The sequence below is a fragment of the Streptomyces sp. NPDC020597 genome (genome assembly GCF_044335095.1).
In the GTDB taxonomy this organism is placed as follows: domain Bacteria; phylum Actinomycetota; class Actinomycetes; order Streptomycetales; family Streptomycetaceae; genus Streptomyces.
On sequence record NZ_JBIRUL010000004.1, the window covers coordinates 138,226 to 194,692 of the forward strand.

Here is a 56,467-nt window from a genome sequence, read left to right on the forward strand (position 1 = left end):
GGACTCCAAGACCGAGCACGCCCTCAACGACCTGCTCCTGCCGATCGTCAAGGGCTACGGCTCCGAGAAGGGCTACGAGCAGCTCGCCCAGTCGCTGCAGACCTTCGGCGGCTCCGGGTTCCTCCAGGAGTACCCGATCGAGCAGTACATCCGCGACGCCAAGATCGACACCCTCTACGAGGGCACCACCGCCATCCAGGGCCAGGACTACTTCTTCCGGAAGATCGTCCGCAACCAGGGCGCGGCGCTGAACTCCCTCGCCGAGGACATCAAGAAGTTCCTCGCGCTCGGCACCGGCGGCGAGGACCTGGCGGGCGCCCGCGAGCACCTGGCCAAGGCGGCCGTCGAGCTGGAGGCCATCGTCGGCCTGATGCTGACCGACCTCGCGGCCACCGAGCAGGACGTCAAGAACATCTACAAGGTGGGCCTGAACACCACCCGGCTGCTGCTCGCCTCCGGCGACGTGATCGTCGGCTACCTCCTCCTCAAGGGCGCGGCGGTCGCCGCCGAGAAGCTGGAGACGGCCTCCGCCAAGGACCGGCCGTTCTACACCGGCAAGATCGCGGCGGCGAAGTTCTTCGCGGCCAACGTCCTGCCGGGCGTCACCCTGGCCCGCAAGATCGCGGCCGGCGTCGAGCTGGACCTCATGGAGCTGGACGAGGCCGCTTTCTAGGACGCCCCTGCGGACCGGCCCCAAGATCGCGTTCCGGTCACCCCCGGGACGCGCTCCCGGTCGTGGCGGGGACGCCTTCCGCAGCCCGCTCCGGGACGCCCCCGAGGCCACGTCCGGGGTCCGCCGCGAGTCCGCCGGTCCGGGTGCGTCCAAGGACGCAATCGGACTCACCAGGACTCACCGGGACAACCGCGCAGCACTCCACACGGTCCTCACGAGGGCCCGCTCCCATCCCCGGGAGCGGGCCCTCGTACGTCGTTAAGGTGAACACCATGAGCGAACCCTCCCGCTTCGACCGCGGCCACACCGACGACCTCATGACGTATCTGACGGCGAGCCCGTCGCCGTACCACGCCGTGGCGAACGCGGCCGAGCGGCTCGAGAAGGCCGGATTCCGCCAGGTCTCGGAGACGGACGCCTGGGACGCCGAGACGCACGGCGTCTCCGCCTCGGGCAGCGGCGGCCGGTATGTGCTGCGCGGGGGCGCGATCGTGGCCTGGTACGTGCCCGAGGGCGCGGCGCCGCACACGCCGTTCCGGATCATCGGCGCGCACACCGACTCCCCGAACCTGCGCGTCAAGCCGCTGCCCGACACCGGCGCGCAGGGCTGGCGGCAGGTGGCCGTGGAGATCTACGGCGGCCCGCTGCTCAACTCCTGGCTCGACCGCGACCTCGGCCTGGCGGGCCGGCTGACCCTGCGGGACGGCACGACGCGCCTCGTCGACGTCGGCCGCCCGCTGCTGCGCGTCCCCCAACTCGCCATCCACCTCGACCGGTCGGTCAACGCCGACGGCCTCAAGCTCGACAAGCAGCGCCACCTCCAGCCCGTCTGGGGCCTCGGCGGCGACGTCCGCGACGGCGACCTGATCGCGTTCCTGGAGGAGGAGGCCGGGCTGGCCCCGGGTCAGGTCACCGGCTGGGACCTGATGGTGCACTCCGTGGAGCCGCCCGCCTACCTGGGCCGCGACCAGGAGCTGGTGGCCGGCCCGCGCATGGACAACCTGCTGTCCGTGCACGCCGGCGTCGCGGCGCTGACGGCCGTGGCGACGAGCGGCGCGGAGCCGCCGTACATCCCGGTGCTGGCCGCGTTCGACCACGAGGAGAACGGATCGCAGTCCGACACCGGCGCGGACGGCCCGCTCCTCGGCAGCGTGCTGGAGCGTTCGGTCTTCGCGCGTGGAGGCTCCTACGAGGACCGGGCGAGAGCCTTCGCGGGCACCGTCTGCCTCTCCTCCGACACCGGGCACGCCGTGCACCCCAACTACGCGGAGCGGCACGACCCGACGCACCACCCGCGGGTCAACGGCGGGCCGATCCTCAAGGTCAACGTCAACAACCGCTACGCGACGGACGGCACCGGCCGCGCGGTGTTCGCCGCGGCCTGCGAGAAGGCGGGCGTGCCGTTCCAGAACTTCGTCTCCAACAACTCCATGCCGTGCGGCACGACCATCGGCCCCATCACCGCGGCCCGGCACGGCATCCGCACCGTCGACATCGGCGTGGCCATCCTGTCGATGCACAGCGCACGGGAGTTGTGCGGCGACGCCGACCCGTACCTGCTGGCCAACGCGCTCACGGCGTTCCTTCAGGGATGACGGCCCCGGCGAACGCGCCCGCGACGCATGGCAGTCGACCGCCCGGGTACCCGGATTCCGGTGGTGACCGGAACGGCCGGTACACCGGACAGGAGGCAACACCATGGGCCTCGGCGGATGCATCATCCTCATCGCCGCGGGAGCCATCCTCACGTTCGCGACCGACTGGGACATGCAGGGCGTCAACCTCGACCTGGTCGGCGTGATCCTGATGATCGTCGGTCTGATCGGCGTGACGACCTTCAGCAGCATCGCCCGGCGCCGCCGCGTGATGGTGCCTCCCGCCTCGACCACGGTGGTCGAGACCGAGCGGCACCCCCACCGCGACGGCTACAGCGACGGCTACGGCGTCTGACCGCGGCCGCCGTGACCCCGGCCGGGCCGCCGCCGGTCAGGCCTGCGGGTCCAGACCGGCGAGCACCAGCGGCAGCCGGTCCGCCGCGCCCTCGGTGAGGCGGACCGGGACACCCCAGTCCTGCTGGTGGACGTGGCAGGCCGGGTACTCGTTGGCCGGGTCGTCGTCGCACGAGGCCGCCATCGCGGAGACGTGCAGCACCCCTTCCGGCACCGCGGGATCGAGCTCCAGCGCGCGGGACAGGTCCGTGCCCGCGCCCTCGCCCTTCAGCAGCAGCTCGGGCGGGGTGGCGGACACCAGCAGCCGCGTCGACGGACCGTAGCGCGTGTCCAGTTTCTGGCCGGCCGGCGCCTGGAAGATCACGTCCAGCCGCAGCGGGCCCGGCGCGACCTCGGTGGCCGCGCGCCGGGTGCGGTGGGCCACCGCGTCCACCGTGACGGCCTCCTCGGGCAGCCGCAGCCGGGTCAGCCGGTGCCGGGCCGACTCGACGACCACGATGTCCTCGCCGGCCAGGACGGCGTCGCTGGGCTCGCGCAGGTCCGTGGCCAGCGTGCTGACCTCGCCCGTCGCCGGGTCGTAGCGGCGCAGGGCGTGGTTGTAGGTGTCGCTGACGGCGACCGATCCGTCGGGCAGCACGGTGACGCCCAGCGGGTGCTGGAGCAGCGCCTGCCCGGCCGCGCCGTCGCGGTGCCCGAAGTCGAACAGTCCCGTGCCGACGGCCGTGTGCACGGCGCCCTCCCGGTCGACCCAGCGCAGCGCCGACGTCTCCGAGTCGGCGAGCCACAGCCGCTCCCCGTCCGGCGCGGCGGCCAGACCCGACGGCTGGGCGAACCAGGCCTCGGCGCCCGGTCCGTCGACGAGCCCCTCGTTGGTCGTGCCCGCCACGACGCACACCGTGCCGTCGGCCGGGTCGTACGCCCACAGCTGGTGCACGCCGGCCATGGCGATCCACACCCGGCCGTCGAAGAGCGCCACGTCCCAGGGCGAGGAGAGGTCGACCTCCCGCGCGGGGCCCGACGTCGGCGACCCCTGCCACCACTGCCTGCCGGTCCCGGCCAGCGTCGTCACCGCCCCCGAGTCCAGGTCGAGCCGGCGCAGGGCGTGGTTGACGGTGTCGGCGACGACCACGGCCCGCTCGTCGAGCAGGGCGAGGCCCTGCGGTTCGTTGAAGGCGGCGGTCTGCGCCGTGCCGTCGGCGAGGCCGCGCACGCCGGACCCGATCCGGCGCACCACGGTCTCCCCGTCCTCCGCGAGCTCCACGAGCTGGTGCCGTGTGGTGTCGCTGACCAGGATGTTCCCGCCGGGGAGCACCAGGGCCTTGCCCGGGAAGCGCAGCGCGGTCGGCTCGGGCTCCGGCGCCACGTACGGCCCGTCGCCGCGCCGCAGTGTGCCCTTCGCCGCGTGCTCGGCCTCCAGCTCCGCCACCAGCCGCTCGATGGCGTGCACATGCCCCTCGCCGGCGTGCTGCGCGACGACGTACCCCTCCGGGTCGATCACGACGAGCGTCGGCCACGCGCGGACCGCGTACTGCTTCCACGTGGCCAGCTCGGGATCGTCGAGCACCGGATGCTCCACGCCGTACCGCTCGACGGCGTCCACGACCGCCCGGTGCTCGGCCTCGTGGACGAACTTCGGCGAGTGCACGCCGACCACGACCACCGTGTCGCGGTGCTTCTCCTCCAGCTCCCGCAACTCGTCCAGCACATGCAGGCAGTTCACACAGCAGAACGTCCAGAAGTCCAGAACGACGATGCGTCCGCGCAGGTCGGCGAGGGTGTACTGCTGTCCGCCCGTGTTCAGCCAGCCGCCCTTGCCGATCAGCTCGGGGGCACGGACACGGACGCGACGGGGGGCCGGGGCCGGTGAGGAGTCGGTCATGCCTCAAGGGTGCCACCGGCCACCGACAGTCCCGCCCCGGCCCCCTTTGTCGCCGGTCGCTGCCGCAGTCGGGTCATTCCTCGCGGCATTTCCCGCGCGGGCCGGGAAGGTCCCGCCGGGCCGGGGAAGCGGTAGGGGTATGAGATTTCTCGTGTGTGACCGGCTGCTCGGGCTCGGAGACGACTACTGGATCGAGGACGACCGCGGCGACAAGGTCTACCTCGTCGACGGCAAGGCGATGCGGCTGCGGGACACCTTCGAGCTGAAGGACACCCATGGCCGGGTCCTGATCGACATCCACCGCAAGATGTTCGCCCTGCGGGACACGATGGTGATCGAGCGGGACGGCGAGCCGCTGGCCACGATCCGGCGCAAGCGGCTGTCGCTGCTGCGCAACCACTACCGGGTGGCTCTCGCGGACGGCCGCACCGAACTCGACGTCAGCGGCAGGATCCTCGACCGGGAGTTCGCGGTCGAGTACGACGGCGAACTCCTGGCCGTCGTCTCCCGCCGCTGGCTGCACGTGCGGGAGACGTACGGCGTCGACGTCGTACGCGAGGACGCCGATCCGGCGCTGCTGATCGCGGTGGCGGTGTGCGTGATCCACCTCGCGGACAAGGAGCGGCACGACGACTGAGGGCCGACGACTGAGGGCCGACGACCGAGGACCGACGACCGAGGACCGGCTGCTCGACAGAACAGCGGGTCAGCGGGTCAGCGGGGCGGGGTCGGCAGGCCGAGGACGCGGTCCTTGAGGGCCGGGAACAGTTCGCGGGTCGTGGCGACGGCGGCCGGGTCGAACTCGACGGTCAGGACCTCCTCGCCGGGGCCCGCCTCGGCCAGCACCTCGCCCCACGGATCGACCACGATCGAGTGACCCGCCTGCGGAACTCCGGCGTGCGTCCCGGCCGTTCCACAGGCGAGCACGAACGCCTGGTTCTCGACCGCCCGCGCCCGGGCCAGCAGCGTCCAGTGCGCCCGCCGGCGCTCCGGCCAGCCCGCGGAGAGGACGAAGGTCTCGGCGCCGGCGTCCACGAGGGCGCGGAACAGTTCCGGGAAACGGAGGTCGTAACAGGTGGCGACGCCGACGGTCGTCGCGGGGAGGCGGACCGTCACCGGCTCCTCGCCCGCGTTCATCAGCACGGCCTCGCCCTTGTCGAAGCCGAAGCGGTGGATCTTGCGGTAGGCGGCGGCCAGCTCGCCGGAGGGGGAGAAGACGAGCGACGTGTTGTAGAGCGCCCCTTCGTCCCCGGCGCCGCTCGCGGCGGGCGCCCGTTCCGGGATCGAGCCCGCGTGCAGCCACACGCCCGCGTCGCTCGCCGCCTTCGCCATCGCCTCGTACGTCGGCCCCTTCAACGGCTCCGCCTCGTCGGCGAACAGCTCGTAGGCGAACGCGCCGGTCGTCCACAGCTCAGGCAGCACCACGAGGTCGGCGCCGGCCTGTTCTCTTACCAGCGCGGCAGCCCGCAACCGCCGCGCTTCGACCGATTCGTCCTCATCTGCGGCGATCTGGAGGAGAGAGGCGCGCACACTACCACCGTCCTGGCATTCGAGTAGTCCACACGGGCCTACGATCGTCACACGAAAGCACTGCCGGGGTGCCTCACAGCAGCGTAACTTAGCGTTTCGTAGAGACCCGCCGACACTGCCGACACCCGCCACCTCCCGCTGGCAACGCCGCCACAGCCCACCCGAGTACCGACCGCCGAGGGGTCCCGTTTCCGTGAGTCTGCATCCCACCCTCCAGCCCTACGCCGACGCCTGGACCCACTCCATCGAAGCGATATCCGAGCTGGTGCAGCCTCTGGTCGAGGCGGACTGGAACCGCCGGACGCCGTGCCCGGGCTGGTCGGTCCGCGATGTCGTGTCCCACGTCATCGGGCTGGACTGCGAGATGTACGGCGACCCGCGTCCCATCCACACCCTCCCGCGCGACCTGTTCCACGTCACCAACGACCTCCAGCGCTACATGGAGATGCAGGTCGACGTGCGCCGCCACCACACGGCGCCGGAGATGACGTCCGAGCTGGAGTACACGGTCATCCGCCGCAACCGGCAACTGCGCAACGAGACGCGTCAGCCCCACACCAAGGTGCGCGGTCCGCTCGGCACCGAGCTCACGCTCGAGGAGTCGATGCGGCTCCACGCGTTCAACGTCTGGGTGCACGAGCAGGACCTGCGCACCGCCCTCGGCCGCCCCGGCAACCTCGACTCGCCCGGCGCCCACATCACCCGTGACGCGCTGCTGGCCGAACTCCCGGCGGTCGTCGCGGAGAAGGCCGACGCCCCGCGCAGTTCCGCGGTCGTCTTCGACGTGCACGGCCCGATCGAGTTCCTGCGCACCATCCGCGTCGACATCCAGGGCCGCGGCACCCTGGAGACGGCGCCGGCGCTCGGCCCCGCCGCCGCGTTCGCCCTCGACTGGGAGACCTTCGTCCGTCTGGCCTGCGGCCGGGTGACGGCGGACGCGGTCGCCGACCGGGTGAAGGCGGAGGGCGAGCCGGAGCTGACGGCGGCGATCCTGCGCAACTTCGCGGTCACCCGGTAGCCGGCGCCGGCCGGGTGCGGGACCCGACGAGGAACGGGCCCGTCGTGATCGTCACGACGGGCCCGTTCCTCGTTCTTCTCCGTGCTCGGCGGCTGACCTGGGATCAGCCGAGCCGGGCGAAGCCGTAGTTCAGCAGCTTCGTCGCGTCGGCGGCGCGCACCGTCGCGTTGGTGGAGGCCAGCACCGTGCCCACGACGGTCTTGCCGCCCCGGGTGGCGGCGAAGACGAGGCAGTACTTCGCCTCCGGGCCGGAGCCCGTCTTCACGCCGATGGCGCCGCTGTAGCTGCTCAGCAGCGTGTTGGTGTTGGTCCAGGCCCCCATGGTGCGGATAGAGCCGGTCTTGGTGACGGTCTTCGCGGTGTACGACTTGGTCTTGACGACCGCACGGAAGTTCGCGTTCTTCAGCGAGTTACTGGCGAGCTTCGTGAGGTCCTTGGCGGTGGAGTAGTTCGCCCCGCTGCCGATGCCGTCGAACGAGTCGAAGTGCGTGTTCGTCATGCCGAGCGTCTTCGCCTTGGCGTTCATCTTGGCGATGAAGCTCTTCACGCGCGCGGCCCGCGTCGTGCCCGTGCCGAACTTGTCGGCCAGCGCGTACGCGGCGTCACAGCCCGACGGCAGCATCAGCCCGTAGAGCAGCTGACGGACGGTCACCTTGTCGCCCACGATCAGACGGGCGGAGGACGCGGTGTTCGCGACGATGTAGTCGCTGTACGCCTTCTGGATGACGACCTTGGTGTCCAGGTTCAGGTTCGTCTGCGACAGCACGACGTTGGCCGTCATGATCTTCGTGGTGGAGCCGGTGGACAGCTTGGTGTCCATGCCCTTGTTGTAGAGCCCCGCACCGTTCGCGTTGTTCATCACGAAGCCGGTCTTGGCGGCGATCGTGGGCGTGGCGACAGCCTGCGCGGGAGCCGCGGTGAGGGCTCCGGTCGCGAGCACTGCGCCGGCGGTGACGGCAACGGCGGCGGCCCTGCGGACTCGGATGCCCTTGATGGCGGTTATCAACTGAAATACCCCGATTACGTCGAATGCCCCTGCGGTGCGGCCAAGTTCATAGGGGGAAAGAGATGGGCCGCACATGTGTGACACGTAAGTAGCACACAAAGTTGTGCGCCCGCCGGGCAGAATTTCCGATTACTTGATCCATTCCTTACCCGGACCCCACCACCGGACACCGCCACCCGCCTCACGACCGCCCCACGACCCGCCTCACGACCGGCACCGCGATCCGGTCCCGCAACAGGGCCCGCGAGTCCGCATCCTGGACCCGCCCCCCGTTGCGTACGTGTTGTATCTATCCTGTCGGCATGCAGTCCACCGCTCTGCCCGCCCGCGTCCCCTCCCCCGCTCCCGTCAAGCAGCCGCCTGCCGCCGACCGCGTGTACGCCCACGTCAAACAGGGTGTCCTGGACCGCCGTTACCAGGGTGGCGCCCTTCTCACCGAGGGAGAGCTCGCCGAGGCCGTGGGCGTCTCGCGCACTCCCGTGCGGGAGGCGCTGCTGCGCCTGGAGGTGGAGGGGCTGATCAAGCTCTATCCCAAGAAGGGCGCCCTGGTCCTGCCGGTCTCCGCACAGGAGATCGCGGACGTGGTGGAGACCCGGCTGCTGGTGGAGGAGCACGCGGCGCGCAAGGCGGTGCCCGCGCCGGCCGGGCTGATCGAGCGCCTGGAGGAACTGCTCGAGCGGCAGAGGGAGCAGACGGCGGCGGGCGACCTGGCCGCGGCCGCCGTGACGGACCGCTGCTTCCACGCCGAGATCGTCCGCAGCGGCGGCAACGAGATCCTGTCGCGGCTGTACGACCAGCTCCGCGACCGCCAGCTGCGGATGGGCGTCGCCGTGCTGCACTCGCACCCGGACCGGATCGCCAAGTCCCTCGCCGAGCACGAGGAGCTGCTGTGGGCGCTGCGCTCCGGCGACGCCGACGCGGCCGTCCGTATCGTGCACCGGCACATCGGCTGGTTCTCCCACCTGGCCCGCGGGGAGGTCCGGTGAGCACCGCGGCCCGCGGCCCGAACTCCACTCTTCCGGGTGACCCTCCCCCGCAGGGGACGCCCCCCGGAGGACGACGCGCGATGGCGGTCTGGGGGATCGGCGTCTCGGTCTACTTCGTCGCCGTCATCTTCCGCACGTCGCTCGGAGTGGCCGGCCTCGACGCCGCCGACCGCTTCCAGGTGAACGCCTCGGCCCTGTCCACCTTCTCGATCCTCCAGCTCCTGGTGTACGCGGGCATGCAGATACCGGTCGGCCTGCTGGTCGACCGGCTCGGCACGAGGAAGGTGCTGGCCATCGGCGCCGTGCTGTTCACGGCCGGACAGCTCGGCTTCGCCTTCTCCCCCTCCTACGGCACGGCCCTCGCCTCACGCGCACTGCTCGGCTGCGGTGACGCGATGACGTTCATCAGCGTGCTGCGGCTGGGCGGCAGGTGGTTCCCGGCGCGCCGCGGGCCGATGGTCGCGCAGCTCGCCGGCCTGGTGGGCATGGCGGGCAACCTCGTCTCCACCCTGGTGCTGGCACGCCTCCTGCACGGCGTCGGCTGGACGGCGGCCTTCGCGGGCAGCGCGGTGGCGGGTGCGGTGGTCCTGGTGCTCGTGCTGCTCTTCCTCCAGGACCACCCCGAGGGTCAGGAGCCGGAGCCCTTCCCGCACCGGGGCGCCGCGTACGTGCGCCGTCAGATCGCCGCGTCCTGGCGCGAGCCGGGCACCCGGCTGGGCCTGTGGGTGCACTTCACCACCCAGTTCCCGGCGATGGTGTTCCTGCTGCTGTGGGGCCTGCCCTTCCTGGTCCAGGCACAGGGCCTGTCGCGGGCGACGGCCGGCGAGCTCCTCACCCTGGTGGTCCTGTCCAACATGGTCGTCGGCCTCGTGTACGGGCAGATCGTGGCCCGTCATCACGAGGCGCGACTGCCGCTGGCCCTGGGCACGGTGGGCGCGACGGCGCTGATGTGGGCGGGCACGCTGGCCTGGCCCGGCGGCCGGGCGCCGATGTGGCTGCTCGTCGTGCTCTGCGCGGTGCTCGGCGCGTGCGGCCCCGCGTCCATGCTCGGCTTCGACTTCGCCCGTCCGGCGAACCCGCCCGAGCGGCAGGGCACCGCGTCCGGCATCACGAACATGGGCGGTTTCGTGGCGTCGATGACGACGCTCTTCGCGGTCGGCGTGCTGCTGGACGCGACGGGCGACGACTACCGCATCGCCTTCTCGTTCGTCTTCGTCCTGCAGGCCGTGGGCGTCAGCCAGATCCTGCGGCTGCGCGGGCGGGCGCAACGGCGGGAGCGGGAGCGGCTGGTGGCGAGCCGGGTGGAGACCGTGCACGTGCCGGCCTGAGGACGGGCGGGGCGCGCTCGGGGCCTGTCGCGCGGGGAGCCGCGCCCCGGGGTGTCCGGGGCGCGGCTCCCTGCGCCGGGGCCGGCTGCTCAGCCCCAGGTGATCAGTTTCTTCGGCTGCTCCAGGATCGCCGCCAGGTCGGCCAGCACCTTGGAGCCCAGCTCGCCGTCGACCAGGCGGTGGTCGAAGCTGAGCGCCAGCGTCGTGACCTGGCGGGGCTTCACCTTGCCCTTGTGGACCCACGGCTGGAGCTTGATCGCGCCGACCGCGAGGATCGCGGACTCGCCCGGGTTCAGGATCGGCGTTCCGGTGTCGACGCCGAAGACGCCGACGTTGGTGATGGTCACCGTGCCGCCCTGCATGGCGGCGGGGGAGGTCTTCCCCTCCCGCGCCGTCGACACCAGGTCGCCCAGCGACTCCGCCAGCTGCGGCAGGGTCTTGGCGTGGGCGTCCTTGATGTTGGGGACGAGCAGCCCCCGGGGCGTGGCGGCCGCGATGCCCAGGTTGACGTAGTGCTTGACCACGATCTCCTGCGCCGCCTCGTCCCACGAGGCGTTGATCTCCGGGTTGCGCCTGATCGCGACCAGCAGGGCCTTGGCGATGAGGAGGAGCGGGTTGACCCTGAGGCCGTGCAGGTCCTTGTCCTGCTTGAGCTCCTCGACGAGCTTCAGCGTGCGCGTCACGTCGATCGTCACGAACTCCGTGACGTGCGGCGCGGTGAACGCCGAGCCGACCATCGCCGCCGCCGTCGCCTTGCGGACGCCCTTCACCGGGATCCGGGTCTCACGAGCCGTGTCGTACGAGGGCGCGGGCGCCGCCGTGGCCGGTGCGGCGGCCGTGTCGGTGACCGGGGCCTGCGTCTGCGGCGACGCGGGGACCGCCGCCGGTGCGGCCGGGGTCGTGGGAGCCGTCGGGGCTGCGGCGGCGTGGACGTCCTCGCGGGTGATGATGCCGTCCGGGCCGGACGGGACCACCGTGGCGAGGTCGACGCCCAGGTCCTTGGCGAGCTTGCGGACCGGCGGCTTCGCCAGCGGCCGCTCCTTCACGGCCGGGGCCGCGCCGTGGCCGTTCAGCTCGGCCTGGAGCGTGTCCGGGACCCGTGCGACCGTGATCTCCGGGCCCTTGCGCGGACGGCGCTTGGTGGACGACGCCGCCACGCCGTACCCGACGAGCACCGGCTGACGTCCCGAGCCGACCGGCTTCGGCGCCGGCTGCGCCTGAGGCCGCTCCGGGGCGGCCGGCGTCTGCACGGCGGCCTGCGCCGGCACTTCGGCGGCCGGGGCGGCGGGCGCTGCTGCGCCGCCGGACCCGCCCGCCACGTCGACCGCGATGATCGACATGCCCACGTCGACCGTGGCGCCCTCGGGGAAGCGCAGCTCGCGCACCACCCCGTCGTAGGGGATGGGCAGTTCGACGGCGGCCTTGGCCGTCTCGACCTCGCACACCACCTGCCCGTCCGTCACCGTGTCGCCGGGCTGGACGTACCACTTGAGGATCTCGGCCTCGGTGAGTCCCTCGCCCACGTCGGGCATCTTGAACTCGCGTACGGACGCTTCCGTCATCGTCGTCACGACCCTCTCCTCAGTACGCCAGGGCACGGTCGACGGCGTCGAGCACCCGGTCCAGGCCAGGCAGGTACTCCTCCTCCAGGCGCGCCGGCGGGTACGGGGCGTGATAGCCGCCGACCCGCAGGACCGGCGCCTCCAGGTGGTAGAAGCAGCGCTCCGTGATCCGGGCGGCGATCTCCGCGCCCGATCCGAAGAACACCGGCGCCTCGTGGACGACGACCAGGCGGCGGGTCTTCTCCACGGACGCCTGGATCGAGTCGAAGTCCAGCGGGGAGACCGAGCGCAGGTCCAGGACCTCCAGGTTCTTGCCCTCCTCGGCGGCCGCGGCGGCGACCTCCTGGCAGAGCTTCACCATCGGGCCGTAGGCGACCAGCGTCAGGTCCGTGCCCTCACGGACGACCTGGGCCCGGTGCAGCGGGCCGGGGATGGCCTCGGTGTTGACCTCGCCCTTGTCCCAGTAGCGCCGCTTCGGCTCGAAGAAGATCACCGGGTCGTCGCTCTGGATGGCCTGCTGCATCATCCAGTACGCGTCGGAGGCGTTGGACGGGGAGACGATCTTCAGGCCCGACACGTGGGCGAAGAGCGCCTCGGGGGACTCCGAGTGGTGCTCGACCGCGCCGATGCCGCCGCCGTAGGGGATGCGGACGACGACCGGCATCTTGACCTTGCCCAGCGAGCGCGCGTGCATCTTCGCGAGCTGGGTGACGATCTGGTCGTAGGCCGGGAAGACGAAGCCGTCGAACTGGATCTCCACGACCGGGCGGTAGCCGCGCAGGGCCATGCCGATCGCGGTGCCGACGATGCCCGACTCGGCGAGCGGGGTGTCGATGACGCGGCTCTCGCCGAAGTCCTTCTGCAGGCCGTCCGTGACACGGAAGACGCCGCCGAGCTTGCCGACGTCCTCGCCCATCACGAGGACCTTGGGGTCCGTCTCGAGGGCGCGGCGCAGCGACTCGTTGATCGCCTTGGCCAGGGCCAGGTTCTTGGTGCTCACGCTGTCCGCCATGTCAGTTTCCCCCCGTACCCGCGGCGACGCCGCTGTCGGACTCCGTCGCGAAGGACTCCTGGTACGCGGCGAACTGGGCCCGCTCCTCGTCGACGAGCGCATGTCCGTCCGCGTACACGTTCTCGAAGATGGCGAAGTGGTCCGGGTCGGGCATGGCGCGGACCGCTTCGCGCACTCGCCTTCCCAACGCCTCGCTCTCGGCCTCGAGTTCCGCGAAGAATCCCTCGTCCGTGTGGTTTGACGCCTCGAGGTGGCGGCGCAGGCGCAGGATCGGGTCCTTCGCCTCCCAGGACTCGCGCTCCTCGTCGGCCCGGTACTTGGTGGGGTCGTCGGAGGTGGTGTGCGCGCCCATGCGGTACGTGTACGCCTCGACGAGGGTGGGGCCCTCGCCGTTGCGGGCGCGCTCCAGCGCCCACCTGGTGACCGCGAGGCAGGCGAGGACGTCGTTGCCGTCGACGCGGACGCCCGGGAAGCCGTAGCCCTGCGCGCGCTGGTAGAGCGGGACGCGGGTCTGCTTCTCGGTGGGCTCGGAGATCGCCCACTGGTTGTTCTGGCAGAAGAACACGACGGGCGCGTTGTAGACGGCGGAGAAGGTGAAGGACTCCGCCACGTCGCCCTGGCTGGAGGCGCCGTCGCCGAAGTAGGCGATCACGGCGCTGTCCGCGCCGTCCATGGCCACGCCCATCGCGTACCCGGTCGCGTGCAGCGTCTGGGAGCCGATGACGATGGTGTAGAGGTGGAAGTTGTTGCCGTTGGGGTCCCAGCCGCCGTTGTTCACGCCGCGGAACATGCCGAGCAGGTTGGTCGGGTCGACGCCGCGGCACCAGGCGACGCCGTGCTCGCGGTAGGTCGGGAAGACGTAGTCGTCGTCGCGCAGGGCCCGGCCGGAGCCGATCTGGGCGGCCTCCTGGCCGAGCAGCGAGGCCCACAGGCCGAGCTCGCCCTGCCGCTGCAGGGAGGTCGCCTCGGCGTCGAAGCGACGGGTGAGCACCATGTCGCGGTACAGGCCGCGGAGGTCTTCGGGGGTGACGCCGGCGACGTACTGGGCGAACTCGGCGTTCTTCGCGTTCTTGACCCGCTTGCCCTCCGGCGTCAGCAGCTGCACGAGCTCGGGCTCGGCGCTCTTCCCGGCGGCGCGAGTGGTGCGCCCGGAGCCGGTGTCGCCGGCCTTGCTTCCGGCGCTGCGTCGCGGCTTGCGCGCGGCAGTGCTCTCCACGGTCACGTGTGCTCCTCCGTCGTTCCGGCCCCCGGGGTTGCCGGGTGGCTGGGGGTCCCCCGGCTCTTTGGGAGCCTGGGGGAGCGGCTCACCTGTTTCCGACACCCGTGCACGGGGTGGGTGCCGCTCGGCCGGAACAGGCGTGACAGGTGCCCCGGCGAGCGCCCTGCAGTCATCACGTTACCCAGTGCTCCACATACTTGTGAAACCCCTCCTGACCTGCGTTTTTGCTTGGATTTCCAAGTAAATCGGCAAAGTCGGGAAGGAGCCTGGTCACAGCCTTGCAGGAGGCCGGAGCAACGGCACGTTAACCCGGCCACCCAGGCCACGGGAAGAGTCAGTATGTGAGACCGGGTGGGGGTACGGGTTCCGCCGGGCGCTTCCGGAGGCCGCCGGGCGCCGCCGGAAGCCGTCCGCGGACGGCTCGGCGCGATCGCCGACGACCACCTGTGACACCTGTTGACCTGAGGCGACTGGTCGTGACTTTCTGTGACAACGCCCAGCTCACAGCCTCGCTCCGTGCCCTAGCATCGGGCGCGTGCCGCGCTCCTGTGTACCACCTTCCATGCCCCACGCGCCCCCTTTGAGCGCTCTGCTCCGCCGGTACGCCGCCGGTACGGCGCTCGCCTGCGAACCCGTTGACGAAGGCCTGCTCAACCGCGGCTACCGGCTGCGCACCACCCGCGGCCGCTACTTCCTCAAGCACCATTTCGACCCCGACACCGCCGACCCCGCCTCCGTCGCCCGTCAGCACCGGGCCACCGAGCGGCTCGCCGACCTCGGCGTCCCGGTCGCTCCCCCGCTCCGCGCCCACGACGGCCGCACCGTCGCCGTCGTCGGCGGCCGCGTCTACGCCCTCCACCCCTGGGTCGAGGGCCGGCACCGCCACGGCTCCCAGCTCACCGCCGGCCAGTGCGGTCGTCTGGGGGCGCTGCTGGGAGCGGTGCACGCCGGCCTGGAGCACGTGATGCCCACGGCGCGCGAGCCCGAGCGCGCCCCCCTCGCGCAACGCGCTCCGGCGCGCGGACCGCAGGCGTCCGCCCAGCCGAGCGCGGACCCCGCCGACACCTTCGTCCTCATCGACGACCTCCTCGCGCGCGTGCGCCGCCGTCGCCCCGCGGACGCCTTCGACGAGCTCGCCCGCCACCGCCTCCTGGAGCGCCGCACGCTGCTGGAACGGCACGCGGACCGGCGGCCTCCGCGCACCGGGCCGGTCGGCTGGGTGCACGGGGACTTCCACCCCTTCAACCTGCTCTACCGCGGCGACGCCCCCGCCGCCATCGTCGACTGGGACCGGCTCGGCGTGCAGCCCCGCGCGGAGGAGGCCGTCCGCGCTGCCGCGATCTTCTTCGTCCGGCCCGACGGCACGCTCGACCTGCCGAAGACGAGGGCGTACGCACGCGCGTACCGGCGCGCGGCCGACGCCGCGCCCTGCGAACTCGCCGCGGCCGTGCACCGCGTCTGGTGGGAGCGTCTCAACGACTTCTGGATGCTGCGCTGGCACTACGAGCGCGGCGACACGCGCGCGGACCCGCAGTTCCCGGCGGCCTCCGCGCTGGCCGTCTGGTGGACACGGGAGTACGACGCCGTTCGCGGCGCGTTCACCGGCTGACCGGGACGCCGGCGCCGCCCACACCGGACGAGCACGCGCGCGTGGCCGGCACGGTGCGGGCGGCCCGGGTCGCTCAGTTGGGGAGGCCTGCGCCCCCGAGGGTGGTGGTGCCCTGGTCGGCGCCGCCCGTCGGGTCCGGCGAGGCCGGCGGGCTCGGGTCGGTCTCCGGGTCGGACGGCTTGTCCGACGGGGTGGCCGACTGGTCGTCCGTCGGCTCGTCGCTGGCGGACTGGGACGGCGAGGAGGACGGCGAGCGCGACGGCTTGTACGACGGCGAGTAGTTGTGGTTGTCGTTGGACCCGGTGCCGTCGTCCGTGCTGTCGCCCGTGGACGTGTCCGACTCCTCGTCGCTCGGCTCCGTGCTCGGAGAGGCGTTCGAGGCCGGTGACGAGACGGTCGGCGACGTGCTGGCCCCTCCGCCGCCCGTGCCGCCGCCCTTGTTGTTCAGCGCGAGCGCGACGCCCGCGGCGATGGCGATCACCGCGAAGACGGCGAGGATCCACAGCTTGCCGCGGCCGCTGCCCTTGTTGCCGTGGCCCTCGAAGCCGCCGTCGTCACCGCCGCCGTAACCGGTGGGCAGGATCGGCTGCGGGATCTGCGAGGTGTGGGAGCCGTCCGCGCCGTGCGGCAGCACGGTGGTGCTCGCGAAACCGCCTGACGGCGTGCCGCGGCCGTCGGTGACGGCCACGGGCCCGGTGTTCCAGGTCCCGGTGTGGCCGCCCTGGTCGTACAGCATCTGCAGCCCGTACTGGACCAGGCCGCGCATCTCCTCCGCCGTCTGGAAACGGTCGTCGGGGTCCTTCGCCAGCGAGCGCATGACGAGCCCGTCGAGTTCCGGCGGGCACTCGCCGCCCGAGGTCTGCGACGGCGGCACCGGGATGTCCTGGACGTGCTGGTAGACCACCGACAGCGGCGTCTCACCGGTGAAGGGGGGCCGCAGCGCGAGCAGTTCGTACAGCAGACAGCCCGTCGCGTACAGGTCGGATCGGTGGTCGACGGCCTTGCCGAGCGCCTGCTCCGGGGAGAGGTACTGCGGGGTGCCCATGACCATGCCGGTCTGCGTCATCGTCGTGGACGCGCCGTGCAGGGCGCGCGCGATGCCGAAGTCCATCACCTTGACCGCGCCATTGTGCGTGATGATCACGTTCGCCGGCTTGATGTCGCGGTGCACGATGCCGTGCTGGTGCGAGTAGGCGAGCGCCTCGAGCACGCCGGAGGTGATGATCAGGGCCTGCTCGGGCCCGGGCGCCTCGGCGTTGAGGAGCAGGTCGCGGATGGTGCGGCCCTCGACGATCTCCATCACGATGTACGGCACGCTCTGACCGCCGACGAAGTCCTCGCCGGAGTCGTACACGGCGACGATCGCGTGGTGGTTGAGACCGGCCACCGACTGCGCCTCACGCGTGAAGCGGGCCTTGGACACCGGGTCCTCGGCCAGATCGGCGCGCAGCAGCTTGACCGCGACGGTACGCCCGAGACGCACGTCCTCGGCTGCGAACACCTCGGCCATGCCGCCCCGGCCGAGTCTGCGGGTCAGCCGGTACCGGCCGTCCCCGACAAGCCCTCCGTTGCCCCAGTTCTCCGGCGCATCTGACATACCGCCGCCAGTCGCCTCGGGGTCGGACGGGCCCTGAGCGCGCTGCTGTGCCATCAGTCCTCGCCGTCGTTTCTGCCCGCGGTGCGCGCGGTGTTGTCACGGTCTCCGTCGGCCACGCTACAGCCTCCGCGCAAGCCTCCGGTCCGGGACGATCGCCATGATGACGACCCGGACGGGCCCGGGCGCGGGTCCGGGACGGACCGGTCATGCAACCCGCATCCCGTGCCGGCGTGCAAATCCTGTGTACCTGCCGTACGGCAGCTGTAACGCTTCCGCGACGCTTCTTTCTCGTAGGGTCACGGAACGGGCACCGAACTTGACGTGTCGGTGCCCTGCGGCAGACTTGGCCGGGATTAGCACTTTGGATCAACGGCAGTCAACGGTGCCGAAGGCCTACGGGGGACGCAGAAGATGAGCCACGACGGCGGCCAAGGCCGGTACGCGGGGCGGGCGCTCGCCGCCGGCCGCTATCAGCTGCGCGACCTGCTCGGCGAGGGCGGCATGGCCTCGGTGCACCTCGCCTACGACGCCGTGCTCGACCGGCAGGTCGCGGTCAAGACCCTGCACACCGAACTGGGCCGTGAGCAGGCCTTCCGCGAGCGGTTCCGCCGCGAGGCCCAGGCCGTGGCCAAGCTCACGCACACCAACATCGTCTCCGTCTTCGACACCGGAGAGGACGAGGTCGACGGGCTGACGACGCCGTACATCGTCATGGAGTACGTCGAGGGCCGTCCGCTCGGCTCGGTGCTCGACGAGGACGTGCGGCAGCAGGGCGCGATGCCCGCCGACAAAGCGCTGAAGATCACCGCGGACGTGCTGGCGGCGCTGGAGATCAGCCACGAGATGGGTCTGGTCCACCGCGACATCAAGCCCGGCAACGTGATGATGACCAAGCGCGGAGTGGTCAAGGTGATGGACTTCGGCATCGCGCGCGCGATGCAGTCCGGCGTCACCTCGATGACGCAGACCGGCATGGTGGTCGGCACCCCGCAGTACCTCTCGCCCGAACAGGCCCTGGGACGTGGCGTGGACGCCCGGTCCGACCTCTACTCGGTCGGCATCATGCTGTTCCAACTGGTCACCGGAAGGCTGCCGTTCGAGGCGGATTCGCCGCTTGCGATCGCGTACGCGCACGTGCAGGAGGAGCCGGTGGCTCCTTCGTCGATCAACCGGGCGCTGCCGCCTGCCGTCGACGCGCTCGTCGCCCGCGCGCTGAAGAAGAACCCGAACGAGCGTTTTCCGACCGCGGTCGCCATGCGCGACGAGTGCCTGCGCGTCGCCGCCTCCTTCCAGCCGGCCCCGCCGAGCATCGTCCCCGGCGCGCAGACGGCGAGCGGCGCGGGCGTCGGCTCCGCGGTGTTCCCGCCGGTCGGCCAGGGCACCCCGGCGCCGCAGGGAAACGTCCAGACGCCCTACCAGCCCGCGCCGAACCCGAACCCGTACGGCACCCCGACGCCGTCGCCCTCCTACGGCTACCCGCAGCAGGGCGGCTACCAGACGCCGGCGCCGGCGTACAGCCACCAGCAGGCGCCCACCCCGCCCGGGTACCACCTGAGCCCGCAGGCGTCGACCGCGGTGGCCCCGGGCAGCGCCCGCCGGAGCAGGGCGGTGCTGGTCTGCTCGGCGGTGGTCGCCGTGGTGGCGGTCGGCGGCCTCATCGGCAGCATCGCCACGAACGGGAAGGGCGACGACGGGAAGGGCGGCGGGAGCAGCGCCTCGCCCTCGGCGACCAAGGCGGCGGGTTACCGCGCACCGGACCCCAGCAAGACGATCGAGGCGACGGAGTGCTCCGAGCCGCAGGAGTCGTACAACGACCCCGACAAGATCCGGGTGCCGGACTTCAAGTTCAAGTACATCGGCTCGGTCAAGGAGTGCCTCCAGGCCGCCGGCTGGAAGATCAAGGTCACGAACATGGACGAGAACACGTACGGCGCCGGAGCGGTCATGGACCAGTTCCCCTCCGCCGGGACGGACGTCGACCCGAAGAACATGCCCGAGATCGAGCTGAGGGTGTCCACGGGCAACCCTGCGTCCTGACGCCCGGGCGCGACAGCGCAGCGGGGAAGGCAGCAGCTGAGGCAGCAGGAAGGGGGCCCGGCGTCCAGGACGCCGGGCCCCCTTCCTGTCCGGTCGTTGGGGTGGTCGGGTGCTACAGGTACGGTCCGCCGGTGCGCCCGCCCGCACGCGGGTCGTCGCCGCCCTCGTGGCCGACGCCGGGCGGCAGGGCGCGACGCATCTGCTCCAGCTGGGCGCGCGCGGCCATCTGCTGGGCGAAGAGGGTGGTCTGGATGCCGTGGAAGAGGCCCTCGAGCCAGCCGACCAACTGGGCCTGCGCGATGCGCAGCTCCGCGTCGCTCGGGGTCGACTCCTCGTTGAACGGCAGGGAGAGCCGCTCCAGTTCCTCGACCAGTTCCGGCGCCAGGCCGTCCTCCAGCTCCTTCACCGAGCTCGAGTGGATCTCCTTCAGCCGGGCCCGGCTCGCCTCGTCCAGAGGAGCCGCGCGCACCTCCTCGAGCAATTGCTTGATCATGCTGCCGATGCGCATCACCTTCGCGGGCTGCTCGACCTGTTCCGTCACCGGGATCTCACGGGAGTCCTCGTCGGCGTCGATGCCGCCCAGCGCCATGCCGTCCTGGCCGACGACCAGGATCTTCTGGGCGTTCTCCGGCGACCTTTCGTTCCTCGACATCTCCATCCCGCCATTCTCGCGCACACTCCGCCCGGTCGACGTGCGGCCCCCGCGTGAGCTGCCGTCGCTCCCGTTCGGCGGATTCCGGAATGCGGCCCCATTTCACGAATGTGAGGCTTGTCGCGTCCTTTTCTTAGGTCTCCTCTTGGCGACCGGGCAGTGGGAGGGGGTCACGGACGTGACTCCATGGCAGCGGACGCCGGGCGCGACGCGCACCGGCGATCGAGAGCGCGCGGCGGTACGCGCACGGAAGCGGGCTCGGCGCACGACCGCTCTCGTGCGGACGCCCGCGGCGACGGGCGCGGTGGCCCTGGCCGGCGTGTGCCTGCTGCTGCCGGGCAGCGGCGGCGCGTCGTACGCGGCCGCCCCGGCGCACGCCGTCGCACCGCAGTCCGCAGGCCCGTCCCCTTCCCCGTCCTCCCGTGAACCGGATCGGGCGGGAAGCCGGGCGGGCGAAGGACGGCAGCGCCCCGGGCGGGCGCCCGACGAGGCCGAGGCGGCGGACGACGCCTCCGATGTGGGCGCGCTGCCCGACGACCCGGACGAGGCGAGCGCCGGCGACGCGGAGGCCGAGGACGGCGACACCGGCGACGACACCGCCGCGCCCGCGTCGCCGGAGGCCTCCGTTCCCGCGACCCCGGCCGCGCCGCGGGACGACGCACGGCAGGCGGCCGCCCAGGGGGAGGGGGCCGACGGTCCCGTGCTGGAGATCCTTCCGCTCGGCAGCGGCCTCGTCCTCATCGGTCTGGGCATCGCCCTCGCCCTCGCGGCGCTGCGCCTGCGGCGCGGATAGCTCGGGCGCCCCGGTCGACGGGTCGGTGGGTCGACGGGTAGGCGTCAGGGGGCGATCAGCAGCACCTTGCCGACATGGCCGCTCTCCTCGACGACGCGGTGGGCGGCGGCCGCCTCGCTCATCGGCAGTTCGCGGTCGACGACCGGGCGCACCTGGCCGCCCGCGAGCAGCGGCCAGACGTGCTCGCGCACGGCCGCCACGATGGCGGCCTTCTCCTCCAGAGGCCGGGACCGCAGCGACGCCGCGCTGACGGCGGCCCGCTTCCCGAGGAGCATGCCGATGTTCAGCTCCGCCTTGACGCCGCCCTGCATGCCGATGATCGCGAGCCTGCCGTTGACGGCGAGGGCCTGCACGTTGCGGTCCAGGTATTTCGCGCCCATGTTGTCGAGGATGACGTCCGCGCCCGCGCCGTCGGTGGCCTTCTTCAGCTCGGCGACGAAGTCCTGCTCGCGGTAGTCGATCAGAATGTCGGCGCCCAGCCCGGCGCACCGGCCCAGCTTCGCGGCGGTGCCCGCGGTGACGGCGACCTTCGCGCCGACGGCCTTGGCCAGCTGGATCGCCATGGTTCCGATGCCGCTGGACCCGCCGTGCACCAGCAGCGTCTCGCCCGGCCGGAGGTGGGCGATCATGAAGACGTTCGACCAGACGGTGCTGGTGACCTCGGGGAGCGCGGCGGCCTGCCGCAGGTCGACGCCCTTCGGCAGGGGCAGCAGCTGGCCGGCCGGCACGGCGACCCGCTGCGCGTATCCGCCGCCCGCGAGCAGCGCGCACACCTCGTCGCCGACGTTCCAGCCGGACACCCCCGGGCCGATCTCGGCGATCCGGCCGGAGCACTCCAGGCCCGGATATCGGGAGGCCCCGGGCGGCGGGGCGTAGAAGCCCTGCCGCTGCAGGATGTCGGCGCGGTTGACGGCGCTGGCCACCACCTCGACCAGGACCTCGCCCTCGCCGGGTACGGGATCGGGGACCTCGTCCCAGATCAGCGCCTCGGGACCACCGGGTTCGGGAATCGTGATCGCATGCATGGGGCGACGCTACTCCTCCCCTCTCCGCCTCCTCCGGTCACGGTCCGCGGCGGGCAGCGAGGGCCCCGGGCGGAAATCCGGGTGCGATCACCGATGAGTTCCGGCGAAGGTAAAGGTCTCCCCATGCGTAGCCCGAGTACGCGGAAGGAACCCCATGAGCGATCACCCCGCCGGCCCGGCGATCGAGACCGTGGGCCTGGTGAAGACGTTCGGCGGCACCAGGGCGGTGGACGGCGTCGATCTCGCCGTGCCCACCGGCACGGTCTACGGCCTCCTCGGCCCGAACGGCGCCGGAAAGACCACCACCGTCAAGATGCTCGCCACGCTGCTGCGGCCCGACGGCGGTGAGGCCCGGATCTTCGGCCACGACGTCGTCCGCGAGGCCGACGAGGTGCGCGGCCGGGTCAGTCTCACCGGCCAGTACGCCTCCGTCGACGAGGACCTCACCGGCACCGAGAACCTGGTGCTGCTGGGGCGGCTCCTCGGGCACGGCAAGAAGGCGGCGCGGGAACGGTCCGCCCAGCTCCTGGCCGCCTTCGGACTCGGGGAGGCGGCCGCGAAGCAGGTCAAGCACTACTCGGGCGGCATGCGGCGCCGCATCGACATCGCCGCCTCCATCCTCAGCACGCCCGACCTGCTCTTCCTCGACGAGCCGACCACGGGACTCGACCCCCGCAGTCGCAACCAGGTCTGGGACATCGTGCGGGCGGTGGTCGCCCAGGGCACCACCGTGCTGCTGACCACGCAGTACCTCGACGAGGCGGACCAGCTGGCGTCCCGGATCGCCGTCATCGACCGGGGACGGGTCATCGCCGAGGGCACGAAGGGCGAACTGAAGGCGTCCGTCGGCGCCGGCTCCGTCCATCTGCGGCTGCGTGACGCCGACCAGCGGCCGACGGCCGAACAGGTGCTGCGGCTGACCCTGGACGCCGACGTCCAGCCCGAGCCGGATCCCGTGGCGCTGACCGCCCGGCTGAGCGCCGCCGCGCAGGACGGCGCCGCCGAGCAGGCCGCCCGCGCCCTCGGCGAACTCGCCCGGGCCGGCGTCACCGTCGACAACTTCTCCCTGGGCCAGCCCAGCCTGGACGAGGTGTTCCTCGCCCTCACCGGACACGACACACAGGCCGACGCCGGCAGCCGGGCGGCCCGGGAAGGCGAGGAGGCGGCATGAGCACCACGACCACCACGGACGTCCAGGACCTGGCACCGGTCAGCGCCGAATCGCTGGCCGCCCTGCTCGTGATGAAGGAGCGGCCACCGCGCCCGAGCGCGCTGTCCGCCTCCCTGACCTTCGGCTGGCGGGCGATCCTCAAGATCAAGCACGTGCCGGAACAGCTCTTCGACGTGACCGCGTTCCCGATCATGATGGTGCTGATGTACACGTACCTCTTCGGGGGCGCCCTGGCCGGATCCCCGGAAAAGTACATCCAGTTCCTGCTGCCGGGCATCCTGGTGATGTCGGTCGTGATGATCACGATGTACACGGGTGTCTCCGTGAACACCGACATCGAGAAGGGCGTCTTCGACCGCTTCCGGTCGCTGCCGATCTGGCGGCCGTCGACGATGGTCGGCTATCTGCTCGGCGACGCCCTGCGCTACGCGATCGCGTCCGTGGTCATGCTCACCGTGGGCGTCGTGCTCGGCTACCGGCCGGACGGCGGGGTTGCGGGAGTCGTCGCCGGCATCGCCCTGCTGATCGTCTTCTCGTTCGCGTTCTCGTGGATCTGGACGATGTTCGGGCTGCTGCTGCGCACCGAGAAGTCGGTGATGGGCGTCAGCATGATGGTGATCTTCCCGCTCACCTTCCTGTCCAACGTGTTCGTCGACCCGCACACCATGCCGGGCTGGCTGCAGGCGTTCGTCAACAACAGCCCCGTCACCCATCTCGCCTCGGCGGTGCGCGGCCTGATGGCGGGCGACTGGCCGGGCGCCGAGATCGCCTGGACGCTGGGCTGGGCGGGACTGTTCGTGCTGGTCTTCGGGCCGGTCACCATGCGGCTGTACAACCGCAAGTAGCACGGACCGGAACAACAGGGCCCGATGCCCCGTTGCCGGCACCTTGTGACGCCGGCTCCGGCCCGTCTCAGGCCGGCGGGAGCGGCGGGACGCCGGGCATGCCCGGCGTCCCGAGCGTGGCCCGCCCCGGGCCGGGGCCGATCCGCACGATGGCGACCAGCCGGTCCGTCGGCTCCAGCACGCCGATCGCCGGATCGTCGTAGGCGAGCACCCGGTGGCCTCGGACGACGCTCACCACCAGGTCGGCCGTCTCCCGCGGACCCCGGCCGACCTCGGCCTTGGTGACGGGACGTTCGACGAGGTCGAGCCCGTCGCCCTGCCGGATGAGGTCCTCCATGACGCTGCCCGCCGCCGGACTGAGCACCGACAGACCGAGCAACCGGCCGGCCGCGCCGGCACTGGTGATGACCTCGTCGGCGCCGGACTGGCGCAGCAGCGGCGCGTTCTCCTCCTCGCGGACCGCCGCCACGATCTTCGCGCCCGGATTGAGCTGCCGGGCCGTCAGCGCCACCAGCACGGCCGTGTCGTCGCGCTGGGTCGCGATGACGATCCGCCCCGCCCGCTGTACCTCCGCCCGCCGCAGCACGTCGCTGCGCGTGGCATCGCCGACGACGCCCTGGTAGCCCTCGGCCCTTGCCCCGTCGATCGCCTTCGCGCTCGGGTCGATCACCACGACCTGCTCCTTGCGCAGCCCGGAGGTACAGGCCGTCCGGATCGCGGACCGTCCCTTCGTTCCGAAGCCGACGACGACAGTGTGGTCGCGCAAGGGGACCTCCGGGATCATGGACATCTGCGGGCTCATGGACACGTGTTGCAGCATGACGGGCGCGGGCCCGCCGGGAACCATGGTGCCCACCGTTCGGATCACCATCACAGGGGGCACGGGTTGAAGGACCACGAACGACCGCCGGCGCGTCCGGTCAGGCTGTCCCTCTTCAGGTCCCTCTGGTACCGCTCTCGCACCGAGGCCCGGGACGACGCCGAGGCGGGCCGCTCCATCACAATGCCCGTACGCATCGGCGCGCCCCCGCTGCTGCAGGTGCTGCGCCGCCTCAGCATCGCCCTGCTGGTGCTCGCGATCACCACACTGATCGTCTACGCCGACCACGACGGTTACAACGACAACTCCGACGGCTCCGTGAGCCTCCTGGACGCCGCCTACTACGCCACCGTCACGCTCTCCACCACCGGCTACGGCGACATCACACCCGTCAGTGACACGGCCCGGCTCATCAACATCCTGGTCATCACGCCGCTGCGCGTCCTGTTCCTGATCATCCTGGTCGGCACCACCCTCGAGGTGCTCACCGAACGCACCCGGCAGCAGGTCCGCATCCACCGCTGGCGGGTCCGCACCCGCGGCCACATCGTGGTCGTCGGCTACGGCACCAAAGGACGGCACGCGGTGGAGACGCTGATCGGCAACGGCATCTCCAGGGACCAGATCGTGATCGTGGACGCACAGCGCAAGTCCGCGCTCCAGGCCGGCGACGACGGACTCGTGTCGGTGACGGGTGACGCCACCCGCTCGGAGACCCTGACGAAGGCCGAGGTCCAGAGCGCCTCCCGGGTGATCGTGGCACCCCAGCGCGACGACACCGCGGCCCTCGTCACCCTGACCGCCCGCCAGCTCAACCGGCGCGCCACGATCGTCGTCGCCGCCCGCGAGGACGAGAACGTGCCGTTGCTCAAACAGAGCGGCGCGGACACCGTGGTCACCAGTTCCAGCTCCGCAGGCCGACTGCTCGGCGTGTCGCTGGTCAGCCCGACCGTGGCCCGGACGCTGGAGAACCTGATGACCCTCGGCAGCGGCCTGGACCTCATCGAGCGCCCGGTCTCCGGCGCGGAGGTGGGAGAGTCCCCGCGCTCCTGCACCGACCTGATCGTGGCCGTCGTGCGGGGCAAGCAGCTCCTGGACTACGCCGATCCCCGACTCACCCGTCTCCAGTCGGGGGACCGTGTGATCACCGTCAGCCGAGCCGTCCCGGCCGCCGACGAACAGGAAAGTTTCACGTGAAACACCGCTTCGTGGAGCACCCCATCAAGAAGCACCGGGTCAGGAAGTACCGCTTCGAGGGGCGCCCCTTCGTGAAAGCCTGCTGTTTCACGTGAAACAGGCGCCGACGCCGGCCGTCGCCCAGGGCAGGTCGAGGAGTTCGGTCTCCTGACCCGCCCGCGCACCACCGGGCGGCACGACGGCGAGGGCGTCAGCCGCCGCGATACCGCGCAGCATGGCCGGCCCGTTGTAGTGCAACGGCACGGCGTGGTCACCTCGCAGGGACACCGGGACGAGCCGCGTGTCGTACGGATGGCCGTGCACCGTGTCCCGCAACGGCAGTGCGTACGACTCGGGCGCCGGGCGGGCCGCCAGGGTCCGCACCAGCGGCTCCGCCAGCGTGAGCAGGCCGGAGACGGCCGCGAGGGGATTACCGGGCAGACCGACGAGGTGCTGGTCGTCCTTGGTGCGGGCCAGCAGCATGGGATGACCGGGGCGCACCTTCACGCCGTCCACGAGGAGTTCGGCGTCGATACGGCGCAGTGTGGGGTGCACATGGTCGACGGGGCCCGCGGCAGTGCCGCCGGTGGTGACGATGAGGTCGGCGCCCGAACCGGTGACCGCCTTGTGCAGGGCCTTGGCGTCGTCGCCGAGCCTGCGCACGGCGATGACGTCGGCGCCGAGCGCGCGCAGCCACGGGGGCAGCATCGGGCCGAGCGCGTCCCGGATGAGTCCGTCGCGCGGGCGGCCCTCGGCGAGCAGTTCGTCGCCGAGGACGAGCACCTCGACCCGGGGCCGCGGGACGGCGCTCAGCGTGTCGTATCCGGCGGCCGCGGCGAGTCCGAGCACGGCCGGCGTCACCACCGCTCCGGCGAGCAGCAGCTGGTCCCCGCTGCGGCACTCCTGGCCCCGGGGCCTGATGTCCTGGCCGTGCTGCATCTCGCGGGTGGGGTGCAGCCGGCCGTTGTCGTCGGTGCGCCCGTGCTCGCTGCGCAGCACCGCGGTGGTGTCCGCGGGAATCCGGGCTCCGGTGGCGATCCGGACGGCCTCGCCGTCGGCGAGGGGCGCGGGGGCCGCGCTTCCTGCGAGCAGGCCCTCGTCCCGGACGTGCCAGGGGCCGGGGCCGGCGACCGCCCACCCGTCCATCGCCGAGGTGTCGAACGACGGCAGGTCGGTGAGAGCGGTCAGCGGAGCGGCGAGGACGAGGCCGAGCGCGTCGCCGAGGGTCACGGAGACGGGGGCGCGGCGGGCTGCGCGGGGCCGTGCCGCCCGGCCGGCGATCGAGCGGGCCTCGGGCCAGGAGGTCGCCCGGTGACGGTGCTCCTGTGCGGCGGTCCGATGACCCGTCTCCGGGGTGCGCGACGGCGGGGCGCCCTCGCTCGCACGCCGTCCCGGACCGTGGCCGCCGGTCGGGCGGGCGGGGCTGTTGCCGTCCTTCACGAGGGCGAGCGCCTCCTCGACGTCGAGGTCCTCGGCGTCGAGACCCTGGCCCGTGCCGCCGGGGCTCATCCGGCGTCCGGTCCGGAACGGGTGGTTTCCGTGCCGGTGGTTTCCGTGCCGGTGGACTTCGAGCCGGTGGGCGAAGTGTCGGCGGGTTCGGCGGGCCGGTCCTGCTCGGCCTGGGCCTCCGGGGCCTCCTGGGCCCAGCGCAGCGCGAGTGCGGCGGCCTTGCGGGCGGCGTCGGCGACGGCCTCGGGTCCTCCCTCGGCCTGTGCGGCCGCGTAGCCGACCAGGAAGGTGGTCAGCGGGGCGGCGGGCCGGGCCACCCCGTGGGCGGCGTCCCGCGCGAGGTCGAGCAGGAGGCCGGTGTCGACGTCGAGGTCGATGCCCAGTTCGTCCTTGACTGCGGAAATCCATTCATCCAACACGTGGCCATGCTCCCTGATCCGTGCCCTGGCGGAGGCGATGTCGTCCCAGGTGTCGCAGTCGAACGACGCGACGGGGTCGGGGACGCGGGTGAGTTCGAGTCCGGCGGTCAGCCGGCGCAGAGGGAGCCCTGCGAGGCCGCCCCGGTCCGCGGTGAGCACCGCCAGCTCGCGGCGCAGCGCCGCCGTACGGTAGGCGGCGACGAGAGGCTGGTCGCGGCCGTCACCGTCGGTGAGCAGCGCGCCCTCGCCCGTCCCGGCGCGCAGGGCGGTCAGCAGCCGCCGCACGGTGTCCGCGCTGAGGAACGGCAGATCGGCGGACAGGACGAGGACGTCGTCCGCCGCGGTGTGGCGCAGTCCGGCGTCGAGCGCGGCGACGGGACCCGCCCCGGGCGGGTCCTCGCGTGCCCAGCGCACCGGCCGGGCGGTGGGGCGGTGCTCGGCGACCACAACGGTGGCGCGCGCGTCGGCGCAGGCCCCGAGCACCCGGTCCAGCAGCGCGCGCCCGCCCACCCGCACGCCCGGTTTGTCGGCGCCGCCCAGCCTGCGGGCGCCGCCGCCGGCCAGCACGACGGCGTCGTAGACGACGGACTCGTTCGAGGTCACCCCACGAGTATGCGGGCCGCCTCGGGCGTCCCGTCCCCCCGGATCACGGGAAGGGCACGAGCCCGTCCGCGCTCACAGCGTGCGCAGCAGCACCGCCGGCTGCTCCACGCAGTCCGCCACGTGGCGCAGGAAGCCACCGGCCGTGCCTCCGTCGCACACCCGGTGGTCGAAGGTGAGCGAGAGCTGGACGACCTGTCGCACGGCCAGCTCGCCCTCGTGCACCCATGGCTTGGGCACGATGCGGCCGACGCCGAGCATGGCCGCCTCGGGGTGGTTCACGATCGGCGTGGATCCGTCGACGCCGAACACGCCGTAGTTGTTCAGCGTGAAGGTGCCGCCGGTCAGGTCGGCCGGGGTGAGGCGTCCGGCACGGCCGGCCTCGGTGAGCCGGGCGAACTCCGCGGTGAGGCCCTCGGCGTCCCGGGCATGCGCGTCGCGGACGACCGGGACGACGAGTCCGCGCTCGGTCTGCGCGGCGAACCCGAGGTGGACGTGGTCGAACTGGACGATCTCGCGGGCCGCCGTGTCGACGCTGGAGTTGAGCTCGGGGAACCGGGCCAGGGCCGCGGTGCAGATCCGGGCGAGCAGCGCGAGGAGCGAGATCTTCGGTCCGCCGGCCGCGTTCATGGCGGCGCGGGCGCGCATCAGTTCCGTCGCGTCGGCGTCCACCCAGCAGGTGGCGTCGGGGATCTCGCGCCGGCTGCGGGAGAGCTTGTCGGCGACGGCGCCCCGGACGCCCTTGAGGGGGATACGGCGGCCGTCGGCGGTGCCCGGAGCGGGCGTCGCGACGGTGTCCGGCAGAGGCCGCGCGGCCTCGGAGCCGGCCGGTGCGGCGGGAGCGCGCAGGGCGTTCTCCACGTCGGCCCGCAGGATCAGCCCCTCGGGTCCGGAGCCGGTGAGCTGCCGCAGATCCAGGCCGTTCTCCCGCGCGAGGCGACGGACGAGCGGAGAGATCACGGGGACGGGGCCGTCGGACGCCGGGTGCGGGCTGCGGACGGAGCCGGCCTCGACCGGCACGCCCACCGGAGCCGTGGCGGCGCCGGACAGGGCCTGCGGCACCGCAGCCGGGGGCGTCGCGCCAGCGAGCGGGGCCCGAGCCGGGGCCGCGGCGGGGGAGGACGCGTGCGGCGTCGCCGGAGCGGCGGTCGGCTGGGCCGGCCGCACCCGCCTGCGGCGTGCCGGGGCCTCGGACGTGCCGTACCCCACCAGCACGTTGCCCGAGCCCTCGGCCTGCCCGGCCGGCGCACCGCGTCCGGGCGGGTCGGCGGGTCCGAGCGCGTCGCCGGACGCGGGAGCGCCGACGGCGACCGTGATCAGCGGGGCACCGACGGGCAGTTCCGTGCCCTCCTCGCCGAATCGGGCCGTGACCACGCCGCCGTAGGGGCAGGGCACCTCGACCATCGCCTTGGCCGTCTCGACCTCCACGACCGGCTGGTCGACGGCGACCACGTCGCCGACCTGGACCAGCCAGCGGACGATCTCCGCCTCGGTGAGCCCTTCTCCGAGGTCGGGCAGCTTGAACTCCAGTACCTGTGCCATCAGTTCCCGGCCTCCCACTGCAGCCGCGCCACGGCGTCCAGGATGCGGTCGACGCCGGGCAGGTGGTGGCGCTCCAGCATCGGCGGCGGATACGGGAGATCGAACCCGGCGACGCGCAGCACCGGCGCCTCCAGGTGGTGGAAGCAGCGCTCGGTGACGCGGGCCGCGATCTCTCCGCCCGGGCCGCCGAATGAACCCGACTCGTGGACGACGACGGCCCGGCCGGTGCGCCGCACCGACGCGGCGACCGTCTCGTCGTCGAAGGGCACCAGGGACCGCAGGTCGACGACCTCGAGGTCCCAGCCCTCGGCCTGCGCCGCCTCGGCGGCCTCGAGGCAGACCGGAACCGACGGCCCGTACGTGATCAGCGTCGCGCTGCGGCCCGGGCGCCGCACGACCGCGCGGCCGATCGGCTCGACCGGCTGCGGTTCCTGCGGGTTCCAGGAGTCCTTGGACCAGTACAGACGCTTGGGTTCGAGGAAGACGACCGGGTCGTCGGAGGCGATGGCGGCACGCAGCAGACCGTAGGCGTCGGCGACCGTGGCGGGCGTGACGACGTGCAGGCCCGGGGTCGCCATGTAGTACGCCTCGGACGAGTCGCTGTGGTGCTCGACGCCGCCGATGCCGCCTCCGTAGGGCACCCGGACGGTGATCGGCAGGGGCATCCGGCCGCGGGTGCGGTTGCGCATGCGCGCGACATGACTGATGAGCTGCTCGAACGCCGGATAGGCGAACGCGTCGAACTGCATCTCCACGACCGGCCGCAGCCCGTACATGGCCATGCCGACGGCGGTGCCGAGGATGCCGGCCTCGGCGAGCGGGGTGTCCGTGCAGCGGTCCTCCCCGAACTCCTTCGCGAGCCCGTCGGTGACCCGGAACACTCCGCCGAGGGCGCCCACGTCCTCGCCCAGGACGTGCACGGTCGGGTCGGCGGCCATCGCGTCGCGGAGCGCGCGCGTGAGGGCCTGCGCCATGGTGGCGGGCTTGAGGGCGACCGTCGTCATCGGTGCGCGCCTTCCTGCTCGGCCTCGAGCTCCGCCCGCAGCAGATCCTGCTGCTCGCGCAGTTGCGGGGTGGGTTCGGCGTACACGTGGGAGAACAGGTCCATGGGGTCGAGGTCCGCGTCCTGGTTCATCCGGGCGCGCAGGTCTGCGGCCATCTCCTCGGCGGCCTCCCGCACCGTGCGCCGCGTGCCCTCGTCGAGCAGCCCGCGTGCGGTCAGTTCGCGCTCGAGCAGCTCGATCGGGTCGTGCTCACGCCAGGTCTGGACCTCGGCGTCGGCGCGGTAGCGGGTGGCGTCGTCGGCGTTGGTGTGCGCGTCGATGCGGTAGGTCACCGCCTCCACGAGGGTCGGTCCGCCGCCTTCCCGCGCACGGCGCACGGCGTCGGCCAGCACCTCGTGCACGGCGGCCGCGTCGTTGCCGTCGACCAGCCGGCCGGGCATGCCGTATCCGACGGCCTTGTGGGCCAGGGACGGGGCGGCGGTCTGCTTGGCGAGCGGCACGGAGATCGCGAAGCCGTTGTTCTGCACGAGGAAGACGACCGGCGCCTGCCAGACGGCGGCGAAGTTCAGCGCCTCGTGGAAGTCGCCCTCGCTGGTGCCCCCGTCGCCGACCATGGCGAGCGCGACCACGTCGTCGCCCTTGAGGCGGGCGGCGTGCGCGAGGCCCACGGCGTGCGGGAGCTGGGTGGCGAGCGGGGTGCACAGAGGCGCGACCCGGTGCTCGTAGGGGTCGTAGCCGGTGTGCCAGTCGCCGCGCAGCAGGGTGAGGGCCTCGACGGGGTCCACGCCGCGCGCGACGACCGCGAGGGTGTCGCGGTAGCTGGGGAAGAGCCAGTCCCGCTCCTGCAGGACGAGCGCGGCGGCGACCTCGCAGGCCTCCTGACCGGTGCTGGACGGGTAGACGGCGAGTCTGCCCTGCTTGGTGAGGGCGGTGGCCTGGACGTTGTACCGGCGACCGCGCACGAGCTGCGCGTACAGCCGGCGCAGCAGCTCCGGGTCGGCCTGCGCGGCGGCCTCGGTGCCGAGGACGCGGTACGGCTCCGCGTCGGGCAGCAGCGGCGCGGGATCGGTACGGGGCTGCCAGGCCGGCGGCGGAGTGGGCCGGTAGGCGCCCCGCTGCTCCATGACCGTCATGACGGCACCTCCTCGTAGGAACGACTACGGGCGGCGCGTCGGTTGTGATGCGCCTCACCTACCGATTGTTCGGTCGTCGGCACATTTTGGCTACAGGGCCCCTCAGGCTGTGGACAAACGGTTCTCCACAACCTGAGATGGATGCAGTACGTCCATACGGGAGAGGCGGGGGGACATGGCACCTGAACAAATGGCCGAAGGGCCGGGGAACGGCGCCATGCTCCCGCCGGGCGATTCCGCGTCGGGCGGCCCCCAGCCGGCGGGCGGTTCCGCACCGAGCGGCGTCCAGCCTCCGGGCGGTCCGGCAGCCGGCAGCGTCCAGCCTCCGGGCGGCCCGCCGCCGTCCTCCGGCGCCGTTGCTGCACCGCCGGCCGGCGCCCCGATGCCGCTGCCGCTGCCGCCGCCGCGTCCGCTCGACGCCATCGACCAGGACATCCTGCAGATGCTCCAGGCGGACGGCCGCGCCTCCATACGGTCGGTCGCCGAACGGGTCCACGTCTCCCGGGCCAACGCCTACGCGCGGATCAACCGGCTCATCGAGGACGGCGTCATCCGGGGCTTCGGCGCCCGCGTCGACCATGAGCGGGCGGGACAGGGCACCAGCGCCTACATCACCCTGACGATCGTGCAGAACTCCTGGCGGACCGTGCGCGAGCAGCTCAGACGGTTGCCCGGCGCCTCCCACATCGCCCTCGTGGGCGGCGACTTCGACGTCCTGCTCCTCGTGCACACACCCGACAACCGGGCGCTGCGCGAGGTGGTCCTCACCCGTCTCCAGGCGATCCCCGAGGTGCTCAGCACGCGCACCCTGCTGGTGTTCGAGGAGGAGGACCTGGAGCCGCAGGGCTGAGCGCTAACGAGCCGTCCTCAGCCCCTCGAAGACGAGCCGCACCACCGCGTCCGCGACCTCGCTCTCGACCATCCCCCGGCCGCCGGGCCGATACCACTCGACGATCGAGTTGATCATCCCGAAGACCAGGCGGGTCGCGAGCCGCACCTCCATGTCGCCGCGCACCTCCCCCTCGGCGGCGGCCGCCCTCAGCAGCTCGGCGACCCGGTGGTCGAAGTCCCGGCGCCGCTCCAGGGCCCAGCGCTCGGTGTCGGTGTTGCCACGCACCCGCAGCAGCAGCGTCACGTACGGCAGCTCGCCGATGAGGACCTCGACCATGCGCCGCACGACGTACTCGAGGCGCGCCGAGGCGTGCCCCACGCGCGCGTGCTCCTCCTCGAGGATCCCGAACAGGCCGTCCAGCGCACGGCTGACGGCGCGCCGCAGCAGTTCCTCCTTGCCGGCGACGTGGTGGTAGATCGACGACTTGGAGATGCCGGCCGCCCTGGAGAGGTGCTCCATGGAGGTGCCGTCGTAGCCGCGCTCGTTGAACACCTGGACGGCGACGGAGAGCAGGCTCTCCGGCGTGTACGTGTCGCGCTTGGCGGTGGTCACGAGGCGCCCTCCCGCTTCTCGGTCGCGTAGGAGTAGCGGTAGAGCGCGAGCGACGGCGCGTAGCGGCAGGAGGGGTCGCGTTCGTGCAGGTCGTCGAGGAGGGCGCAGGCCCAGGTACGGCCGAGCCGGCGGCTCCACTCGAAGGGGCCGAGGGGGTAGTTCACGCCGAGGCGCATCGCGGTGTCGATGTCCTCCTCGGTGGCGACGCCCTTGGCGACCGCGTCGTGCGCGAGATCGACGATCCGGGCGACCGTACGCGCGACGATCATGCCGGGGACGTCTCCGATGACGCTGACGTCCTTGCCGAGCGCCTGGAACAGACCGACCGCCTCGGACATCGTCTGCGTGGAGGTGTCCTGCGAGGCGGACAGCGCGATACGGGTGGCCTTGCGGTAGTCCAGGGCGAGGTCGAAGTAGACGACGTCGCGGAACTCCACGGAGGTCTGGCCGTCCGCGAGGGCGAGCTGGCCGCCGCCGGGCAGCACCAGGCGGGTGCCGTGGTCCTCGTCCTCCTCGCGGACCTGGATGCCCGCCTCGCGGATCAGCGCGAGGATTTCCGACGCGGGGCCCAGGTCGCCCTCGGCGACGACGTACGCGGGCGGCCGGGCCGGCTCGGCGGTGTGCGGCTCGGCCGGTTCGGCGCCCTCCCGGTAGTCGTACCAGCCCTGGCCGGTCTTGCGGCCGAGGCGGCCCGACTCCACCAGGCGCCGCTGGGCGAGCGAGGGCGTGAAGCGCACGTCCTGGAAGAAGGACTGCCACACGGAGTGCGTGACCGACTCGTTGACGTCCTGTCCGATCAGGTCGGTCAGCTCGAAGGCGCCCATCCGGAAGCCGCCGGACTCGCGCAGGATCGCGTCGATGGTGGCCGGGTCGGCGCCCTGCGCCTCGTAGACGGCGAACGCCTCGGCGTAGAAGGGCCGCGCGATGCGGTTGACGATGAAGCCGGGGGTGTCGGCGCAGGCGACCGGCGTCTTGCCCCAGGCGCGGGCGGTCTCGTACGCGCGCGTGGCCGACGTGACGTCGGTGGCGTACCCGGAGACGACCTCGACCAGCGGCAGCAGCGGCGCCGGGTTGAAGAAGTGCAGGCCGACGAAGCGCCCCGGGTTGCGCAGGGCGCCGGCGACCGCGGTCACCGACAGGGAGGAGGTGTTGGTGGCGAGCAGGCAGTCCTCGCCGACGACGTCCTCCAGCTGCCGGAACAGCTCCTGTTTGACGTCGAGCCGCTCGACGACGGCCTCCACGACCAGGGAGCAGTCCGCGAGGTCGGCGACGCTCTCCGCGGGCCGCAGCCGGGCGAGTGCCTCGTCCCGGTCGGCGGCGGCGAGACGGTCCTTCTCGACGAGCCGGTCCAGACGGGCGCCGATCGCGGCGGCCGCCTCGCGGGCACGGCCGGCAACGGCGTCGTACAGCCGCACGGGGTGTCCCGCGACCAGGGCGACCTGAGCGATGCCCTGGCCCATGGTGCCGGCGCCGACGACGGCGACGGTGCTGCTGGGGTCGAGTCCTGTCATGTGCGCGATCCTCCCGCACGGAGATTTCCACAGATGCGGCAGGCCCCCTTGTCCCGACCGATCGTTCGGTTACTCTAGCCGTGACTGGCTGTTCCTGCCCAGGTTTCCGCCAGGTCATGAGCTCGACGGAGAGTTCTCAAGACGAGGAGTTGGTCCCGCATGGCCGCCGCCGAACCGACCGCGCACGCTCTGATCGCCCAGCACCGGCCCACCCTCGACCAGGCCCTGGAAGCGATCCGCACACGCGCGTACTGGTCCCCCCACCCGGAACACCCCAAGGCCTACGGCGAGAACGGCAGCCTGGACGCGGCAGCCGGAAAGGCCGCCTTCGACGCCGTCCTGAACACCCGCCTGGACCTCGGCCAGCCCGGAACGGACGGCTGGGTGGGCGGCGAGGTCTCGCCGTACGGCCCCGAGCTCGGCGTCTCCTACCCGCACGCGGACGTGGACCTGCTGCTGCCCGCGATGCGCGCCGGACAGCGCACCTGGCGGGACGCGGGCGCGGAGGTCCGCGCGGTGGTCTGCCTGGAGATCCTGAAGCGGATCAGCGACCGCACCCACGAGTTCGCGCACGCGGTCATGCACACGTCCGGACAGGCCTTCATGATGGCGTTCCAGGCGGGCGGCCCGCACGCACAGGACCGCGGCCTGGAAGCAGTGGCCTACGCCTACGCCGAACAGGTCCGCACCCCGGACACGGCGGAGTGGAGCAAGCCCCAGGGCAAGCGCGACCCGCTCGCGATGACCAAGACCTTCACGTCCGTCCCGCGCGGCGTCGCCCTGCTCATCGGCTGCAACACCTTCCCGACGTGGAACGGCTACCCGGGCCTGTTCGCCTCGCTCGCCACCGGCAACGCGGTCCTCGTCAAGCCCCACCCGCGCGCGGTGCTGCCGCTGGCGCTGACCGTGGGTGTCGCGCGCGAGGTGCTCGCAGAGGCCGGCTTCGACCCGAACCTCGTCGCGCTGGCGGCCGAGCGCCCCGGCGAGGGCATCGCCAAGACGCTGGCCACCCGCCCCGAGATCCGGATCGTCGACTACACCGGTTCGACCGCCTTCGGCGACTGGCTGGAGGCCAACGCCCGCCAGGCGCAGGTCTACACCGAGAAGGCCGGCGTCAACACGGTGCTCGTGGAGTCGACCGGGAACTACCGGGGCATGCTCGCCAACCTGGCGTTCTCGCTGTCCCTGTACAGCGGCCAGATGTGCACCACCCCGCAGAACCTGCTGATCCCCCGCGACGGCATCCGCACCGACGAGGGCCCGAAGTCCTACGACGAGGTCGTCGCCGACCTCGCCCGCTCGGTCGACGGTCTCCTCGGCGACGACGCGCGCGCGAACGCCCTGCTCGGCGCGATCGTCAACCCCGACGTCAAGGCCCGTCTGGAGGCCGCGGCGGGCCTCGGCGAGGTCGCCCTCGCCTCCCGCGAGGTCGCCAACCCGGAGTTCCCCGACGCCACCGTGCGCACCCCGGTGATCGTCAAGCTGGACGGCGCCAAGCCGGACGACGAGGCCGCGTACATGAGCGAGTGCTTCGGCCCGGTCTCCTTCGCCGTCGCCGTCGACTCCGCGGCCGACGCCGTGGACCTGCTGCGGCGCACCGTGCGGGAGAAGGGCGCGATGACGGTCGGCGCGTACACCACCGACGCCGACGTCGAGAGGTCCGTCGAGGAGGTCTGCCTGGACGAGGCCGCCCAGCTCTCCCTGAACCTCACCGGCGGCGTCTACGTCAACCAGACGGCCGCGTTCTCCGACTTCCACGGCTCGGGCGGCAACCCGGCGGCCAACGCGGCCCTCACCGACGGCGCCTTCGTCGCGAACCGCTTCCGCGTCGTCGAGGTCCGCCGGGACGCCTAGGCCGCCGCCGGCGATCCCCCCGGCGTCCGGGGGGATCGCCTCACGGGGCGGAGGCCGCGCAGTGGTGCGGTGCGCCCCCGGCGGCACTCCAGTGGTACAGCGTCATGGCCACACTGGTCGCGAGGTTGTAGCTGGAGACCTGTGGGCGCATGGGCAGGGCGAGAAGACGGTCGGCCCGCGTGCGCAGTTCGGGGGAGAGCCCGCTGCGCTCCGAGCCGAACGCGAGGAGCGCGTCGTCCGGGAGCTCGACGCCCCGGATGTCGTCGCCCTCCGGATCGAGGGCGAACACCGGGCCCGCCGGCAGTTCGTCGACCGTCAGCCGCTCCACGGCCGTCGCGAAGTGCAGCCCCGCCCCGCCGCGCACGACGGTCGGATGCCACGGGTCGAGCGTGCCGGTGGTGACCACCCCGGTCGCCCCGAATCCTGCCGCGAGCCGGATCACCGCCCCCGCGTTGCCCAGATTGCGCGGGTTGTCCAGCACCACGACAGGGGTGGCGCGCGACGCCTGCCCGAGCCTGTCCAGCTGGGCCTCCCGCGACGGCCGGACGGCCAGGGCGGCGACCGCGGTGGGATGCGGACGCGGCACCAGAGACGCGTACGTCGCCTCCTTGACCTCCGTCAGCAGCCCGTCCAGCGCCTCGCGCACGTCGGGGGCGAGTTCCCCGGCCAGGGCGAGCGCCGCCCCCCGGTCCACGGCGACCGCCACCGGGATCTCCGCCCCGAAGCGCACCGCGTGCTTGAGGGCGTGGAAGCCGTCCAGAAGAACGGCGTCGCCGGCGAGCCGGCGCCATCGGCCGAGCGGGTCGAGGCCTGCGGTCACGGGGTCGGTCATGCGGTGAACCCTACGTGGGCCCACCGGCGCGGGAATGCGCCGCAGGAGCCCGGCGCGAACCCCGCCCCACCACGTGCCACGTGCCACGCGTCCGGCGCCCGGCGCGGACTGACGCACGTCCGCGTGCCCGGCGGGGGCCCGCGCGCGCACGCCGCCGCCGTGGGTCCTGAGCGCGGCCTACGCGCGCGTGCCCGGTGTGGAAGCCGCCGTCTGTCCGGAGCCGGGGCGGTGGTCCGGCTCGTCCGGATCCCCCGGGGTCCGCGGCTCGGCCTCCTCCGTCCCCGCGCCGTCGGGCGCCGGCTGTGCGCGGTCCGGGAGCAGCGCCTCACGCGCGCGTGCCGCCCATCCGCCGACCCGGTGCAGGAACGGCGTCGGCAGGAAGACGGAGTCCGTCGCGATCATCGCCAGCGAGAAGAACGGCAGCCCGAGCAGGACCGCGATCACCGCGTGCTCCGTCATCATCAGCGCCAGCAGCACGTTCTTCAGCCGCCGGTTGAAGAGGGTGAACGGGAAGGCCACCTGCACGATGACGGTCCCGTACGTCGCGAGGAGGACCATCGTGCCGCTGGCGGCCAGCAGGTCGGCGAGCGCCGGCCAGGGCGAGAAGTAGTCCAGGTGCAGGGGGTAGTACGCGGCAGTGCCGTCCTGCCAGCGTGAGCCCTGGATCTTGTACCAGCCGGCCGTCGCGTAGATCAGGCAGGCCTCGACCATGATCACGGCGAGGGCGCCGTTGTGCAGGACGTTGCCGATCACATCGAGCAGGATCCGCGGTTGCGCGGACTTCCCGAGGCGCCCGACGGCCCACCACAGACCCTGCGCGGCCCATGCCGCCCACAGCAGCGCGGGAATGGTCCACTCGCTGTGGAAACGGTCCGCCACGGTCACCGTGACCAGCACCGTCCCGGACGCGGCCCACAGGACGGGGCCGACCCGGTCGGTGATCCGCTCGCCCCGCGCGCGTGCCTCCTGCTCACGTCGCGCCCGCCGGGCGTCGAGCGACCAGACCCGACCGCAGCGCATGAACATCAGATAGATCGACATCAGGTGCAGGACGTTGTCGCCGCCGTCGCCCATGAAGACGCTGCGGTTCTGCAGCGAGAGCACGCCGACCATGAACAGCACCGACATTGCGCGCGTGCGCCAGCCCAGCAGCAGCAGTGCGCCGGCCACCAGCGCGAGCGCGTACACGGCCTCGAACCAGACCTGCCCGTCCGACCACATCAGGACGGTGAACGCCCCGTTGCTGTCGATGAGCTGCCGGGCCAGCTCCCAGTCCCACGGGCCGTCGGGGCCGTACAGCTCCTGGCGGTGCGGGAACTCCCGCAGCAGGAACAGCAGCCAGGTGCCGCTGAACCCGATCCGGACCACGGCGCTCTGGTGGGGCCCGAGCGCCGACTCGGTGAGACGGGCGATGGCGGCGGACACCGAAAGGGCGAAGCGGTTCACCTCGCGCCTCCCTCGCTCGCGCCGTCCGGCACGGACCACCAGGACAGCACGCGGTACACCGGGCTCGTCGACACCTTGTCGGTGCTCCACTTCGGCGGGGGCACGTTGGTGGTCCGCGAGCGGATCTGGACCCGCTCCACGACACCGCCCTCGTCGACCCCTCCGCGCTCCAGCCGCATCACCACGATCCGGCGCAGATACGTCTCGGCGAGGGCGCCGCGCAGACCGACGGGCCGGGCGGAGCCGTCGTGCGTGGCAGTGAAGAAGTCCCAGGCCCGGCGCAACTCGTTCTGCTGGGTATGGCTCGGCACCAGGTTGCCGTCGATCTCCCGGCCGTCCTGCGCGGACAGGTCGAACCAGCCGGTGGTCCGCGACCCGCCGTCCTCGCCGCGGATCTGGGCGCGGACCTGGACGGCGATGTTCTGCTGCAGCGGGTTCGGCGCGAACAGCTTCCAGTTCTGTTCGAACTCCGGATATATCCAGTCGTCGATCGCCTTGCCGTGCGCCTTCGTGACCGTGTTCGACGGCGCGACATGCAGGAACACCATCCCGACGTGCACGCACACCGCGACCGCGACGACGGCCAGCGCCAGCGCGGCGCCGACCTGGTACCGCGGCGAGAGCGCGGCCACACCGGTACGGGGCGGAAGGTGGCGGGGCGCCGACGCGCAAGCGGGTTCGGGTTCGGGGCCGGGGCCCGGGATCGGGCCGGGCCCGGGGGCGGGCTCGTCGGCGGCGGCCGCGCTCGGTACGGGCGTGGAGCCGCGGAGTTCGGCGCGCGGCGCGGGCAGGACGCCTGCGACCGGCGACGACGTCGCCTCGGGCCCGTCCGACGGCTTCGCCCCGCCCGAGGAGTCCCCACCCGAGACGTCCGAGGCGTCCCCGCCCGAGGAGTCCGACGTGCGCGGACCGCCCGGGGAATCAGGCCCGTCCGACAGGTCCGCCTCCTCAGACAGGCCCGCCTCCTCAGACAGGCCCGGCCCCTGCGACGAGGCCGGCCCGTCCGACGTGTCCGCCCGCCGTGGAGTGCCTGAGCCTCCGTCGTACGCGTCCATTCCGCCCCGTTCCCCGATACCGGTCCTCTTCGCCCGCTGCGTCACGCAAGGGCGAACGGTACCCAGCCTCACCCGTCCGGCCCAGCCCTCCCCGCCTCACCCGTGCCCCGGACGGGGGCGGAGCGGATCGTCCGCGGAGAACGTCCGCAGGTTATCCACAGCGGTTGACACCATACGACGGCCGTCCCACCATGGAATCGCACGGACCGAACGATCGGTCGGGAGAAGGCTCGGGCAGAGCCGAGGCCAAGGCGCGAAGCCGAGGCCCGAGGTCAAGGGGGACCGCATGGCGACAGCAGCCGCCCACCAGACGGCCCGCACGGAGAAGGACGCCCCGCGGCAGGAGGGCGGACCGGCCGACGAGGCGGCGCCAGAGGCGTTCGAACGCCTCTTCGACGCCACCGTGGCCGCGGACGAACGCATCGAGCCACGCGACTGGATGCCCGACGCCTACCGGGCGACGCTGGTACGCCAGATCGCGCAACACGCCCACTCCGAGATCATCGGCATGCAGCCGGAGGCCAACTGGATCACCCGCGCCCCCTCCCTGCGCCGCAAGGCCATCCTCATGGCGAAGGTGCAGGACGAGGCGGGCCACGGCCTCTACCTCTACAGCGCGGCCGAAACCCTCGGCGTCAGCCGCGACGATCTGCTCGACAAGCTGCACACCGGCCGCCAGAAGTACTCCTCGATCTTCAACTACCCCACGCTGACCTGGGCGGACGTCGGCGCGATCGGCTGGCTGGTGGACGGTGCGGCAATCACCAACCAGGTCCCCCTGTGCCGCTGCTCCTACGGCCCGTACGCGCGCGCGATGATCCGCGTGTGCAAGGAGGAGTCCTTCCACCAGCGCCAGGGGTACGAGCTGCTGCTCGCCCTCAGCCGGGGCACCGAGGAACAGCACGCGATGGCGCAGGACGCCGTCGACCGCTGGTGGTGGCCGTCGCTCATGATGTTCGGCCCGCCCGACGACGAGTCCGCGCACTCCGCGCAGTCGATGGCGTGGAAGATCAAGCGCCACTCCAACGACGAGCTGCGCCGGCGCTTCGTCGACATCTGCGTCCCCCAGGCCGAGTCGCTCGGCCTCACCCTCCCGGACCCGGACCTGAAGTGGAACGAGGAACGCGGGCACTACGACTTCGGCGCCATCGACTGGACCGAGTTCAAGGAAGTCCTCAAGGGCAACGGCCCGTGCAACGAGCAGCGCATCACCCAACGCAGGCGCGCCCACGACGAGGGCGCATGGGTACGGGAGGCGGCCGCGGCCCACGCGGCCAAGCGCCTTCCCCGGACGACGGAAGCGGAGCAGGCATGACCCACACCGACTGGCCCCTGTGGGAGGTCTTCGTGCGCTCCCGGCGCGGCCTCTCCCACACCCACGCCGGCAGTCTGCACGCGCCGGACGCCGAGTTCGCCCTGCGCAACGCACGCGACCTGTACACCCGGCGCGGTGAGGGCGTCTCGCTCTGGGTGGTGCCGTCCTCGGCGATCACCGCGTCCTCGCCCGACGAGAAGGACCCGTTCTTCGAACCGGCCGCCGACAAGCCGTACCGGCACCCGACGTTCTACGAGATCCCGGAGGGGGTGAAGCACCTGTGACCAGGTCCGGAGCCACGACCACCCACGGCGACCCCGCCACCCGTCCCGACACCGCCGACACCGCCGCGGGCACCGCCGCCGACACGCGGACCGCCGCCCTCGCCCTCGGCGACGACGCCCTGGTGCTCTCCCACCGCCTGGGGGAGTGGATGGGCCACGCGCCCGTGCTGGAGGAGGAGGTCGCCCTCGGCAACATCGCGCTCGACCTGCTCGGTCAGGCCAGGATCCTGCTGTCGATGGCCGGCGACGAGGACGAACTGGCGTACCTGCGCGAGGAACGCGCCTTCCGCAACGTCCAGTTGGTCGAACAGCCCAACGGCGACTTCGCCCACACCATCGCCCGCCAGCTGTACTTCTCCACCTACCAGCACCTGTTGTACGCGCAGCTGGCAGCCGGATCCGGCCCCTTCGCCGGGCTCGCGGGGAAGGCCGTCAAGGAGGTCGCCTACCACCGCGACCACGCCGAGCAGTGGGCCCTGCGCCTCGGCGACGGCACCGACGTCAGCCATGAACGGATGCAGCGTGCGTGCACGGCGCTGTGGCGCTTCACCGGAGAGCTGTTCCACCCCGTGGACGGCCTCGAGCTCGACCGGACAGGCCTGGAGTCGGCCTGGCTCGAGTCGGTGCGGGAGGTGCTGGGGCGGGCCGGCCTGACCGTCCCGGACGGCGCGCGCACCGGCGCCTGGCGCGCCGGGGCCGGCCGTGAGGGCCTGCACACCGAGCCCTTCGGGCCGATGCTCGCCGAGATGCAGCATCTGCACCGCAGTCACCCGGGGGCGTCGTGGTGACGGCGGTCACCCCCCTGGAGGCGGAACTCCTCGAGATCGCCGGCTCGGTCCCCGATCCCGAGCTCCCGGTGCTCACCCTCCAGGAGCTGGGCGTCGTGCGCGCCGTCCACCTGCACGGCGCCGACACCGTGGAGGTCGAGCTGACCCCCACCTACACCGGCTGCCCGGCCGTCGAGGCGATGTCCCTGGACATCGAACGCACCCTGCACGAGCACGGCATCCGCGAGGTGACGGTGCGCACCGTCCTCACGCCCGCCTGGTCGACGGACGACATCACCGCCGAAGGACGGCGCAAACTGCGGGAGTTCGGCATCGCACCGCCCCGCGCCGTGCGCGAGCAGGGCCCCGTGTCCCTGACGCTCGGGCCGACCCGGGCCGGCCACGCGGCCGGGACCTCCGGGGCGGAGCCGGTGCAGTGCCCCCTCTGCGGCTCCCCCGACACCGAACTGCTCAGCCGGTTCTCCTCCACCGCGTGCAAGGCGCTGCGCCGGTGTCTGTCCTGCCGCGAACCCTTCGACCACTTCAAGGAGTTGTGATGGCCCGCTTCCACCGGCTCCCCGTGGCCGCGGTGGACCGGCTGACCGACGACTCGGTCGCCCTCACGCTCTCCGTCCCCGAGGAGCTACGCGAGGAGTACCGCCACACGCCCGGCCAGCACCTCGCCCTGCGCCGGCTGGCCGACGGGGACGAGATCCGGCGGACGTACTCGATCTGCTCGCCCGCTCCCGACGCCACCGGCGACGGACCGAGCACGCTCCGCGTGGGCGTGCGACTGGTCGAGGGCGGGGCGTTCTCCACCTTCGCGCTGAAGGAGATCGGCGTCGGGGACGAACTCGAGGTGATGACGCCCGCAGGGCGGTTCACCCTCGCCCCGGCCCCCGGCCTCTACGCGGCGATCGTCGGCGGCAGCGGCATCACCCCGGTCCTGTCGATCGTCTCCACCCTGCTGGCCCGTGAGCCCCGCGCCCGGTTCTGCCTGATCCGCAGCGACCGCACGGCGGCGTCGACGATGTTCCTGGAGGAGGTCGCCGACCTGAAGGACCGGTATCCGGAGCGACTGCAGCTGGTCACCGTGCTCTCCCGCGAGGAACAGCAGGCGGGGCTGCCCTCCGGACGGCTGGACCAGGACCGGCTGACCACGCTGCTGCCGTCCCTGCTGCCGGTCACGGACGTGGCGGGATGGTTCCTGTGCGGCCCGTACGGACTGGTGCAGGGCGCCGAACGGACGCTGAGAGAGCTCGGGGTCGGCCGTACCCGGATCCACGAGGAGATCTTCCACGTGGACGGCGCGGCGCCCACCGTGCACCCGACCGCGCCCGCGCACGCCACCGTGACCGCCCGGCTCGACGGCCGGGGCGGCAGCTGGCCGGTGCGGGACGGGGAGTCGGTCCTGGAGACCGTGCTGCGCAACCGGCCCGACGCGCCCTATGCGTGCAAGGGCGGGGTGTGCGGCACCTGCCGGGCATTCCTCGTCGGCGGCGAGGTGCGCATGGACCGCAACTTCGCCCTGGAGCCGGAGGAGACGGAGGCCGGCTATGTGCTGGCGTGCCAGTCGCATCCGCTGACCGAGGCGGTGGAGGTCGACTTCGACCGCTGAGCCACCGAGCCGACAAGCCGCTGCGCCGCCGGGCCCCTTGGACGCCGACTGCTGTTCCCTTCTCCTAGAACCTGTTCTATCTTGACGCTCCGTCAGATCTGTCGGTCCCGGCAGATCGGCTGACCCGTCGGGAGGACCGGCCGTGGACTTCACCTTCACCGAGGAGCAGCAGGCCGCGGCCGAGGCGGCCCGCGGAGTCTTCGCCGGCGTCGCCCCAGACGGCGTGCCGAGCCCCGCCCTCACCCAGGGCTCCGCGGTCGCCGACGACCTCGACCGCCCCCTGTGGAACAAGCTCGCCGCGGCAGACCTGCTGAGCCTGCTGCTCGACGAGACGTCCGGCGGGGCAGGCCTGGACGCGGTCGCCCTGTGCCTGGTGCTGCGCGAGGCGGGCAAGGTGCTCGCCCGGGTCCCCCTGCTGGAGACCAGCGCGGCCGCCGCGACCGTACAGGCCTACGGCGGACCGGAGTTGAGGTCCGCCCTGCTCGCGGGCTCCGGCCGCGGCGAGACCGTGCTGACCGTCGCCGCCGACGGCCGCACCGGCCACGACGCCGCCGAACTCGCCGTCACCGCACGGCAGGACGACTCGAGCGGCACGCCGGCGCCCGACGCCGACAGCAGCGGAACCTGGGTACTGGACGGCGTGCAGACGGCCGTGCCCTGGGCCTACGAGGCCGACCACATCCTCGTACCGGCACACACCGCCGACGATCGCAGCGTCCTCGCCGTGGTCACCCGCGGGCAGGAGGGCGTCGAACTCGCCCCGCAGATCTCCACCACCGGCGAGCGGCTCGCGGAACTGCGGCTGGAGTCCGCGCGGATCCCGGCCCGCGACGTCATCACCGCCGACGGCGCCTGGGACTGGCTGCGCTCACTGCTGGCCACCGGCACCTGCGCGCTGGCCCTCGGCCTCGGCGACCGCGTCCTGGCCATGACCAGTGACTACGCCGGCACACGCGAGCAGTTCGGACACCCGATCGCCAGCTTCCAGGCGGTCGCGGTGCAGACCGCGGACCGCTACATCGACCTCCGCGCGATGGAGGTCACGCTGTGGCAGGCCGCCTGGCGGATCGCGTCGGGAACACCCGGCGTCCTCCCGGTCTCCGGAGACGTCGCCCTCGCCAAGATCTGGGCCTCGGAAGGCGTGCGCCGGATCGTGCAGACCGCCCAGCACCTGCACGGGGGCTTCGGCGCCGACGTCGACTACCCGCTGCACCGCTACCACGCGTGGGCCAAACACCTGGAGCTCTCACTCGGCCCGGCCGCGGCCCACGAGGAGGCCCTGGGCGACCTCCTGGCCGCCCACCCCCTCGCCTGACCCCACCACCGGAGCCCGGCCCAGCCCGGCTACGTCCTGCAGCCCTGCCCGGCTACAGGACGAAACCCTGCTTGCCGTCGTCCGTGACGACCGGACGCCCCGCAGCCGCCCACACCTGCATGCCGCCGTCCACGTTCACCGCGTCGATGCCCTGCTGCGCGAGATACATGGTCACCTGCGCCGAACGACCACCGGAACGGCAGATGACATGCACCCGCCCATCCTGTGGGGCGGCCTCGGTCAGCTCGCCGTAACGGGCCACGAAGTCGCTGAGGGGAATGTGCAGCGCCCCCTCGGCGTGACCCGCCTGCCACTCGTCGTCCTCCCGGACGTCCACCAGGAAGTCGTCGTCCTTGAGGTCCCCGACCTCGACCGTGGGCACACCAGCTCCGAAACTCATGCCCCGACGCTACCCGCTACCGGATCTAACCGACCAGCTCGGCCAGCTCCGCCTCGCGTGCGGCGACGTCGGCGAGCAGCTTCTCGGCGATCTCGTCCAACAGGGTGTCGGGGTCGTCCGGCGCCATCCGCAGCATCGAGCCGATAGCGCTGTCCTCCAGCTCCCTCGCCACCAGCGTCAGCATCTCCTTGCGCTGCGCCAGCCACTCGAGGCGGGCGTACAGCTCCTCACTTGCGCTCGGGCTGCGCTCGGCGGGCGCAGGGCCGGCCGCCCACTCCTGCGCCAGCTCGCGCAACAGCGCCTCGTCGCCCCGGGCGTAGGCCGCGTTCACGCGGGTGATGAACTCTTCGCGCCGGGCCCGCTCCGCGTCCTCCTGCGCCAGATCCGGGTGCGCTTTGCGAGCCAGCTCGCGGTACAGCTTGCGGGCCTCCTCACTGGGCCGCACCCGCTCCGGAGGCCGGACCGACCGGTCCGTCAGCATCGCCGCGGCCTCCGGGAGCAGTCCCTCCCCGTCCATCCAGCCGTGGAACAGCTCCTCGACCCCCGGCATCGGCAGGACCCGGGCGCGCGCCTCGGCGGCCTTGCGCAGATCCTCGGGATCGCCGGTACGGGCGGCACGGGCCTCGGCGATCTGCGCGTCCAGCTCGTCGAGCCGGGCGTACATGGGACCGAGTTTCTGGTGGTGGAGCCGCGAGAAGTTCTCGACCTCGACGCGGAAGGTCTCCACCGCGATCTCGAACTCGATCAACGCCTGCTCGGCGGCCCGCACGGCCTGCTCCAGCCGCGCCTCGGGCCGGGGCTGCTCAGCTTCGGGGGTCGTCACCCGACCAGCCTAGGCCAAGCCCCACGTACCGTCGGCGCGCACCGAGCGTGGAAGACCGCCGCCTGCCGCGAGGGAGGCCCCGCCCGCTCCACCCCACCGTGTGCCGTGCCGTGCCGTCCTCACACTCCCGTCTCGGCCGGGATCCGTCCCGCCCGTACCGCCGCGACGAGGTCCGTGTGGTCCGCCTCGGTGCGGTCGGCGTAGGCGACGGCGAACCCGGCGATCGCCTCGTCGAGCTCCTCGTTCTTGCCGCAGTAGCCGGCGACGACGCGCGGGTCGGCACTGTGGGAGTGCGCGCGGGCCAGCAGCGCGCCCGTCATGCGGCCGTAGTCGTCGACCTGGTCGGCGGCGAGTGCGGCCGGGTCGACGCTCCCCTTGCGGTTGCGGAACTGCCGTACCTGGAAGGGGCGTCCCTCAACCGTCGTCCAGCCCAGCAGGACGTCGCTGACGACCTGCATGCGCTTCTGGCCGATCACCACCCGGCGGCCCTCGTGGTCCACCTCCGGCGTCTCGAAGCCGGCAGTCCGCAGATGCGGGACGAGCGCGGAGGCGCGGGCCTCCTTCACTTGGAGGACCAGGGGCTCACCGCGGTGATCGAGCAGCAGCACCACGTAGGACCTCGTCCCCACGCTGCCCGTGCCCACGATGCGGAAGGCCACGTCGTGGATCGAGTGACGGGCGAGAAGAGGATGGCGGTCCTCGGACAGGGTGGTCAGGTAGTGCTCCAGGGACGCGGCCACCGCCGCGGCCTCGGCGTCCGGGACCCGGCGCAGCACCGGCGCAGCGTCGACGAAGCGCCGGCCGCCGTCCTCCGTCGCCTCGGTCGACTTGGCCGCGAACCGTCCGCTGGTGTTGGCCCGCGCCTTCTCCGACACCCGCTCCAGGGTGCCCAGCAGGTCGTGGGCGTCGGCGTGGGAGACGAGCTCTTCGTCGGCGATGGCGTTCCAGGCGTCCAGTACGGGCAGCTTGGCCAGGAGCCGCATGGTGCGGCGGTAGGAACCGGCCGCGCCGTGCGCCGCCCTGCGGCAGGTGTCCTCGTCCGCGCCGGCCTCGCGGCCCGCCAGCACGAGAGAGGCGGCGAGGCGCTTGAGGTCCCATTCCCAGGGGCCGTCGACGGTCTCGTCGAAGTCGTTCAGGTCGATGACCAGCCCCCCTCGCGCGTCGCCGTACAGGCCGAAGTTGGCGGCGTGGGCGTCCCCGCAGATCTGGGCGCGGATGCCGGTCATCGGGGTGCGGGCCAGGTCGTACGCCATGAGTCCCGCGGAGCCCCGCAGGAACGCGAACGGCGTGGCCGCCATCCGGCCGACCCTTATCGGCGTCAGCTCGGGGATGCGACCTCGGTTGGACTCCTCGACCGCGGCCACCGCGTCCGGCCGGGCGGCGTCCAGGTCTAGCTCGGCATGCGCCGACCGCGCCACCCTCCCGCGCAGGGCCCTGCCGGCCTCTTTGGGGCTCTCCCGCACACCGGCCCCCGCGTCGGACGACTCACCGAGGCGCGCCGCGAACCCCCGCACCTGGGGAATCCTGCACAGCCCGACGGCTTCACCCGTCCCGGCCGACCCGCTCGCTCCGGTCTCTGCACCACCGGTCCCGGTCATCATGACCGCCTCCCCCGCACACATACGCTCAGCAGCTCCGGGACGAGCCCGACGAGCCGAACATCAACTTGTGCAGACCGTACAGCCGTCGGCTGAAAGTCGTCAGACCTTGTGAACAACTTCGGGATTGTGGATAACTGCCTCGCGACGGACGCCGCGGGGCAGCCGCTGACAACCGGCATGTTTCACGTGAAACACGCACCGGCGTCCACCCGCCCCGCCGAACCCGTGGGAACCCGCGGGACGTCCTGGCGGCCACTCCCCCTGAGACGTTCATCACACACGGTGAGCGATCACTGACTCGTCATCGACCCGCCCCGGCCTCACCGCGCAGTCCGCGACCCCACGCCGGAGACCGACCTGACCGGAGAACGCGAAAGCCCCTCAGATCCGAGATCTGAGGGGCTTTCGACTGGTGCGCGAGGGGGGAGTTGAACCCCCACGCCCTTGCGGGCACTGGAACCTGAATCCAGCGCGTCTGCCTATTCCGCCACCCGCGCATTGGGTGTGTCTTCGGGTTTTGGGCTTTTCGGCCTGTCGCCCTCCGACATGCAGAACATTAGCACGCGCGCCAGGGTGCGTTCACATCCCTTCCGGGCGGGCAGGGAGCAGGTGGGAGACCGTCGAGCGTCCCCCGTGCGTCCCCCGTGCGTCCGCGTCCGTCCCCGTACGTCTCCGCAAGGATTGGTTCACGTATCAACCTCGTACCTATGGCGGCCGTCTCCCCAGGAGCCGGACCAGGAGCACAGCCGGGTGCGGGACACTGGTCCCGGGCCGCCTCTACGATCCTGGGCAGAAGCAAGCGTGTGCAGCAGGGAAGCAGGGGCGCGAGCGGCCCGCCGACACCGGTCGACGGGCCCGACAGGGGGAACCAGCCGATTCACCCGCGCGTGGATACGATCAGTAAGCAGTACAGGTAAGCAGCACCAGGCGAGCAGCACGGCACGGGACAGCAGCCACGACGGAGGAGGTGCCCCATGGGAGTTCTGAAGAAGTTCGAGCAGCGTCTCGAGGGTCTGGTCAACGGCACCTTCGCCAAGGTCTTCAAGTCCGAGGTCCAGCCCGTCGAGATCGCCGGCGCGCTCCAGCGCGAGTGCGACAACAACGCCACGATCTGGAACCGCGACCGCACCGTCGTCCCCAACGACTTCATCGTGGAGCTGAGCACGCCGGACTACGAGCGGCTCAGCCCCTACTCCGGCCAGCTCGGCGACGAGCTGGCCGGCATGGTGCGCGACTACGCCAAGCAGCAGCGCTACACCTTCATGGGGCCGATCAAGGTCAACCTGGAGAAGGCGGACGACCTCGACACGGGTCTGTACCGGGTGCGCAGCCGCACGCTCGCCTCGTCCAGCAGCCAGACGCCGGAACAGCCGGCCGCCGGCGGCCGGCAGCGCTCCGCGGGACCGGGCGGCGCCGCCGCCTACCCCGGCGCCGCTCCGCCGATGCCGTCCGCACCGCCGCCCGGCGCCCCCGGCGCCCGTCCCGGCGGCTACGGCTACCCGCCCGCCGCGGGCGCACAGCGCCCCGGCGCGGCAGGCGGCGGCCTGGCCGGGGCCCCGCAGCCCGGGTCACGCACCCGCCACTGGATCGAGATCAACGGCGCACGCCACCAGATCTCCCGCGCGACGCTCGTGCTGGGCCGCAGCACCGAGGCCGACGTGCGGATCGACGACCCCGGCGTCTCCCGCCGGCACTGCGAGATCCGGACCGGGTCGCCCTCGACGATCCAGGATCTCGGCTCCACCAACGGCATCGTGGTGGACGGGCAACACACCACCCGCGCTACGCTCCGCGACGGCTCGCGGATCGTCGTGGGCAGCACCACCATCATTTACCGGCAAGCCGAAGGGTGAAGCGGGGGCAATGTCAGAGCTGACCCTCACGGTCATGCGGCTGGGTTTCCTGGCCGTACTGTGGCTGTTCGTGATCGTGGCCGTGCAGGTCATCCGCAGCGACCTGTTCGGTACGCGTGTCACCCAGCGCGGTTCGCGCCGGGAGGCCGGGCGGGCGCAACAGCAGGCCCAGCGCCAGCAGGCGCCTCCGCAGCAGCGCCAGCAGCCCGCCGCCGCGGGCCGCACACGCCGCAACGCACCGACGAAGCTGGTGGTGTCCGAGGGCATCCTCACCGGCACGACGGTCGCGCTCCAGGGCCAGACCATCACGCTGGGCCGGGCGCACGACAGCACGATCGTGCTGGACGACGACTACGCCTCGAGCCGCCATGCCAGGATCTACCCGGACCGCGACGGCCAGTGGATCGTCGAGGACCTGGGCTCCACCAACGGCACGTACCTCGACCGATCGCGGCTGACGACTCCCACACCGATTCCGCTGGGCGCGCCGATCCGTATCGGCAAGACCGTCATCGAGCTTCGGAAGTAGTGCTGCATCATGAGTGAGCGCGAGCGGAGCGAGCACACGGCGGCGGCCGGCACTCAGGGCCCCGGTGTGCTCCCGACCGGAGGGTGGGCAGTGTGGCTCGACACGACCGGCTGTACCCGGAGCCGACGGGCGAGGTGCGCATGAGTCTGTCACTGCGTTTCGCCGCCGGATCGCACAAGGGCATGATCCGGGAGGGCAACGAGGACTCCGGTTACGCCGGTCCGCGCCTGCTGGCCATCGCCGACGGCATGGGCGGCGCCGCCGCCGGCGAGGTCGCCTCCTCGGAGGCCATCTCCACCATCGTCGCCCTCGACGACGACGTGCCCGGCTCCGACGTCCTCACCTCGCTCGGCACGGCCGTGCAGCGGGCCAACGACCAGCTGCGCTCGCTGGTCGAGGAGGACCCCCAGCTCGAGGGCATGGGCACCACGCTCACCGCGCTGCTGTGGACGGGCCAGCGACTCGGTCTCGTCCACGTCGGCGACTCGCGCGCGTACCTGCTGCGGGACGGCGTGCTGACGCAGATCACGCAGGACCACACCTGGGTGCAGCGGCTGGTCGACGAGGGCCGCATCACCGAGGAAGAGGCCACCACCCACCCCCAGCGGTCGCTGCTGATGCGCGCGCTGGGCAGCGGTGAGCACGTGGAACCGGACCTGTCGATCCGCGAGGTCCGGGCCGGCGACCGCTATCTGATCTGCTCCGACGGCCTGTCCGGCGTGGTGTCCCACCAGACGCTCGAGGACACCCTCGCCAGCTACCAGGGCCCGCAGGAGACCGTGCAGGAGCTGATCCAGCTCGCGCTGCGCGGCGGCGGCCCCGACAACATCACGGTGATCGTCGCCGACGTCCTCGACCTGGACACCGGGGACACGCTCGCCGGGCAGCTGTCCGACACCCCGGTCGTCGTCGGCGCGGTCGCCGAGAACCAGCTCCAGCTGCACGACAACGGCATCATGCAGACCCCGGCGGGGCGCGCCTCCGGGCTCGGCCGCAGGCAGCAGGGCCACGGCGGGGGCGGGCAGTTCGGTCCGCCCGGCTCCGGCGGCGACATCACGGGCTTCATCCCCACCGACGGGTTCGCCGACTACACCGACGACGACTTCGTCAAGCCGCGCAAGGGCCGCCGGTGGCTGAAGAGATCCTTCTACGGGGTGCTCACCCTCGCCGTCATCGGCGGCGGCCTGTACGGCGGCTACCGCTGGACGCAGACGCAGTACTACGTCGGCGCCAGCGGCGAGCACGTCGCCCTGTACCGGGGCATCAGTCAGGACCTGGCGTGGGTGTCGTTGTCGAAGGTGGAGAAGGACCACCCCGAGATCGAACTCAAGTACCTCCCGCAGTACCAGCAGAAGCTGGTCGAGGCGACGATCGCCGAGGGCAGCCTGCCGAACGCCCAGAAGAAGATCGACGAGCTGGCCGTTCAGGCTTCCGCGTGCAAGAAGCAGGCGGGTGGCACCGCCGCGGGCGCCACCGGTTCGCAGACCTCCTCGAAGTCCGGTTCCAAGACCGGTTCGAAGACCGCTGAGGGCCGGGGGGGCGCCGCCTCGGGAACCACGTCCGTCTCCCTCACGTCCAAGGCATCGCCGAGCCCCTCGGCAACCGCGTCCCCGTCCGTACCCGCGACCCCCACTCCCACCCCCGGTCCGAGCCTTTCGGAGGAGGAGCAGAAGGTCGTCTCGCGGTGCGGTGAGCAGTAGGCAAGCCGTGAGAGGCCCCGTCACACGATGAGCAGTACTACCAACTCGCCGACGCACCACACGTCCACGATCGGCTCGATCGGCACACCGAGCCGGCGCAACACCGAGCTCGCGCTGCTGGTGTTCGCCGTCGTCATCCCGGTGTTCGCCTATGCCAACGTGGGCCTGGCGATCAACGAGCAGGTGCCGTCCGGCCTGCTGAGCTACGGGCTCGGTCTCGGTCTGCTGGCCGGCGTCGCGCATCTCGTCGTCCGCAAGTTCGCGCCGTACGCCGACCCGCTGCTGCTGCCGGTGGCGACGCTGCTGAACGGGCTGGGGCTGGTCGCCATCTGGCGCCTCGACCAGTCCAAGCTGCTCAAGCGGATCGAGCAGGCCGGCACGGCCGCTCCGCGGCAGCTGCTGTACACGGCGATGGGCATCGCGCTGTTCGTGGTGGTGCTGATCTTCCTGAAGGACCACCGCGCCCTGCAGCGCTACACCTACATCTCCATGGTGGGCGCGATCTTCCTGCTGCTGCTGCCGCTGGTTCCGGGCCTCGGCAAGAACATCTACGGCGCGAAGATCTGGATCTCGGTCGCGGGTTTCTCCATCCAGCCCGGTGAGTTCGCCAAGATCGTGCTGGCGATCTTCTTCGCCGGTTATCTGATGGTGAAACGCGACGCGCTGGCCCTCGCCAGCCGCCGCGTCCTCGGTCTGTACCTGCCGCGCGGCCGCGACCTCGGCCCGATCATCGTGGTCTGGATCATCTCGATCCTGATCCTGGTCTTCGAGACGGACCTCGGCACCTCGCTGCTGTTCTTCGGAATGTTCGTCATCATGCTGTACGTCGCCACCGAGCGGACCAGCTGGATCGTCTTCGGTCTGCTGATGTCGGCGGCCGGCGCGGTCGGCGTGGCCCAGTTCGAGAGCCACGTCCAGCAGCGAGTCCAGGCGTGGCTCGACCCGATGAAGGAGTACACGCTCTCCCAAAACAACGTGCTGGGCCACTCCGAGCAGGCCATGCAGGCCCTGTGGGCGTTCGGCTCCGGCGGGACGCTGGGAACCGGCTGGGGTCAGGGCCACTCCGAGCTGATCAAGTTCGCGGCCAACTCCGACTTCATCCTCGCCACGTTCGGCGAGGAGCTCGGCCTGGCCGGCATCATGGCGCTCCTGCTGCTGTACGGCCTGATCGTCGAACGCGGCGTGCGCACCGCCCTCGCCGCCCGTGACCCCTTCGGCAAGCTGCTCGCCATCGGCCTCTCCGGCGCGTTCGCCCTCCAGGTGTTCGTCGTCGCCGGCGGTGTGATGGGGCTCATCCCGCTGACCGGTATGACGATGCCGTTCCTCGCGTACGGCGGTTCGTCCGTCATCGCCAACTGGGCTCTGATCGGCATCCTGATCAGGATCAGCGACACCGCCCGCCGTCCGGCGCCCGCGCCTGCCTCAACCCCCGACGCCGAGATGACCCAGGTGGTCCGCCCGTCATGAACAAGCCCCTGCGCCGGATCGCGATCTTCTGCGGCCTCCTGATCCTCACCCTGCTGCTGCGGGACAACTACCTGCAGTACGTCAAGGCGGACAGCCTCGCAAGCGACACCAAGAACCGCCGCGTCAACATCACGCGGTACGCCACCCCGCGCGGCAACATCGTCGTCGGCGGCAAGGCGATCACCGGTTCGGTGGAGACCACCGGCGACTACAAGTACAAGCGCACCTGGACCAACGGCCCGATGTGGGCGCCGGTCACCGGCTACTCCTCGCAGGCCTTCGGCGCCAACCAGCTGGAGCGGCTGGAGGACGGCATCCTCAGCGGCAACGACGACCGGCTCTTCTTCCGCAACACCCTGGACATGATCACGGGCAAGGAGAAGGAGGGCGGCAGCGTGGTCACCACCCTCAACGCCGCCGCGCAGAAGGCCGCCTACGAGGGCCTGGGCGACAAGAAGGGCGCGGTCGCCGCGATCGAGCCGTCCACGGGCAAGATCCTCGCGCTGGTCTCCACTCCGTCGTACGACCCCTCGAAGTTCGCCGGGTCCTCCGACAAGGACGCCGAGGAGTGGAAGAAGGTCCAGAAGAAGAACAACCCCGACGACCCGATGCTCAACCGGGCGCTGCGGGAGACCTACCCGCCCGGTTCCACGTTCAAGGTGGTCACGGCCGCCGCGGCGCTGGAGAACGGCAAGGTCTCCGACATCGACGACAAGACCGACACCCCCGACCCGTTCAAGCTGCCGCAGTCCTCGACCAAGCTCACCAACGAGCACGGCGAGTGCAAGAACGCCAGCCTGCGTTACGCGCTCATGGTGTCCTGCAACACCGTCTTCGCGAAGATGGCCGACAACGTCGGCAACGACAAGATGATCGAGCAGGCGTCCAAGTTCGGCTTCAACGAGGCCGAACTGGACACCCCGGTGCGCGCGGCCGAGTCGGTCTACCCCAAGGACAACGCCCCGCAGAACGCGCTGGACGGCATCGGCCAGGGCTCCAACCGGGCCACCCCGCTGCAGATGGCCATGGTCGCCTCGGCGGTCGCCAACGACGGCAAGCTGATGAAGCCGTACATGGTGGACCAGATCTGGGCGAAGCTGGACCCTCTGGACACCACGGAGCCCCAGGAGCTGTCCCAGGCCGTCTCGGCCAAGACCGCGCAGGCGCTGCAGAAGATGATGGAGACGGTCGTCGAGGACCCGCAGGGCACCGGCGGAAAGGCCAAGATCGACGGCGTGAAGGTCGGCGGCAAGACCGGTACCGCCCAGCACGGCCTCAACAACAGCGAGAAGCCGTACGCCTGGTTCATCTCGTACGCCAAGCTGTCCGACGGCAGCGCGCCGGTCGCCGTCGCCGTCGTCGTCGAGGACGGTGCGGCCAACCGTGGCGACATCACCGGCGGCGGTCTCGCCGGCCCGATCGCGAGGGACGTGATGAAGGCAGTCATCGGCAACAAGAAGTGACCCCCATCACGTCGCCTACACATCGGTGCACGTTGCGATACCGGTCTCGTATCGGGTGACGGGCTTGGCCAGGTCACACAGCTCCGTCCGGGTACGGTATGCCCGGACGGCAGCCTCCGTCCGCACATATGTGCCGGGCGGGACCGACGGAGAGGGCTGGTAGGTAGCTATGGAAGAGCCGCGTCGCCTCGGCGGCCGGTACGAGCTGGGCCACGTGCTCGGCCGTGGTGGCATGGCCGAGGTCTACCTCGCGCATGACACCCGCCTCGGCCGTACCGTGGCGGTGAAGACGCTGCGCGCGGACCTCGCGCGCGACCCGTCCTTCCAGGCCCGGTTCCGCCGGGAGGCCCAGTCTGCCGCCTCGCTCAACCACCCCGCGATCGTGGCGGTGTACGACACGGGCGAGGACTACATCGGCGATGTGTCCATCCCGTACATCGTCATGGAGTACGTCGACGGGTCCACGCTCCGCGAGCTGCTCCACTCCGGCCGCAAGCTGCTGCCGGAGCGGACGCTGGAGATGACCATCGGCATCCTCCAGGCCCTGGAGTACTCGCACAGAGCCGGCATCGTCCACCGCGACATCAAGCCCGCGAACGTCATGCTGACGCGCAACGGCCAGGTCAAGGTCATGGACTTCGGCATCGCCCGCGCCATGGGCGACTCCGGCATGACGATGACGCAGACGTCGGCGGTCATCGGCACCGCGCAGTACCTCTCGCCGGAGCAGGCCAAGGGCGAGCAGGTCGACGCCCGCTCCGACCTGTACTCCACCGGCTGTCTGCTCTACGAGCTGCTGACGGTGCGGCCGCCGTTCATCGGGGACTCCCCGGTCGCGGTGGCCTACCAGCACGTCCGGGAGGAGCCGCAGCCGCCGAGCGTCTTCGACCCCGAGATCACCCCCGAGATGGACGCGATCGTCCTGCGGGCGCTGGTCAAGGACCCGAACTACCGCTACCAGTCCGCCGACGAGATGCGCCTGGACATCGAGGCCTGCCTCGACGGCCAGCCGGTCGCCGCCACGGCCGCGATGGGCTCGGTCGGCTACGGCGGGTACGGCGACGACCACGCGACGACGGCGATGCGCTCGGCGGACGCGGGCGCCACGTCGATGCTGCCGCCCATGAACCCGGACGACGGCGGCTACGGCTACGAC

The 56,467-nt window shown here is 72.0% G+C and carries 49 protein-coding genes, 1 tRNA gene and 1 pseudogene (2 of these 51 running past the window's edge); 27 read left to right on the forward strand and 24 right to left on the reverse strand.

Features of this window, described 5'->3' with window-relative positions; translation table 11 throughout:
* The 3 genes from ACH4ZA_RS09200 to ACH4ZA_RS09210 all read left to right on the forward strand — a co-directional run.
* On the forward strand, positions 1-673 hold the final stretch of the coding sequence (locus tag ACH4ZA_RS09200; protein ID WP_398428675.1) for an acyl-CoA dehydrogenase. 1,154 nt of this gene lie to the left of the window's left edge; only the last 673 of its 1,827 coding nucleotides appear in the window; its start codon lies beyond the left edge, outside the window; it ends in the stop codon at positions 671-673.
* A 272-nt stretch (positions 674-945) separates the two neighbouring features.
* Positions 946-2,268: a M18 family aminopeptidase gene (locus ACH4ZA_RS09205; protein ID WP_398428676.1), complete on the forward strand. Its 1,323-nt coding sequence runs from the start codon at positions 946-948 to the stop codon at positions 2,266-2,268.
* A 103-nt stretch (positions 2,269-2,371) separates the two neighbouring features.
* The gene (locus tag ACH4ZA_RS09210) at positions 2,372-2,623 is read left to right on the forward strand and encodes a DUF6458 family protein (protein WP_319275966.1); all 252 of its coding nucleotides are present in this window, start codon (positions 2,372-2,374) and stop codon (positions 2,621-2,623) included.
* 36 nt (positions 2,624-2,659) lie between these two features.
* Here the strand turns inward: ACH4ZA_RS09210 and ACH4ZA_RS09215 are convergent, their stop codons facing one another.
* Entirely contained in the window at positions 2,660-4,501 is a 1,842-nt protein-coding gene (locus ACH4ZA_RS09215; RefSeq protein ID WP_319275967.1) for an NHL domain-containing thioredoxin family protein, read from the reverse strand.
* 139 nt (positions 4,502-4,640) lie between these two features.
* Here ACH4ZA_RS09215 and ACH4ZA_RS09220 point away from each other — a divergent pair, with 139 nt between their 5' ends.
* Positions 4,641-5,138 carry an LURP-one-related/scramblase family protein gene (locus tag ACH4ZA_RS09220; protein WP_398428677.1) on the forward strand — a complete coding sequence of 166 codons (498 nt, stop codon included), beginning with the start codon at positions 4,641-4,643 and terminating at the stop codon, positions 5,136-5,138.
* A 77-nt stretch (positions 5,139-5,215) separates the two neighbouring features.
* On the opposite strand, the gene ACH4ZA_RS09225 is transcribed toward ACH4ZA_RS09220, so the two are convergent.
* A complete protein-coding gene (locus tag ACH4ZA_RS09225) occupies positions 5,216-6,031 on the reverse strand; it encodes a carbon-nitrogen family hydrolase (protein WP_319275969.1) in 816 nt (271 codons plus the stop codon).
* Positions 6,032-6,224: 193 nt separating this feature from the next.
* Between ACH4ZA_RS09225 and ACH4ZA_RS09230 the strand changes: the two genes are divergently transcribed.
* Complete coding sequence (locus ACH4ZA_RS09230; RefSeq protein ID WP_319275970.1) at positions 6,225-7,049, forward strand: maleylpyruvate isomerase family mycothiol-dependent enzyme; 825 nt, start codon at positions 6,225-6,227, stop codon at positions 7,047-7,049.
* 103 nt (positions 7,050-7,152) lie between these two features.
* Here ACH4ZA_RS09230 and ACH4ZA_RS09235 read toward each other — a convergent pair whose 3' ends face one another.
* Entirely contained in the window at positions 7,153-8,055 is a 903-nt protein-coding gene (locus ACH4ZA_RS09235) for a D-alanyl-D-alanine carboxypeptidase (protein WP_319275971.1), read from the reverse strand.
* 302 nt (positions 8,056-8,357) lie between these two features.
* Between ACH4ZA_RS09235 and ACH4ZA_RS09240 the strand changes: the two genes are divergently transcribed.
* Both ACH4ZA_RS09240 and ACH4ZA_RS09245 read left to right on the forward strand, forming a co-directional pair.
* Positions 8,358-9,041 carry a GntR family transcriptional regulator gene (locus tag ACH4ZA_RS09240; RefSeq protein WP_319275972.1) on the forward strand — a complete coding sequence of 228 codons (684 nt, stop codon included), beginning with the start codon at positions 8,358-8,360 and terminating at the stop codon, positions 9,039-9,041.
* Positions 9,042-9,121: 80 nt separating this feature from the next.
* Entirely contained in the window at positions 9,122-10,369 is a 1,248-nt protein-coding gene (locus ACH4ZA_RS09245) for a nitrate/nitrite transporter (RefSeq protein ID WP_398428678.1), read from the forward strand.
* A gap of 89 nt (positions 10,370-10,458) precedes the next feature.
* Here ACH4ZA_RS09245 and ACH4ZA_RS09250 read toward each other — a convergent pair whose 3' ends face one another.
* From ACH4ZA_RS09250 to pdhA (ACH4ZA_RS09260), 3 genes are read right to left on the reverse strand one after another with little or no spacing between them, the layout of a single operon-like run.
* Entirely contained in the window at positions 10,459-11,940 is a 1,482-nt protein-coding gene (locus ACH4ZA_RS09250) for a dihydrolipoamide acetyltransferase family protein (protein ID WP_319275974.1), read from the reverse strand.
* 10 nt (positions 11,941-11,950) lie between these two features.
* Positions 11,951-12,943 carry an alpha-ketoacid dehydrogenase subunit beta gene (locus tag ACH4ZA_RS09255; RefSeq protein ID WP_319275975.1) on the reverse strand — a complete coding sequence of 331 codons (993 nt, stop codon included), beginning with the start codon at positions 12,941-12,943 and terminating at the stop codon, positions 11,951-11,953.
* Position 12,944: 1 nt separating this feature from the next.
* Complete coding sequence (pdhA, locus tag ACH4ZA_RS09260) at positions 12,945-14,165, reverse strand: pyruvate dehydrogenase (acetyl-transferring) E1 component subunit alpha (protein WP_319275976.1); 1,221 nt, start codon at positions 14,163-14,165, stop codon at positions 12,945-12,947.
* A gap of 559 nt (positions 14,166-14,724) precedes the next feature.
* Here pdhA (ACH4ZA_RS09260) and ACH4ZA_RS09265 point away from each other — a divergent pair.
* A complete protein-coding gene (locus ACH4ZA_RS09265; RefSeq protein WP_398428680.1) occupies positions 14,725-15,771 on the forward strand; it encodes a phosphotransferase in 1,047 nt (348 codons plus the stop codon).
* Positions 15,772-15,844: 73 nt separating this feature from the next.
* Here the strand turns inward: ACH4ZA_RS09265 and ACH4ZA_RS09270 are convergent, their stop codons facing one another.
* Positions 15,845-17,368 (reverse strand): protein kinase, encoded by a 1,524-nt coding sequence (locus ACH4ZA_RS09270; protein WP_319275978.1) that lies wholly within the window; start codon positions 17,366-17,368, stop codon positions 15,845-15,847.
* A 411-nt stretch (positions 17,369-17,779) separates the two neighbouring features.
* Between ACH4ZA_RS09270 and ACH4ZA_RS09275 the strand changes: the two genes are divergently transcribed.
* The gene (locus tag ACH4ZA_RS09275) at positions 17,780-19,405 is read left to right on the forward strand and encodes a protein kinase (RefSeq protein ID WP_398428682.1); all 1,626 of its coding nucleotides are present in this window, start codon (positions 17,780-17,782) and stop codon (positions 19,403-19,405) included.
* A 112-nt stretch (positions 19,406-19,517) separates the two neighbouring features.
* Here ACH4ZA_RS09275 and ACH4ZA_RS09280 read toward each other — a convergent pair whose 3' ends face one another.
* Entirely contained in the window at positions 19,518-20,063 is a 546-nt protein-coding gene (locus ACH4ZA_RS09280; protein WP_057578052.1) for a bacterial proteasome activator family protein, read from the reverse strand.
* A gap of 271 nt (positions 20,064-20,334) precedes the next feature.
* On the opposite strand from ACH4ZA_RS09280, the gene ACH4ZA_RS09285 reads away from it, so the two are divergent.
* A complete protein-coding gene (locus tag ACH4ZA_RS09285) occupies positions 20,335-20,850 on the forward strand; it encodes a hypothetical protein (protein ID WP_398428683.1) in 516 nt (171 codons plus the stop codon).
* A gap of 44 nt (positions 20,851-20,894) precedes the next feature.
* Here the strand turns inward: ACH4ZA_RS09285 and ACH4ZA_RS09290 are convergent, their stop codons facing one another.
* Positions 20,895-21,875, reverse strand: coding sequence for an NAD(P)H-quinone oxidoreductase (locus ACH4ZA_RS09290; protein ID WP_319281799.1), 981 nt, complete (start codon positions 21,873-21,875; stop codon positions 20,895-20,897).
* A gap of 154 nt (positions 21,876-22,029) precedes the next feature.
* Between ACH4ZA_RS09290 and ACH4ZA_RS09295 the strand changes: the two genes are divergently transcribed.
* Positions 22,030-23,046, forward strand: coding sequence for an ATP-binding cassette domain-containing protein (locus tag ACH4ZA_RS09295; protein ID WP_319281801.1), 1,017 nt, complete (start codon positions 22,030-22,032; stop codon positions 23,044-23,046).
* Positions 23,043-23,891 (forward strand): ABC transporter permease, encoded by an 849-nt coding sequence (locus ACH4ZA_RS09300; protein WP_319281803.1) that lies wholly within the window; start codon positions 23,043-23,045, stop codon positions 23,889-23,891. The genes ACH4ZA_RS09295 and ACH4ZA_RS09300 overlap by 4 nt, the downstream gene beginning before the upstream one ends.
* A 67-nt stretch (positions 23,892-23,958) precedes the next feature.
* Here ACH4ZA_RS09300 and ACH4ZA_RS09305 read toward each other — a convergent pair.
* Positions 23,959-24,657: pseudogene (locus tag ACH4ZA_RS09305) on the reverse strand (potassium channel family protein); the annotation flags it as partial.
* Positions 24,658-24,777: 120 nt separating this feature from the next.
* On the opposite strand from ACH4ZA_RS09305, the gene ACH4ZA_RS09310 reads away from it, so the two are divergent.
* Positions 24,778-25,908, forward strand: coding sequence for an NAD-binding protein (locus ACH4ZA_RS09310; protein WP_319281805.1), 1,131 nt, complete (start codon positions 24,778-24,780; stop codon positions 25,906-25,908).
* 87 nt (positions 25,909-25,995) lie between these two features.
* On the opposite strand, the gene ACH4ZA_RS09315 is transcribed toward ACH4ZA_RS09310, so the two are convergent.
* The 5 genes from ACH4ZA_RS09315 to pdhA (ACH4ZA_RS09335) all read right to left on the reverse strand — a co-directional run bounded on the left by ACH4ZA_RS09315 (position 25,996) and on the right by pdhA (ACH4ZA_RS09335) (position 32,034).
* The gene (locus ACH4ZA_RS09315) at positions 25,996-27,396 is read right to left on the reverse strand and encodes a molybdopterin molybdotransferase MoeA (protein ID WP_398428686.1); all 1,401 of its coding nucleotides are present in this window, start codon (positions 27,394-27,396) and stop codon (positions 25,996-25,998) included.
* A complete protein-coding gene (locus ACH4ZA_RS09320) occupies positions 27,393-28,358 on the reverse strand; it encodes an NTP transferase domain-containing protein (protein ID WP_319281808.1) in 966 nt (321 codons plus the stop codon). The genes ACH4ZA_RS09315 and ACH4ZA_RS09320 overlap by 4 nt, the downstream gene beginning before the upstream one ends.
* 72 nt (positions 28,359-28,430) lie before the next feature.
* Complete coding sequence (locus ACH4ZA_RS09325; protein ID WP_398428688.1) at positions 28,431-29,897, reverse strand: dihydrolipoamide acetyltransferase family protein; 1,467 nt, start codon at positions 29,895-29,897, stop codon at positions 28,431-28,433.
* A complete protein-coding gene (locus ACH4ZA_RS09330; RefSeq protein ID WP_319281812.1) occupies positions 29,897-30,901 on the reverse strand; it encodes an alpha-ketoacid dehydrogenase subunit beta in 1,005 nt (334 codons plus the stop codon). Before ACH4ZA_RS09330 ends, ACH4ZA_RS09325 begins: the two co-directional genes overlap by 1 nt.
* Positions 30,898-32,034: a pyruvate dehydrogenase (acetyl-transferring) E1 component subunit alpha gene (gene pdhA / locus ACH4ZA_RS09335; RefSeq protein WP_319281815.1), complete on the reverse strand. Its 1,137-nt coding sequence runs from the start codon at positions 32,032-32,034 to the stop codon at positions 30,898-30,900. The genes ACH4ZA_RS09330 and pdhA (ACH4ZA_RS09335) overlap by 4 nt, the downstream gene beginning before the upstream one ends.
* 382 nt (positions 32,035-32,416) lie before the next feature.
* On the opposite strand from pdhA (ACH4ZA_RS09335), the gene ACH4ZA_RS09340 reads away from it, so the two are divergent.
* A complete protein-coding gene (locus tag ACH4ZA_RS09340) occupies positions 32,417-32,884 on the forward strand; it encodes an Lrp/AsnC family transcriptional regulator (RefSeq protein WP_319281823.1) in 468 nt (155 codons plus the stop codon).
* Positions 32,885-32,887: 3 nt separating this feature from the next.
* Here ACH4ZA_RS09340 and ACH4ZA_RS09345 read toward each other — a convergent pair whose 3' ends face one another.
* Positions 32,888-33,478, reverse strand: a complete 591-nt coding sequence (locus ACH4ZA_RS09345; RefSeq protein ID WP_319281817.1) for a TetR/AcrR family transcriptional regulator — start codon at positions 33,476-33,478, stop codon at positions 32,888-32,890.
* Positions 33,475-34,989 (reverse strand): 3-hydroxyacyl-CoA dehydrogenase, encoded by a 1,515-nt coding sequence (locus ACH4ZA_RS09350; RefSeq protein WP_319281819.1) that lies wholly within the window; start codon positions 34,987-34,989, stop codon positions 33,475-33,477. Before ACH4ZA_RS09350 ends, ACH4ZA_RS09345 begins: the two co-directional genes overlap by 4 nt.
* 159 nt (positions 34,990-35,148) lie before the next feature.
* Here ACH4ZA_RS09350 and paaN point away from each other — a divergent pair, with 159 nt between their 5' ends.
* On the forward strand, positions 35,149-36,843 hold the full coding sequence (paaN, locus tag ACH4ZA_RS09355; RefSeq protein ID WP_319281821.1) for a phenylacetic acid degradation protein PaaN: 1,695 nt from the start codon (positions 35,149-35,151) through the stop codon (positions 36,841-36,843).
* A 40-nt stretch (positions 36,844-36,883) separates the two neighbouring features.
* Here paaN and ACH4ZA_RS09360 read toward each other — a convergent pair whose 3' ends face one another.
* From ACH4ZA_RS09360 to ACH4ZA_RS09370, 3 genes are all read right to left on the reverse strand, one after another.
* Positions 36,884-37,675: a TrmH family RNA methyltransferase gene (locus ACH4ZA_RS09360; RefSeq protein ID WP_398428691.1), complete on the reverse strand. Its 792-nt coding sequence runs from the start codon at positions 37,673-37,675 to the stop codon at positions 36,884-36,886.
* A 177-nt stretch (positions 37,676-37,852) separates the two neighbouring features.
* Entirely contained in the window at positions 37,853-39,121 is a 1,269-nt protein-coding gene (locus ACH4ZA_RS09365) for an HTTM domain-containing protein (RefSeq protein WP_398428693.1), read from the reverse strand.
* Positions 39,118-40,176, reverse strand: coding sequence for a DUF5819 family protein (locus ACH4ZA_RS09370; protein ID WP_398428695.1), 1,059 nt, complete (start codon positions 40,174-40,176; stop codon positions 39,118-39,120). The genes ACH4ZA_RS09365 and ACH4ZA_RS09370 overlap by 4 nt, the downstream gene beginning before the upstream one ends.
* Positions 40,177-40,462: 286 nt before the next feature.
* Here ACH4ZA_RS09370 and paaA point away from each other — a divergent pair, with 286 nt between their 5' ends.
* The 6 genes from paaA to ACH4ZA_RS09400 all read left to right on the forward strand — a co-directional run bounded on the left by paaA (position 40,463) and on the right by ACH4ZA_RS09400 (position 45,475).
* A complete protein-coding gene (gene paaA / locus ACH4ZA_RS09375; protein WP_319282218.1) occupies positions 40,463-41,491 on the forward strand; it encodes a 1,2-phenylacetyl-CoA epoxidase subunit PaaA in 1,029 nt (342 codons plus the stop codon).
* The gene (gene paaB, locus ACH4ZA_RS09380) at positions 41,488-41,775 is read left to right on the forward strand and encodes a 1,2-phenylacetyl-CoA epoxidase subunit PaaB (RefSeq protein WP_319282217.1); all 288 of its coding nucleotides are present in this window, start codon (positions 41,488-41,490) and stop codon (positions 41,773-41,775) included. The genes paaA and paaB overlap by 4 nt, the downstream gene beginning before the upstream one ends.
* Complete coding sequence (gene paaC / locus ACH4ZA_RS09385) at positions 41,772-42,563, forward strand: 1,2-phenylacetyl-CoA epoxidase subunit PaaC (protein WP_398428697.1); 792 nt, start codon at positions 41,772-41,774, stop codon at positions 42,561-42,563. The genes paaB and paaC overlap by 4 nt, the downstream gene beginning before the upstream one ends.
* The gene (paaD, locus tag ACH4ZA_RS09390; protein WP_398428699.1) at positions 42,560-43,099 is read left to right on the forward strand and encodes a 1,2-phenylacetyl-CoA epoxidase subunit PaaD; all 540 of its coding nucleotides are present in this window, start codon (positions 42,560-42,562) and stop codon (positions 43,097-43,099) included. The genes paaC and paaD overlap by 4 nt, the downstream gene beginning before the upstream one ends.
* The gene (locus tag ACH4ZA_RS09395; RefSeq protein ID WP_319282213.1) at positions 43,099-44,160 is read left to right on the forward strand and encodes a 2Fe-2S iron-sulfur cluster-binding protein; all 1,062 of its coding nucleotides are present in this window, start codon (positions 43,099-43,101) and stop codon (positions 44,158-44,160) included. Before paaD ends, ACH4ZA_RS09395 begins: the two co-directional genes overlap by 1 nt.
* Positions 44,161-44,302: 142 nt before the next feature.
* The gene (locus ACH4ZA_RS09400) at positions 44,303-45,475 is read left to right on the forward strand and encodes an acyl-CoA dehydrogenase family protein (protein WP_398428702.1); all 1,173 of its coding nucleotides are present in this window, start codon (positions 44,303-44,305) and stop codon (positions 45,473-45,475) included.
* A 52-nt stretch (positions 45,476-45,527) separates the two neighbouring features.
* Here the strand turns inward: ACH4ZA_RS09400 and ACH4ZA_RS09405 are convergent, their stop codons facing one another.
* From ACH4ZA_RS09405 to ACH4ZA_RS09420, 4 genes are all read right to left on the reverse strand, one after another.
* Positions 45,528-45,857 carry a rhodanese-like domain-containing protein gene (locus ACH4ZA_RS09405; RefSeq protein WP_319282224.1) on the reverse strand — a complete coding sequence of 110 codons (330 nt, stop codon included), beginning with the start codon at positions 45,855-45,857 and terminating at the stop codon, positions 45,528-45,530.
* A 43-nt stretch (positions 45,858-45,900) separates the two neighbouring features.
* Positions 45,901-46,698 (reverse strand): J domain-containing protein, encoded by a 798-nt coding sequence (locus tag ACH4ZA_RS09410; protein ID WP_398428704.1) that lies wholly within the window; start codon positions 46,696-46,698, stop codon positions 45,901-45,903.
* Between the two features lie 119 nt (positions 46,699-46,817).
* Complete coding sequence (locus ACH4ZA_RS09415; RefSeq protein WP_319282222.1) at positions 46,818-48,296, reverse strand: DUF2252 domain-containing protein; 1,479 nt, start codon at positions 48,294-48,296, stop codon at positions 46,818-46,820.
* A gap of 413 nt (positions 48,297-48,709) precedes the next feature.
* Positions 48,710-48,796: transfer RNA gene (locus ACH4ZA_RS09420), tRNA-Leu, on the reverse strand.
* Positions 48,797-49,273: 477 nt separating this feature from the next.
* Between ACH4ZA_RS09420 and ACH4ZA_RS09425 the strand changes: the two genes are divergently transcribed.
* The 6 genes from ACH4ZA_RS09425 to pknB all read left to right on the forward strand — a co-directional run.
* Positions 49,274-50,152 carry an FhaA domain-containing protein gene (locus ACH4ZA_RS09425; protein WP_398428706.1) on the forward strand — a complete coding sequence of 293 codons (879 nt, stop codon included), beginning with the start codon at positions 49,274-49,276 and terminating at the stop codon, positions 50,150-50,152.
* Between the two features lie 10 nt (positions 50,153-50,162).
* Complete coding sequence (locus tag ACH4ZA_RS09430) at positions 50,163-50,681, forward strand: FHA domain-containing protein (RefSeq protein ID WP_057576678.1); 519 nt, start codon at positions 50,163-50,165, stop codon at positions 50,679-50,681.
* Positions 50,682-50,821: 140 nt separating this feature from the next.
* The gene (locus tag ACH4ZA_RS09435; protein WP_319277056.1) at positions 50,822-52,381 is read left to right on the forward strand and encodes a Stp1/IreP family PP2C-type Ser/Thr phosphatase; all 1,560 of its coding nucleotides are present in this window, start codon (positions 50,822-50,824) and stop codon (positions 52,379-52,381) included.
* Positions 52,382-52,408: 27 nt separating this feature from the next.
* Entirely contained in the window at positions 52,409-53,848 is a 1,440-nt protein-coding gene (locus tag ACH4ZA_RS09440) for an FtsW/RodA/SpoVE family cell cycle protein (RefSeq protein ID WP_319276787.1), read from the forward strand.
* A complete protein-coding gene (locus ACH4ZA_RS09445) occupies positions 53,845-55,311 on the forward strand; it encodes a penicillin-binding transpeptidase domain-containing protein (protein ID WP_319276789.1) in 1,467 nt (488 codons plus the stop codon). The genes ACH4ZA_RS09440 and ACH4ZA_RS09445 overlap by 4 nt, the downstream gene beginning before the upstream one ends.
* Positions 55,312-55,480: 169 nt before the next feature.
* Positions 55,481-56,467 carry the 5' portion of a Stk1 family PASTA domain-containing Ser/Thr kinase gene (gene pknB, locus ACH4ZA_RS09450; RefSeq protein ID WP_319276791.1) on the forward strand. It continues 987 nt past the right edge of the window, so the window shows 987 of its 1,974 coding nt (coding positions 1-987); its start codon is at positions 55,481-55,483; the stop codon falls past the right edge of the window.

Coding starts and splice junctions, on each gene's coding strand:
- ACH4ZA_RS09205 (WP_398428676.1), top strand. CDS start 946: ATGAGCGAACCCTCCCGCTTCGACCGCGGCCACACCGACGACCTCATG.
- ACH4ZA_RS09210 (WP_319275966.1), top strand. CDS start 2,372: ATGGGCCTCGGCGGATGCATCATCCTCATCGCCGCGGGAGCCATCCTC.
- ACH4ZA_RS09215 (WP_319275967.1), bottom strand. CDS start 4,501: ATGACCGACTCCTCACCGGCCCCGGCCCCCCGTCGCGTCCGTGTCCGT.
- ACH4ZA_RS09220 (WP_398428677.1), top strand. CDS start 4,641: ATGAGATTTCTCGTGTGTGACCGGCTGCTCGGGCTCGGAGACGACTAC.
- ACH4ZA_RS09240 (WP_319275972.1), top strand. CDS start 8,358: ATGCAGTCCACCGCTCTGCCCGCCCGCGTCCCCTCCCCCGCTCCCGTC.
- ACH4ZA_RS09245 (WP_398428678.1), top strand. CDS start 9,122: ATGGCGGTCTGGGGGATCGGCGTCTCGGTCTACTTCGTCGCCGTCATC.
- ACH4ZA_RS09255 (WP_319275975.1), bottom strand. CDS start 12,943: ATGGCGGACAGCGTGAGCACCAAGAACCTGGCCCTGGCCAAGGCGATC.
- ACH4ZA_RS09265 (WP_398428680.1), top strand. CDS start 14,725: ATGCCCCACGCGCCCCCTTTGAGCGCTCTGCTCCGCCGGTACGCCGCC.
- ACH4ZA_RS09270 (WP_319275978.1), bottom strand. CDS start 17,368: ATGTCAGATGCGCCGGAGAACTGGGGCAACGGAGGGCTTGTCGGGGAC.
- ACH4ZA_RS09275 (WP_398428682.1), top strand. CDS start 17,780: ATGAGCCACGACGGCGGCCAAGGCCGGTACGCGGGGCGGGCGCTCGCC.
- ACH4ZA_RS09280 (WP_057578052.1), bottom strand. CDS start 20,063: ATGGAGATGTCGAGGAACGAAAGGTCGCCGGAGAACGCCCAGAAGATC.
- ACH4ZA_RS09290 (WP_319281799.1), bottom strand. CDS start 21,875: ATGCATGCGATCACGATTCCCGAACCCGGTGGTCCCGAGGCGCTGATC.
- ACH4ZA_RS09295 (WP_319281801.1), top strand. CDS start 22,030: ATGAGCGATCACCCCGCCGGCCCGGCGATCGAGACCGTGGGCCTGGTG.
- ACH4ZA_RS09300 (WP_319281803.1), top strand. CDS start 23,043: ATGAGCACCACGACCACCACGGACGTCCAGGACCTGGCACCGGTCAGC.
- ACH4ZA_RS09315 (WP_398428686.1), bottom strand. CDS start 27,396: ATGAGCCCCGGCGGCACGGGCCAGGGTCTCGACGCCGAGGACCTCGAC.
- ACH4ZA_RS09325 (WP_398428688.1), bottom strand. CDS start 29,897: ATGGCACAGGTACTGGAGTTCAAGCTGCCCGACCTCGGAGAAGGGCTC.
- ACH4ZA_RS09330 (WP_319281812.1), bottom strand. CDS start 30,901: ATGACGACGGTCGCCCTCAAGCCCGCCACCATGGCGCAGGCCCTCACG.
- pdhA (WP_319281815.1), bottom strand. CDS start 32,034: ATGACGGTCATGGAGCAGCGGGGCGCCTACCGGCCCACTCCGCCGCCG.
- ACH4ZA_RS09340 (WP_319281823.1), top strand. CDS start 32,417: ATGCCGCTGCCGCTGCCGCCGCCGCGTCCGCTCGACGCCATCGACCAG.
- ACH4ZA_RS09350 (WP_319281819.1), bottom strand. CDS start 34,989: ATGACAGGACTCGACCCCAGCAGCACCGTCGCCGTCGTCGGCGCCGGC.
- paaN (WP_319281821.1), top strand. CDS start 35,149: ATGGCCGCCGCCGAACCGACCGCGCACGCTCTGATCGCCCAGCACCGG.
- ACH4ZA_RS09360 (WP_398428691.1), bottom strand. CDS start 37,675: ATGACCGACCCCGTGACCGCAGGCCTCGACCCGCTCGGCCGATGGCGC.
- ACH4ZA_RS09370 (WP_398428695.1), bottom strand. CDS start 40,176: ATGGACGCGTACGACGGAGGCTCAGGCACTCCACGGCGGGCGGACACG.
- paaA (WP_319282218.1), top strand. CDS start 40,463: ATGGCGACAGCAGCCGCCCACCAGACGGCCCGCACGGAGAAGGACGCC.
- paaB (WP_319282217.1), top strand. CDS start 41,488: ATGACCCACACCGACTGGCCCCTGTGGGAGGTCTTCGTGCGCTCCCGG.
- ACH4ZA_RS09395 (WP_319282213.1), top strand. CDS start 43,099: ATGGCCCGCTTCCACCGGCTCCCCGTGGCCGCGGTGGACCGGCTGACC.
- ACH4ZA_RS09415 (WP_319282222.1), bottom strand. CDS start 48,296: ATGACCGGGACCGGTGGTGCAGAGACCGGAGCGAGCGGGTCGGCCGGG.
- ACH4ZA_RS09425 (WP_398428706.1), top strand. CDS start 49,274: ATGGGAGTTCTGAAGAAGTTCGAGCAGCGTCTCGAGGGTCTGGTCAAC.
- ACH4ZA_RS09430 (WP_057576678.1), top strand. CDS start 50,163: ATGTCAGAGCTGACCCTCACGGTCATGCGGCTGGGTTTCCTGGCCGTA.
- ACH4ZA_RS09435 (WP_319277056.1), top strand. CDS start 50,822: ATGAGTCTGTCACTGCGTTTCGCCGCCGGATCGCACAAGGGCATGATC.
- ACH4ZA_RS09440 (WP_319276787.1), top strand. CDS start 52,409: ATGAGCAGTACTACCAACTCGCCGACGCACCACACGTCCACGATCGGC.
- ACH4ZA_RS09445 (WP_319276789.1), top strand. CDS start 53,845: ATGAACAAGCCCCTGCGCCGGATCGCGATCTTCTGCGGCCTCCTGATC.